Origin of the sequence: Streptomyces sp. NPDC059092 (assembly GCF_042756365.1) — a bacterium.
Classification (GTDB): Bacteria; Actinomycetota; Actinomycetes; order Streptomycetales; family Streptomycetaceae; genus Streptomyces.
The window spans coordinates 44,341-99,558 of record NZ_JBHZEJ010000021.1 but is presented as its reverse complement, the minus strand read 5'-3'; the positions used below and the strand labels follow the sequence as shown (position 1 = coordinate 99,558).

At 72.2% G+C, this 55,218-nt stretch carries 55 protein-coding genes (1 of these 55 only partly in view); 41 read left to right on the top strand and 14 right to left on the bottom strand.

The window, feature by feature from the left end:
* From ACFXPL_RS15465 to ACFXPL_RS15450, 4 genes are all read right to left on the bottom strand, one after another.
* A protein-coding gene (locus ACFXPL_RS15465; protein ID WP_384918407.1) for a hypothetical protein crosses the window boundary here: on the bottom strand, window positions 1–772 show its 5' portion. It extends 245 nt beyond the left edge of the window; 772 of the gene's 1,017 nt are visible here — the first part of the coding sequence; the start codon lies at window positions 770–772; its stop codon lies beyond the left edge, outside the window.
* A 48-nt stretch (window positions 773–820) separates the two neighbouring features.
* The gene (locus tag ACFXPL_RS15460; protein ID WP_384918404.1) at window positions 821–2,122 is read right to left on the bottom strand and encodes a hypothetical protein; all 1,302 of its coding nucleotides are present in this window, start codon (window positions 2,120–2,122) and stop codon (window positions 821–823) included.
* 37 nt (window positions 2,123–2,159) lie between these two features.
* A complete protein-coding gene (locus ACFXPL_RS15455) occupies window positions 2,160–2,471 on the bottom strand; it encodes a chaplin family protein (protein WP_384918401.1) in 312 nt (103 codons plus the stop codon).
* Between the two features lie 341 nt (window positions 2,472–2,812).
* Window positions 2,813–3,631: an SDR family oxidoreductase gene (locus ACFXPL_RS15450; RefSeq protein WP_384918398.1), complete on the bottom strand. Its 819-nt coding sequence runs from the start codon at window positions 3,629–3,631 to the stop codon at window positions 2,813–2,815.
* Between the two features lie 100 nt (window positions 3,632–3,731).
* Here ACFXPL_RS15450 and ACFXPL_RS15445 point away from each other — a divergent pair, with 100 nt between their 5' ends.
* From ACFXPL_RS15445 to ACFXPL_RS15435, 3 genes are all read left to right on the top strand, one after another.
* A complete protein-coding gene (locus ACFXPL_RS15445; protein ID WP_384918395.1) occupies window positions 3,732–4,352 on the top strand; it encodes a TetR/AcrR family transcriptional regulator in 621 nt (206 codons plus the stop codon).
* A gap of 105 nt (window positions 4,353–4,457) precedes the next feature.
* Window positions 4,458–4,607: a hypothetical protein gene (locus ACFXPL_RS15440; RefSeq protein ID WP_384918393.1), complete on the top strand. Its 150-nt coding sequence runs from the start codon at window positions 4,458–4,460 to the stop codon at window positions 4,605–4,607.
* A gap of 90 nt (window positions 4,608–4,697) precedes the next feature.
* Complete coding sequence (locus ACFXPL_RS15435) at window positions 4,698–5,285, top strand: TetR/AcrR family transcriptional regulator (RefSeq protein ID WP_384918390.1); 588 nt, start codon at window positions 4,698–4,700, stop codon at window positions 5,283–5,285.
* A 15-nt stretch (window positions 5,286–5,300) separates the two neighbouring features.
* Here ACFXPL_RS15435 and ACFXPL_RS15430 read toward each other — a convergent pair whose 3' ends face one another.
* The gene (locus ACFXPL_RS15430) at window positions 5,301–6,323 is read right to left on the bottom strand and encodes an SMP-30/gluconolactonase/LRE family protein (protein ID WP_384918387.1); all 1,023 of its coding nucleotides are present in this window, start codon (window positions 6,321–6,323) and stop codon (window positions 5,301–5,303) included.
* A 212-nt stretch (window positions 6,324–6,535) separates the two neighbouring features.
* Here ACFXPL_RS15430 and ACFXPL_RS15425 point away from each other — a divergent pair, with 212 nt between their 5' ends.
* Window positions 6,536–8,344 (top strand): flavin-containing monooxygenase, encoded by a 1,809-nt coding sequence (locus tag ACFXPL_RS15425; RefSeq protein WP_384918384.1) that lies wholly within the window; start codon window positions 6,536–6,538, stop codon window positions 8,342–8,344.
* A 284-nt stretch (window positions 8,345–8,628) separates the two neighbouring features.
* On the opposite strand, the gene ACFXPL_RS15420 is transcribed toward ACFXPL_RS15425, so the two are convergent.
* Entirely contained in the window at window positions 8,629–10,011 is a 1,383-nt protein-coding gene (locus tag ACFXPL_RS15420) for a hypothetical protein (protein WP_384918381.1), read from the bottom strand.
* Window positions 10,012–10,504: 493 nt separating this feature from the next.
* Here ACFXPL_RS15420 and ACFXPL_RS15415 point away from each other — a divergent pair, with 493 nt between their 5' ends.
* The 6 genes from ACFXPL_RS15415 (at window position 10,505) to ACFXPL_RS15390 (ending at window position 15,354) form a co-directional block, all read left to right on the top strand.
* Window positions 10,505–11,245 (top strand): class I SAM-dependent methyltransferase, encoded by a 741-nt coding sequence (locus ACFXPL_RS15415; RefSeq protein ID WP_384918379.1) that lies wholly within the window; start codon window positions 10,505–10,507, stop codon window positions 11,243–11,245.
* The gene (locus tag ACFXPL_RS15410; RefSeq protein ID WP_384918376.1) at window positions 11,242–11,787 is read left to right on the top strand and encodes a pyridoxamine 5'-phosphate oxidase family protein; all 546 of its coding nucleotides are present in this window, start codon (window positions 11,242–11,244) and stop codon (window positions 11,785–11,787) included. Before ACFXPL_RS15415 ends, ACFXPL_RS15410 begins: the two co-directional genes overlap by 4 nt.
* On the top strand, window positions 11,784–12,812 hold the full coding sequence (tdh, locus tag ACFXPL_RS15405) for an L-threonine 3-dehydrogenase (RefSeq protein ID WP_384918373.1): 1,029 nt from the start codon (window positions 11,784–11,786) through the stop codon (window positions 12,810–12,812). Before ACFXPL_RS15410 ends, tdh begins: the two co-directional genes overlap by 4 nt.
* Before the next feature lie 10 nt (window positions 12,813–12,822).
* Window positions 12,823–13,908 (top strand): GNAT family N-acetyltransferase, encoded by a 1,086-nt coding sequence (locus ACFXPL_RS15400; protein WP_384918370.1) that lies wholly within the window; start codon window positions 12,823–12,825, stop codon window positions 13,906–13,908.
* A gap of 317 nt (window positions 13,909–14,225) precedes the next feature.
* Entirely contained in the window at window positions 14,226–14,939 is a 714-nt protein-coding gene (locus ACFXPL_RS15395) for an SDR family NAD(P)-dependent oxidoreductase (protein WP_384918367.1), read from the top strand.
* A gap of 43 nt (window positions 14,940–14,982) precedes the next feature.
* Window positions 14,983–15,354, top strand: coding sequence for a YybH family protein (locus ACFXPL_RS15390; RefSeq protein ID WP_384918363.1), 372 nt, complete (start codon window positions 14,983–14,985; stop codon window positions 15,352–15,354).
* Between the two features lie 48 nt (window positions 15,355–15,402).
* Here ACFXPL_RS15390 and ACFXPL_RS15385 read toward each other — a convergent pair whose 3' ends face one another.
* The 3 genes from ACFXPL_RS15385 to otnK all read right to left on the bottom strand — a co-directional run bounded on the left by ACFXPL_RS15385 (window position 15,403) and on the right by otnK (window position 18,349).
* Window positions 15,403–16,098, bottom strand: a complete 696-nt coding sequence (locus tag ACFXPL_RS15385; RefSeq protein ID WP_384918360.1) for a type 1 glutamine amidotransferase domain-containing protein — start codon at window positions 16,096–16,098, stop codon at window positions 15,403–15,405.
* Between the two features lie 287 nt (window positions 16,099–16,385).
* Window positions 16,386–17,060: a class II aldolase/adducin family protein gene (locus tag ACFXPL_RS15380; RefSeq protein ID WP_384918357.1), complete on the bottom strand. Its 675-nt coding sequence runs from the start codon at window positions 17,058–17,060 to the stop codon at window positions 16,386–16,388.
* Window positions 17,057–18,349, bottom strand: coding sequence for a 3-oxo-tetronate kinase (otnK, locus tag ACFXPL_RS15375; protein WP_384918354.1), 1,293 nt, complete (start codon window positions 18,347–18,349; stop codon window positions 17,057–17,059). The genes ACFXPL_RS15380 and otnK overlap by 4 nt, the downstream gene beginning before the upstream one ends.
* A 211-nt stretch (window positions 18,350–18,560) precedes the next feature.
* On the opposite strand from otnK, the gene ACFXPL_RS15370 reads away from it, so the two are divergent.
* The 3 genes from ACFXPL_RS15370 (at window position 18,561) to ACFXPL_RS15360 (ending at window position 22,292) form a co-directional block, all read left to right on the top strand.
* Window positions 18,561–20,051 (top strand): homoserine dehydrogenase, encoded by a 1,491-nt coding sequence (locus ACFXPL_RS15370; protein WP_384918351.1) that lies wholly within the window; start codon window positions 18,561–18,563, stop codon window positions 20,049–20,051.
* The gene (locus ACFXPL_RS15365) at window positions 20,048–21,406 is read left to right on the top strand and encodes a gluconate:H+ symporter (protein WP_384918348.1); all 1,359 of its coding nucleotides are present in this window, start codon (window positions 20,048–20,050) and stop codon (window positions 21,404–21,406) included. The genes ACFXPL_RS15370 and ACFXPL_RS15365 overlap by 4 nt, the downstream gene beginning before the upstream one ends.
* An 88-nt stretch (window positions 21,407–21,494) precedes the next feature.
* The gene (locus tag ACFXPL_RS15360) at window positions 21,495–22,292 is read left to right on the top strand and encodes a DeoR/GlpR family DNA-binding transcription regulator (RefSeq protein ID WP_384918344.1); all 798 of its coding nucleotides are present in this window, start codon (window positions 21,495–21,497) and stop codon (window positions 22,290–22,292) included.
* 17 nt (window positions 22,293–22,309) lie between these two features.
* Here the strand turns inward: ACFXPL_RS15360 and ACFXPL_RS15355 are convergent, their stop codons facing one another.
* Both ACFXPL_RS15355 and aztA read right to left on the bottom strand, forming a co-directional pair.
* The gene (locus tag ACFXPL_RS15355; protein ID WP_384918341.1) at window positions 22,310–22,714 is read right to left on the bottom strand and encodes a nuclear transport factor 2 family protein; all 405 of its coding nucleotides are present in this window, start codon (window positions 22,712–22,714) and stop codon (window positions 22,310–22,312) included.
* A gap of 199 nt (window positions 22,715–22,913) precedes the next feature.
* Window positions 22,914–23,657, bottom strand: coding sequence for a zinc ABC transporter ATP-binding protein AztA (gene aztA, locus ACFXPL_RS15350; protein ID WP_384918338.1), 744 nt, complete (start codon window positions 23,655–23,657; stop codon window positions 22,914–22,916).
* Between the two features lie 15 nt (window positions 23,658–23,672).
* Here aztA and aztB point away from each other — a divergent pair, with 15 nt between their 5' ends.
* The 4 genes from aztB to aztD all read left to right on the top strand — a co-directional run bounded on the left by aztB (window position 23,673) and on the right by aztD (window position 28,099).
* On the top strand, window positions 23,673–24,533 hold the full coding sequence (aztB, locus tag ACFXPL_RS15345) for a zinc ABC transporter permease AztB (RefSeq protein WP_384918335.1): 861 nt from the start codon (window positions 23,673–23,675) through the stop codon (window positions 24,531–24,533).
* Between the two features lie 25 nt (window positions 24,534–24,558).
* Window positions 24,559–25,800: a hypothetical protein gene (locus ACFXPL_RS15340; RefSeq protein WP_384918333.1), complete on the top strand. Its 1,242-nt coding sequence runs from the start codon at window positions 24,559–24,561 to the stop codon at window positions 25,798–25,800.
* Window positions 25,797–26,777 (top strand): zinc ABC transporter substrate-binding protein AztC, encoded by a 981-nt coding sequence (aztC, locus tag ACFXPL_RS15335; protein WP_384918330.1) that lies wholly within the window; start codon window positions 25,797–25,799, stop codon window positions 26,775–26,777. Before ACFXPL_RS15340 ends, aztC begins: the two co-directional genes overlap by 4 nt.
* 119 nt (window positions 26,778–26,896) lie before the next feature.
* Complete coding sequence (gene aztD, locus ACFXPL_RS15330) at window positions 26,897–28,099, top strand: zinc metallochaperone AztD (protein ID WP_384918327.1); 1,203 nt, start codon at window positions 26,897–26,899, stop codon at window positions 28,097–28,099.
* 193 nt (window positions 28,100–28,292) lie between these two features.
* Here aztD and ACFXPL_RS15325 read toward each other — a convergent pair whose 3' ends face one another.
* The gene (locus tag ACFXPL_RS15325) at window positions 28,293–29,363 is read right to left on the bottom strand and encodes an NAD(P)-dependent alcohol dehydrogenase (protein WP_384918324.1); all 1,071 of its coding nucleotides are present in this window, start codon (window positions 29,361–29,363) and stop codon (window positions 28,293–28,295) included.
* Between the two features lie 57 nt (window positions 29,364–29,420).
* Here ACFXPL_RS15325 and ACFXPL_RS15320 point away from each other — a divergent pair, with 57 nt between their 5' ends.
* From ACFXPL_RS15320 to ACFXPL_RS15215, 22 genes are all read left to right on the top strand, one after another.
* Window positions 29,421–30,254, top strand: coding sequence for an SDR family NAD(P)-dependent oxidoreductase (locus ACFXPL_RS15320; protein WP_384918321.1), 834 nt, complete (start codon window positions 29,421–29,423; stop codon window positions 30,252–30,254).
* 186 nt (window positions 30,255–30,440) lie between these two features.
* Window positions 30,441–31,310: a branched-chain amino acid ABC transporter permease gene (locus ACFXPL_RS15315; RefSeq protein ID WP_384918318.1), complete on the top strand. Its 870-nt coding sequence runs from the start codon at window positions 30,441–30,443 to the stop codon at window positions 31,308–31,310.
* 11 nt (window positions 31,311–31,321) lie between these two features.
* On the top strand, window positions 31,322–33,880 hold the full coding sequence (locus ACFXPL_RS15310; protein WP_384918315.1) for an ATP-binding cassette domain-containing protein: 2,559 nt from the start codon (window positions 31,322–31,324) through the stop codon (window positions 33,878–33,880).
* A 57-nt stretch (window positions 33,881–33,937) separates the two neighbouring features.
* A complete protein-coding gene (locus ACFXPL_RS15305; RefSeq protein ID WP_384918313.1) occupies window positions 33,938–35,086 on the top strand; it encodes an acyl-CoA dehydrogenase family protein in 1,149 nt (382 codons plus the stop codon).
* 177 nt (window positions 35,087–35,263) lie between these two features.
* A complete protein-coding gene (locus tag ACFXPL_RS15300; protein WP_384918310.1) occupies window positions 35,264–36,052 on the top strand; it encodes an enoyl-CoA hydratase/isomerase family protein in 789 nt (262 codons plus the stop codon).
* 5 nt (window positions 36,053–36,057) lie between these two features.
* A complete protein-coding gene (locus tag ACFXPL_RS15295) occupies window positions 36,058–36,438 on the top strand; it encodes a Zn-ribbon domain-containing OB-fold protein (RefSeq protein ID WP_384918307.1) in 381 nt (126 codons plus the stop codon).
* The gene (locus tag ACFXPL_RS15290; RefSeq protein WP_384918305.1) at window positions 36,435–37,580 is read left to right on the top strand and encodes a thiolase family protein; all 1,146 of its coding nucleotides are present in this window, start codon (window positions 36,435–36,437) and stop codon (window positions 37,578–37,580) included. The genes ACFXPL_RS15295 and ACFXPL_RS15290 overlap by 4 nt, the downstream gene beginning before the upstream one ends.
* 35 nt (window positions 37,581–37,615) lie before the next feature.
* Complete coding sequence (locus tag ACFXPL_RS15285; RefSeq protein WP_384918302.1) at window positions 37,616–38,818, top strand: acyl-CoA dehydrogenase family protein; 1,203 nt, start codon at window positions 37,616–37,618, stop codon at window positions 38,816–38,818.
* Window positions 38,815–39,789 (top strand): phosphotransferase family protein, encoded by a 975-nt coding sequence (locus ACFXPL_RS15280; protein ID WP_384918299.1) that lies wholly within the window; start codon window positions 38,815–38,817, stop codon window positions 39,787–39,789. Before ACFXPL_RS15285 ends, ACFXPL_RS15280 begins: the two co-directional genes overlap by 4 nt.
* Window positions 39,790–39,947: 158 nt before the next feature.
* Complete coding sequence (locus ACFXPL_RS15275; RefSeq protein ID WP_384918296.1) at window positions 39,948–41,177, top strand: acyl-CoA dehydrogenase family protein; 1,230 nt, start codon at window positions 39,948–39,950, stop codon at window positions 41,175–41,177.
* Window positions 41,174–41,950 carry an SDR family oxidoreductase gene (locus ACFXPL_RS15270; protein ID WP_384918293.1) on the top strand — a complete coding sequence of 259 codons (777 nt, stop codon included), beginning with the start codon at window positions 41,174–41,176 and terminating at the stop codon, window positions 41,948–41,950. The genes ACFXPL_RS15275 and ACFXPL_RS15270 overlap by 4 nt, the downstream gene beginning before the upstream one ends.
* On the top strand, window positions 41,947–42,726 hold the full coding sequence (locus ACFXPL_RS15265) for an SDR family NAD(P)-dependent oxidoreductase (protein WP_384918290.1): 780 nt from the start codon (window positions 41,947–41,949) through the stop codon (window positions 42,724–42,726). Before ACFXPL_RS15270 ends, ACFXPL_RS15265 begins: the two co-directional genes overlap by 4 nt.
* On the top strand, window positions 42,723–43,517 hold the full coding sequence (locus ACFXPL_RS15260; protein WP_384918287.1) for an enoyl-CoA hydratase-related protein: 795 nt from the start codon (window positions 42,723–42,725) through the stop codon (window positions 43,515–43,517). The genes ACFXPL_RS15265 and ACFXPL_RS15260 overlap by 4 nt, the downstream gene beginning before the upstream one ends.
* A gap of 95 nt (window positions 43,518–43,612) precedes the next feature.
* The gene (locus tag ACFXPL_RS15255; RefSeq protein ID WP_384918285.1) at window positions 43,613–44,761 is read left to right on the top strand and encodes an acetyl-CoA C-acetyltransferase; all 1,149 of its coding nucleotides are present in this window, start codon (window positions 43,613–43,615) and stop codon (window positions 44,759–44,761) included.
* Between the two features lie 90 nt (window positions 44,762–44,851).
* Entirely contained in the window at window positions 44,852–45,463 is a 612-nt protein-coding gene (locus tag ACFXPL_RS15250; protein WP_384918282.1) for a TetR/AcrR family transcriptional regulator, read from the top strand.
* Window positions 45,464–45,789: 326 nt separating this feature from the next.
* A complete protein-coding gene (locus ACFXPL_RS15245) occupies window positions 45,790–46,983 on the top strand; it encodes an ABC transporter substrate-binding protein (protein ID WP_384918279.1) in 1,194 nt (397 codons plus the stop codon).
* A 97-nt stretch (window positions 46,984–47,080) separates the two neighbouring features.
* The gene (locus ACFXPL_RS15240) at window positions 47,081–47,440 is read left to right on the top strand and encodes a nuclear transport factor 2 family protein (RefSeq protein ID WP_384918276.1); all 360 of its coding nucleotides are present in this window, start codon (window positions 47,081–47,083) and stop codon (window positions 47,438–47,440) included.
* Between the two features lie 3 nt (window positions 47,441–47,443).
* Entirely contained in the window at window positions 47,444–48,772 is a 1,329-nt protein-coding gene (locus ACFXPL_RS15235; RefSeq protein WP_384918273.1) for an FAD-binding protein, read from the top strand.
* Window position 48,773: 1 nt separating this feature from the next.
* Complete coding sequence (locus tag ACFXPL_RS15230; protein ID WP_384918270.1) at window positions 48,774–49,208, top strand: hypothetical protein; 435 nt, start codon at window positions 48,774–48,776, stop codon at window positions 49,206–49,208.
* Window positions 49,209–49,271: 63 nt separating this feature from the next.
* The gene (locus tag ACFXPL_RS15225) at window positions 49,272–49,592 is read left to right on the top strand and encodes an EthD family reductase (RefSeq protein WP_384918267.1); all 321 of its coding nucleotides are present in this window, start codon (window positions 49,272–49,274) and stop codon (window positions 49,590–49,592) included.
* Between the two features lie 109 nt (window positions 49,593–49,701).
* Window positions 49,702–51,228 (top strand): class I adenylate-forming enzyme family protein, encoded by a 1,527-nt coding sequence (locus tag ACFXPL_RS15220; protein ID WP_384918264.1) that lies wholly within the window; start codon window positions 49,702–49,704, stop codon window positions 51,226–51,228.
* 77 nt (window positions 51,229–51,305) lie between these two features.
* On the top strand, window positions 51,306–52,346 hold the full coding sequence (locus ACFXPL_RS15215; RefSeq protein WP_384918261.1) for an MBL fold metallo-hydrolase: 1,041 nt from the start codon (window positions 51,306–51,308) through the stop codon (window positions 52,344–52,346).
* A 60-nt stretch (window positions 52,347–52,406) separates the two neighbouring features.
* Here the strand turns inward: ACFXPL_RS15215 and ACFXPL_RS15210 are convergent, their stop codons facing one another.
* Window positions 52,407–53,165, bottom strand: coding sequence for an SDR family NAD(P)-dependent oxidoreductase (locus tag ACFXPL_RS15210; protein WP_384918258.1), 759 nt, complete (start codon window positions 53,163–53,165; stop codon window positions 52,407–52,409).
* Window positions 53,166–53,310: 145 nt separating this feature from the next.
* Between ACFXPL_RS15210 and ACFXPL_RS15205 the strand changes: the two genes are divergently transcribed.
* The gene (locus tag ACFXPL_RS15205; protein WP_384918255.1) at window positions 53,311–53,955 is read left to right on the top strand and encodes a TetR/AcrR family transcriptional regulator; all 645 of its coding nucleotides are present in this window, start codon (window positions 53,311–53,313) and stop codon (window positions 53,953–53,955) included.
* A 124-nt stretch (window positions 53,956–54,079) separates the two neighbouring features.
* On the opposite strand, the gene ACFXPL_RS15200 is transcribed toward ACFXPL_RS15205, so the two are convergent.
* Window positions 54,080–54,640: a carboxymuconolactone decarboxylase family protein gene (locus ACFXPL_RS15200; RefSeq protein WP_384918252.1), complete on the bottom strand. Its 561-nt coding sequence runs from the start codon at window positions 54,638–54,640 to the stop codon at window positions 54,080–54,082.
* Window positions 54,641–54,707: 67 nt separating this feature from the next.
* Here ACFXPL_RS15200 and ACFXPL_RS15195 point away from each other — a divergent pair, with 67 nt between their 5' ends.
* Complete coding sequence (locus ACFXPL_RS15195; RefSeq protein ID WP_384918249.1) at window positions 54,708–55,070, top strand: winged helix-turn-helix transcriptional regulator; 363 nt, start codon at window positions 54,708–54,710, stop codon at window positions 55,068–55,070.
* The last annotated feature ends 148 nt before the right edge of the window (window positions 55,071–55,218 follow it).

Here is a 55,218-nt window from a genome sequence, read left to right as displayed (position 1 = left end):
GGGCCTCCCGCCGGGCTTCGGCGGTGCCGCCGTGGGCGGGGCCGACGAGTTCTTCGTGGGTGATCACGCACACCGCCGGGTGACGCAGGAGCCACTGGCAGCGGCGGGCTTCCTCCATACCGGGGAAGCCGGGGTCGGTCAGGGCGAGGGTGATTCTGGCGTCCATGCCGGGCAGGGCGCTGACGATGTCGCGGTAGACGAGGTGTTCGGGCATGGATCCGACACGGTCGGCGGGCCGGGAGAGCATACGGATCTGGCTGATGATCCGGTCGCGTACGTCGCGGTGGTGGAGGACGATCCGCGGTTGCCCGGTGGCCTGCCAGAGGCGCAGGAGGCCCGCGTCGGTGCGCTGGAGGTCGAGGCTGTTCACGTACCAGCAGCCGTGGGCCGGCAGGAGCCGGAGGAGGTCGGCGTCGGGGACGCGGGTCAGCCGGTCCTCAAGGCCGGGGTCGACCGGTGAGGCGGCGGTGACCGGCTGTCCCAGGCGTGTCCACCACACCCGCCACAGGGCGCTGACGCTGTCCTGGTAGGCCGCCTCCAGGTGTTCCCGATCCCCGCCCTGCCTGCGCAGCAGCGACGCGGCACGGTCGGAGCCGTACGCGGCGCTCAGCAGCCCGTGGACCTCTCCGGGGCCCGGCGATTCACCGCGGCCGGCGGGTCGGGGCTCGCTCATCGTGCCGTACGGGGTGTAGCCGAGAGCGGTGGTGGCCTCGGCGAGCAGCGGTGTGCCACTGCCGCGCAGCGAGGCGACGATCACCTGGGGCACTGCCATGGAGCGTCTCCTGGGAGAAGGGGCGTGCGCCTCGGGAGAGGCGAGGGCTCAACGGACCGGAGCGGCGCGGGTGGTGCGGTACGCGGAGGTGGCGGCCGGTGCGGTCACCGGGACGGTCCGGGGGGAGAGGAGGAGGTCTTCGTAGGTGTGGTGGCGGCGGGTGGCGGTGCGGTGGTGCAGCAGGTCGGCGGCGCGGGCGTGTTCGCCGGTGTCGACGAGGGCACGGGCGAGGGTGTCCTGGACGATTTCCCGTTCGACCCGTACGCCGCCGATCCGTTCGGTCTTCTCGGCCAGGCCGGTGAGGAGGTCCACCGCGGCCTGCGGCCGGCCGGCGGTGACGTCCGCCAGTGCCTGGACGACGGGGGCGAGGACCTGGTGGTAGTCGGGCCGGTCCTCGGCGGCGGCCCGCCGGGCGAGGGCGCGCAGATCGTCGGTGGCGGCCTCGACAGCGAGGGCCAGGGCGAGGTTGAAGGTGTGGAAGATCTCCGCCATCCCGCCCGGACCCGCCAGCAGCTCCCGGACGTGGGCCGGTTCGCAGCGGTTGGCCGGCTCCTGCCCGGCCAGCAGCAGACGCCAGTTCGTCGCCGCCCGCATTCCCACATCCGCCCGGTCCAGCACCTCGTCCGCCCGTCTGCGTGCGTCCGCGAAGTCGCCGCAGGCCAGAGATTGCAGAGCGGCGTGCCAGTTCAGATGCTTGAACTGCATGGCCCGGGGGTCGGCCGCCAGCCACCGGTCGAGGAAGGCGGTGGAGGCGGGGCCGGCCCCCAGTTCCTGCTCGGCGTGCGCGCGGGCGTGGGCCGCGAGCCCCGAACGGGGACACTGGTCCAGGGCGCGCAGGGCCAGCTCGTACGCCTCCTCCGCCCGGCCCTGCTCCGCGCGGACCCAGGCCATCCTGCTCGTCCACAGCCAACTGTCCGCACCGGCCAGGGCGTACTGCCGCTCCACCAGGTCATCGCCGTGCGTACGGTAATCGGCGTCACCGCACGCGTGAAAGGCGTCCATCAGCAGCCCGGCCACCTCGTCCCCGGGCCACCGCGCGAAGTGCGCCACCAGATGGTCGGCCGTCAGCCGGTACTGCCGGTGCGTGTGGAGGAACACGCCGTACACCAGGCTCACCGACCGCGCGCCGGCGGTCCGGGCGTCCCGGTGGGCGACCACGAGTTCGTCGCGCAGCGTCCCGTCGCTCAGTCCGTCGCTGGTCGCCAGGGTCAGCAGCGCCCGAGCCACGCCGAGCGTCGGGTCTTCCGCCACCCACCGCCGCAGCAGCCGCGGGCCGTGTCCGCTCAGCGCCGCCAGTTCCCGCACCGCCGGCTGTTCCAGCGACACCTCCGCAGGCGCCGGAGCCGTCATGACCGCGTTCCTTCCGGCGGCTCCGGGCCCGTCGGCATCAGACCGAGGACCGGAACACGGCGGTGCAGACGATACCGCTGGTGCCGCACTGGTTGCGGGGCAGACTCAGCGGCAGGCTCGCGTAGTTGCCGCTCGCCGCACCGCTGCCGGCGGCGGTGCCGCCCGCGGCCCGCGCGTCGCCCTGGTTCGCGCAGGTGTTGCCGAACGTCGCGTTCCCGATCCCGATGACGCTCGCGTGCGCGGCCCCGGCCGGAGCCAGGGCGGCCCCCAGCACGGCACCGGCCACGGCCACCCGCCTCCCCGTGCCGCGGACACCGCTGTCCACGTCCTTGCGCATGCTCCCGGACACCGGACCACGTCCCTCTTGCCTAGCCGTCACCGCGACATTCCCTCCTCGTGCCGGCTTCCGGCCACGGCCGGATCCGGCTCGGATCCCGCCCGGGAAGAGAAGCCCGGGCCTCGGTCGATCAACGAGCGGACCGGGATGAGGTAGCGGGCGCCTTCGGCCGAGGGGGCCGCCGGTCCGTGCGGGGCCCAGCGACCTACGCCGGGGAGTTGCCCGACGGCGGACCGGCCTGGCCCCACCACACGGGCCGTCGGCCTCCGTCTCCCTCCGGGCGGCCTCCGGGGACGCCGGAGCGCCTGGGAGTCAGGACGGTCGTCGAACCGTCCTGACTCCCAGGTCCGTCCTCACGCGCCGGAGTGGACGGCGGCGACGGTGCCGCCGTCGACGAGAAGGTCCGTGCCGGTGATGAAGGTCGCGGTCGGGCCGAGCAGGAAGGCGGCGGCGTCGGCGATGTCGTTGGGGGTGCCCAGCCGCCCGGTGGCGGACGCGTCGACCATGGCGCGTATCTGCCGGCCGGATTCTCCGGCCAGTTCCTGCCGGCCCATCGGGGTGGCGATGACGCCGGGGCTGATGGAGTTGATACGGGCACCGCGCCTGCCCCAGGCCGTGGCGGCGGCCCGTACGCGGAGCAGGTTGGCGCGCTTGGCGAGGGTGTAGGCGCGGCCCGCGTCGGTAGCCGTTCCGGCGCCGGTGCACGGCAGGTGCAGCAGCTCCTCGGCACGGGCGTGGGCCAACTCGCGCTCCTGCTGGGGATCGAGAGGGGCCGCCATGTGACCGGCCATACTGGCGATGACGACGCCCGCGCCGCCCGGGGCGATGACGCGGCCGAACTCTTCGAGGACCAGGGCGACGCCGACCAGATCGACCCGGAGGACCGCCGAGGCGGGCGCCTGCGCGGGGGAGAGCCCCGCCGTGTGGACGACCTGGCTGACGGCACCCCGCTCCGCCGCCGCCTCGGCGAGGCCGGTCACCGATTCGCGTGACGAGACGTCGACGTGGTGGGCGGTGACGTCGTAGCCGTCACCCCGCAGAGCCTCGGCGGCGGAATCCAGGGCCGCCTCGTCGAAATCGGCCAGCAGCAGTGTTCTGCCCGTGCCCTGGCGGCGTGCGATCGCCCGCCCCATCCCGCCCACACCGATCACGACGACCACGTCCGTGTTCATGCGTTGCCTTCCCCATCACTCATTACGAAACTGTCAGTCTCGTAAAGGACCGTACCCCTCGGTGGTCCCCCGGGGAACACCGGCTGCCTACCCTGGGGCCATGACAGAGGGGCGCGGCCGACCGCGCAGTACGAGCGCCCACCGGGCCATCCTCGACGCCACGCGGGACCTGCTGGCCGAGAACGGTTACGCCCGGCTGTCGATCGACCGCGTCGCCGCCCGGGCCGAGGTGGGCAAGCAGACCGTCTACCGGCGGTGGCCCTCCAAGGCGCCGCTCGTGGCCGAAGCCGTTCTGGACGGCTCCCACGCCCCCGGCCCGGCCGACACCGGCGACGTCCACCGGGATCTGAGGGCCTGGCTGTACGGGCTGGTGGCGTTCATGGCCGACCCGCGGAACGCGGCGCTGATCCGCGCCCTCACCGCCGCCGCCGCGGAAGACCCCCACGATGCCGAAGCCCTCTACGAGCGGCTCACCGGACCGCAGCGCGAAGAACTGGTCCAGCGGCTGCGGGCCGGCGCCGAGGCCGGACAGGTACGTGCCGACGCGGACCTGGACGCGGTGGCCGACGCTCTCGTCGGGGCCCTGCTGTATCAGACGCTCGCGGGCAACGATTCCCTGTCCCTGCGTCGAGCCGACGGGCTGTTCGACGTCATCACGCGGGGACTGCGGACCGACGCCCCGGCGGCGACCACGGACCGTCCCGCCGCGGAATCCCCGTGAGTGTCGAAGCATTTCGCTGCCGAGTCCGAATGGCACAAGGGGTATTGACGGTTCCGCCGGGGCTTCCGCCATCCAGGTTGCCCGGAGCGCCGGTCCGCGTTCGAGATGATCCCGGCGGGCTACGACCGGACGCCGACGATCCCCGCCTGCGAGCCGCAGTACGTGTACCAGGGCCTGGACCCCGGCGCGAGCGGTGACTACGACACACTGCCGCGACGGCTCGGCCTGCTCACCCGGACCAACTCCGCCTGCTGACCGACAGGCCGGGAACCGCGGGCCCCGGTCCGCGGGGCCGCGCGGTGGTCCGGCCCGACGTACGGCCCGGCCGGGGGCTACCCTTCCGGGGTGACGCAGCATCCCACGCCGAACGAGCGGCGGCCCGCGAACGACGGGCCGAAGGCCGCTGCCCGCAATCGGGCCGCTCTGGTCACCGCCGCGCGGGAGATCTACGCCGAGCACGGCCTGGACGCCCCGTTCTCCGCGATCGCGCGCCGGGCCGGGGTCGGGCAGGGCGTTCTGTACCGGCACTTTCCCGACCGGGCCGCCGTGGCGACCGCGGTCCTGGAGGAGAACGTGCGGCAGGTCGAGAAGGCGGCCGCCGCCGAGCCCCTGGCCTTCGCCGGAGTCCTCGGTGTGCTGACCTGGCACCTGACGGAGTCGGCGGCCTTCATCGGCCTCCTGCACGCCGGTGAGGCGAGCCGCCCCGACATCCGCGCGTACGCCCTGGCCCTCTCCGAGCGGGTCGAGCGTGCCCTGCGGGCAGAGCTGCCGGACGGTCATCGGCTGGGGGCGGCGAACGACCTCATGCTGGCGATCGCCATGGTCTCCGGCGCCGTCACCGGCCCCACCCGCGCGGAGCGGGAGCGCCGAGCGCTGACGGCCTGGCGACTGCTCGACGTCGAGGTGGGACCGGTACGGCCCTTCGGAGGGTGAGGGCGCGGCGGTGTGTCAGCCGCCGTTGGACTGCCGGATGCCTTCCGCCGGCGCGTCGAAGGTGTACAGGTATCCTCCGGCGGGCCCGCTGACGGTCATGTACGCCTTGGTCCCGCCGGGCGTGATCGCCACGTTCGTCGCCGACTCCAGCCCTTCGGCGCGGCCGGGGATCTCGACCGTCGCCAGGCGCTCACCGTGCCGGTCGTACACGACCATCGCGGCACGGCCGTGCAGCGCCTGGTAGAGGTTGCCGTCGGCGTCCACGGCGATCGAGTCGGTCTGGGCGATCCCGCCGTCGACGCGGATGGCGGTGTGCCGGGAAGCCACCCCTCCCTTTCCGTCGAGGCGGAGGTAGGAGATCCGGTTCTGGGTGAGTTCGCTGATCCACAGCCCGCGGTACTCCACGTCGAACGAGACGCCGTTCGTCGCGGCCAGTCCGTCGGCGAGGACGGTGGCTTTCTTCCCGTCGCGGTCGATCCGCACCACGCGGCCGTGCTCCTCGCCCTCGGAGAGGCCCCGCGAGTCGCTGACGTACAGGTTGCCCTCCTCGTCGAAGGCGATGTCGTCGGGGTTCATCCGCGCTCCGTCGACCTCGCCGGAGAAGAAGGTCCGCGGATCGCCGCCGTCCGGGGCCAGGCTCACGACCTCGCCGTGGGCGAAGTCGGTCAGGTAGAGCCGTCCGTCGTACGGGCTGAACTGGGCCGAGGTGTAGGCGCCTCGGCCGTCGGTGTGGACGCCGCGCGACGTCTTCTTCTCGACGTCGATCCGAATCACCTTCGGCTCGCCGGCGGGCGCGGTGACGTCGACGACGTACAGGCCACCGTCCTTGCCGAAGGTCGGACCCTCCAGCAGGGTCATCCCGGTCTCCTCGTGCACCCGCGTGAGCTGCATGACCTTCTGCGCGCGGATGGTCCTGTCCTTGCCCGTGGAGGCGGCCGCCGTATCGGCCGGGGCGCCGGTGTCCGTACCGCATCCGGTGAGCGTCAGCATGCCGACCGAGGCGAGCACGGCGAGGGATCGGATCGGGAGTCGTCGCATGGGGGGAATCACTCTTCCTGTCCGCTGTGTGCGGGTGCCGTCGGCAGGGAGGTGCGCGTGCGCCCGCCGGGGGCGCGGACGCGCTCGTCCCGGGTGCGGCGGTGCACCCGCGTCCAACCGGACATCAGTGTCCGGTAGTTGCTACCGTAGCGGAAGGCCGCTCGTCCGGGGCGGCCGGTACGACAGCTGACCCACAGGATCGAGGCCCCCGCATGACGACCCCCCACGCGCCCGCCCCCGACGAACTCGCCGCACTGAGGCAGCGTTACCACCTCGAACGTGAGCGGCGCGTACGGCCCGACGGCGCCCTCCAGTACCGGGACACCGACGCGGAGTTCGGCTACTACGCCGCCGATCCGTACGTGGGGGACGTGGCCGAGCGCGAGCCGCTGCACGACACGGTCGACGTCGCCGTGCTCGGTGGCGGATTCGGCGGCATCCTCGCCGGGGCCCATATGCGCCGGCAGGGCCTGGAGCGCGTCCGGATCGTCGAGAAGGGCGGCGACTTCGGGGGCACCTGGTACTGGAACCGCTACCCGGGCATCCACTGCGACATCGAGTCGCACGTGTACCTGCCCATGCTCGACGAGACCGGATACGTGCCGGAGTGGAAGTACGCTCCCGGCGAGGAGATCCGCCGTCACGCCGTGCGGATCGCATCGAAGTTCGACCTCTACGCGGACGCCCTGTTCTCCACCGCGGTCACCTCGCTGACCTGGGACGAGGCGTCCGAGACCTGGATCGTGGCCACCGACCGCGGCGACGCGTTCCGGGCCACGTACGTCGTCACCGCCACCGGCACCCTGTCCGAACCGAAGCTCCCCGGGATACCCGGCATCGAGGACTTCAAGGGCCACACCTTCCACACGTCGCGGTGGGACTACGGCTACACCGGCGGCACCCCGGACGGCGGCATGACCGGCCTCGCGCGGAAGCGGGTGGGCATCATCGGCACCGGCGCCACCGGCATCCAGGTCATCCCGATGCTGGCCGAGGACGCCGGGCACGTCTACGTCTTCCAGCGCACCCCCTCCACCGTGGACGTACGCGCCAACCGCCGCACCACCGCGGGCGATGTCGGCGCCGACCACGAGGGCTGGGCCGGCGAACGCCGCGACAACTACCTCCGTATCGTCTCCGGTGAGACAGCCGAACAGGATCTGGTGGCGGACCGCTGGACCATGTCGGCGGGTCTGCTGGAGAAGCTTCTGCCGAGCTTCCGCCGCCAGGGCGACCGTAAAGCCTTCGAAGCCGCCTACGAGGCCGCCGACGCCGCCAAGATGAACGAGCTACGCGCCCGCGTCGAGCAGACCGTCACCGACCCGGGCACGGCGGAGAAGCTCAAGCCCTGGTACCGGTACGCCTGCAAGCGCCCCACCTTCTCCGACAAGTACTACCCGGCGTTCAACCGTGACAACGTCACCCTGGTCGACACCGCGGACACCCACGGCATCGAGCGCATCACCGAAGGCGGCGTCGTAGTCGGTGGCACCACCTACGAACTCGACTGCCTGATCTTCGCCACCGGATTCTCCGTCGGGACCTCCGGCATCCACTCCGGCAAGCTCCCCGTCCACGGCCGGGACGGCACCCAACTGCTGCACGCCTTCGCGCGACAGGGGCCGCGCTCGGTGCACGGCTTCACCAGCAACGGCTTCCCGAACCTGATCCAGATGGGCTCCCTGCAGAACGCCAGCAGCGTCAACTTCACGCACATCCTGGACGAGCAGGCCGTCCATGCCGCCGCCCTCGTCGCGGGCGCCGAAGCCAAGGGCGCCCTCATCGAACCGCCCCGTGAGGCCGAGGACGCCTGGATCGCCGTCCTGGCCGAGGACGCCCCCGACCACGAGTGGTTCCACGCCGAATGCACCCCCGGCTACTACAACCGCGAAGGGCGCGGCCGGCCGAACGGCCCGATCGCCTACCCCCACGGCGCGTTCGCCTTCCACGAACTCCTGAAGCGATGGCGTGCGGAGTCCATGGACGAGATCCTGAGGGCCAGGGCTCCCCAGCAGTTCTAGGGCGCGCGTCGGGAACGCTCCAGGCCGGCCCGGGCGGACGTGGTTCCGCGAACGGGCCGGCCGCAGCCGCCATCTGCCCGCGCGCGGGCAGATGGCGCAGGCGAAGAACGATTCTGCGGGTTGTTCCGCACGCCCCGTGCGCCGTCCGTCCACCGACCCGCACGGCGGCGGAGTAGACATCGGGCATGGACGATCCCTTTGCCTTCAGCCCTCCGGCCACGGCCGGTGGTCCGCCCGCGGGCGCGCCGTCGCCGACCACCGGACCTCCCCGCGCTCCGGCCGGCTCAGAGGACCTGCTGCCCGGGGCGCGGGGTGAGGGCCCGGGCGCGTCGGAGTACGGCGGCGGCGTGCGGCTGCCGGCGGAACCCCCGCAAGGACGTGCGCAGATGGCGGAGAGCACGGTCCGCGGTGACCGAGCGCAGGCTCGGGTAGTGATCGAGGAAGACATGCCAGTGGACGCATGACTCCTCCAGACGCCCCAGGGCCAGGAGGGTCTCCGCGAGCCGCGCGCGGGTGAGAGCACTGGATCTGTGCCGGTCGCCGGCGCGGGCTCCGGCCGCCGTGCCCAGGGCCTGTACCGCCCGCACCGGATCCCCCAGGGCCAGGAGGGCCCGGCCCCGCTGATAGTCGAGCCCTGGACGCGGATAGGCGGTGAAGGGTCCGGCCGGGCTGGTCGCGCGGTCGTGCTGGGCCTCGGCCGTCACGAGATCACCGACGGCCTCGCGACGGTGCCGCGCGTGCGCGTGGGAGAGGCCGCGCTGGCTCAGCAGGAAGGCCCGGGTGGACGGGTCGGTACGCGAACCGGCGGAGTCCACGGCGGCGTCGGCGAGGTGCCACGCCTGCTCAAGGAACCCGAGGTGCAGCGCCTGGAGACTCATGGCGCGCAAGGTGATCGCGTAGAGGCGGCGGTCGTCGGCCTCACGCGCCAGGCCCAGCGAGGCGGTGAAGTAGTGCTGCGCCAGGCCCTGGTGGCCGGCGTCCATACTCATACGGCCCAGTAGATGCGTGAGTTGTCCCGCTCCGGTGAACAGGTCCCGGCGCAGTGCGGGCGGGGCCGGAGCGGCCAGCACACTGTTCGTGTCGTCGGCGATGTAGGCCGTCACGGCGGTGCGCGCGTGGGCTCCGCCGTGACGTTCCATGAGATCCGCGCAGACCAGGATCATCCAGCGCATTCTCTGGAGGTCCGCGGTGGTGGCCCGGGGGACCAGGGCGGGCGCCCGCCCCGGAGTGGGGCCGGCGGGACGGACTCGGCGCCAGGCGGGCTCGGCGGCGGCGACGAGGCTGTAGGCGGAACCGGCCAGCGGCACCCGGCGCGCGGGGTCGGCATCGGCGCGGCACAGGGCCGCCAGCCGGTCCAGGACATCGTCCTGTGCGGACCGACGGGGCGGGAGCGGGTCGCCGGACGCGGGGCCGTGCCGCGCGAGGCCGGTTTCCTCCACGGCGACCAGACGGCCACTGCGACGGCTGAACGCCGATGCGACCAGGGCGGGGACGGGCGGCCGGGGGCGGGATCCGGCCAGCCAGTGGGCGACCGAGGTGCGGTCGTAGCGCAGCGGAAGGCCCTGCGCGGCCCCCAGGCCGTTGACGGCCCTCGCCAGCTCCGCCGCGCTCCAGCCGGCCTCGCCGAGCAGGGCGGCGAGACGGGGATTGGGCTGACCGCGTGCCACGACCCTGCCTCCTCGGGATGCGCCCTGTTCACGTCCGTCAGGCTCATGACGGCGCCCGCGTCGGACGGTTGGGCGCGTCGGTCACGGCTGCTCAGGTCCAGGAGCCGGCCAATGGGCCACCGTACGACGTCGTTTCCGGTCTCGGGCCCATCATCCCGCTCAAGCAGTCACGGCGGGAGCCCCTGACCGACAATTCTCCGCTTCTGCCCCGAGGCCGCCCCGAGGCCGCCTTCGCGTCCACCGGGCCCTGAGCCCTGAGCCCTGAGCCCTGAGCGCTGAACCCCGGGCTTCGGGCTTCGGCGGGAGCGATCCGCTTCACAAACACGCAAGCGTTCAACGCGGGCACGCATCGTCGGCCGACGACGCGTATCCCGCCGAGCGGGCCGGGCAAGCGCCTCCCCGGAGCGCGACCGCTCCCTGCGTCTCCGGAGAAAACACCTCCGGAGAAAACAGCTTCAGAGAAACACCTCCAGAGAAAGAGGAGTGCCCTTCGATGACGCAATTCGACGACCTCGCAGAGATCTACGAGGAGTTCTCCCGGCTCCCCTTCCGCCGAGAACTCGAATTCCCCAGCGTGTTGGGGGAGATGGGCGATCCTTCCCGTCTCCGGATCCTGGACATGGGCTGCGGAAGCGGCGTGTACGACCGGGCGCTGGCCCGGCACGGCGCCGGACGGGTCGTGGGTCTCGACGAATCCGACGGAATGATCGAGCACGCCCGCGCCCGCGAATCCGGCGAACGGCTGGGCATCAGCTACGTCGACGGCCGCCTGCCGGCCGACCTGGCAGGCGACTTCGACCTGGTCCTGGGCGTCTACGTACTGCCGTACGCCACCACGTACCAGGAACTCGTCGGCCTGTGCCGGACCGCCGCCGGGGCCCTGCGGCCGGGCGGCAGGTTCATCACCCTGCCCATCCACCCCGAGGTCCACCGCGATCCCGCTCACTACGAACGCTACGGCTTCCGCCTGAACACCGGCGGCGACCTCGTGGACGGCTCCCCGGTGGACCTCCAACTCTGCTTCGGCGGCCACGACATCCACGTCACAGCCCGCTACTGGAGCGCGGCGACCCTGGAAGAGGCGCTGCGGGAGGCCGGATTCGGCCCCGTCCGGTGGCGGCGGCACCGTCTGGCCCCCGCGGCAGCCGCCGGACCGCCCGAGTTCTGGGAGCCCTACCTCTCCGCGCCGCACGCCGCGATCCTCGACACCCGTAAGGAGACCGAACCGTCATGACACCACTGCCCGAACTCATCAGGCGCAGCGATTTCCTCATCGAGAACGCCCGGTTCACCACCCTGGCCACCCACGGCCCCGACGGGCCCTGGGCCTCCACCGTCAACTACGTTCCGCTGCGCGGCCCTCTGCAACTGCTGTGGTACTCGCTGCGCCGTGCCCGGCACTCCCGCAACATCGAGGCCGACCCGCGGGTCTCCGGCTCGATCTACCTGACCGGACTGCCCGGACTGGGTCTGGACGGCGCTCAGTTCACCGCCACGGCACGGCCGGTCGAACCGGAAGAACTCGACGCACTCAGTAGCTGGTACTACGAGCGGAACTTCCCGGACGAGGAAGTCCGCCGCCAATGGCGCTTACCCCTGGAGGAGTTCAGGGACGAGGGCCACCGCCGTTTCTACCTCCTCGAAATCCAGCGGTGGTGGCTGCTCGACATCGACCAGTGGCTCGTGGACAAGAACGACCAGCGCGTCCCCGTTCCGCTGGACGCGATCACCGGCCTCCCGACGCCCGCCACGGACTCCTCGGCGGGTGCCCGGTGAAGGCGCTCGTCAAGCAAGGGCCCGGCGAAGGGCTTGAGTACGCCGATGTCCCGACGCCCGTACCGGAACGCCACGACGTCCTCGTCCGGGTGCTGCGCACCGGCATCTGCGGTACGGACCTGCACATCTTCGAGGGAAACCCCTGGGCGACGCGGACGGTCAGCACGCCACGCGTCATCGGCCATGAATTCGTCGGCGAGATCGAGGCTGTCGGACCCGGCGTCGGGGGGCTGCTGCCCGGCCAGCTCGTCAGCGCGGAAGGACATCTGACGTGCAACAGGTGCGTCAACTGCCGGGCCGACCGCAAACATCTGTGCCGCGCGGCACAGGGACTCGGGGTACAGCGTGACGGCGCCTTCGCGGAGTACCTCGTGCTGCCGGCGGAGTCCGTCTGGGTGCACCGTCCCGGTGTCTCCCTGGATGTCGCGGCCATGTTCGACGCCTTCGGCAACGCCGTTCACGTCGCCGACGCCTTCCCCCTGCGCGATCGAACGGTCCTGGTCACCGGAGCGGGGCCGATCGGCGCCATGGCCGCCGCCGTCGCCCGGCACCGGGGCGCACGCCTGATCGCGGTCAGCGATCTCAGCCCCTTCCGGCTCGACCTCGCCCGGCGGGCGGGCGCCCATCTCGTCGTCCAGGCAGGTGAACAGCCCATCGATCCCGCGGCACTCGGCCAGGACCAGGGCTTCGACATCGGATTCGAGATGTCCGGCAATCCGTCCGCCCAGAGCGAACTGATCGCCGCCATGGCGCACGGCGGCCGGATCGCCGCCCTCGGGCTGCCCGACGAGGACGTACCCACCGACTGGTCGGACATCTCGCTGCGCATGCTGACCATCCAGGGAATCAGCGGCCGCAAGGTCTTCGACACCTGGCACACCATGGCCGGCCTGCTCGACGACGGCCTGGACCTGTCGTTCGCCGTCACCGACCACTTCGCCGCGCACGAGTACGAGAAGGCCTTCGCCACCGCCGCGCGGGGCGACGCGGGCAAGGTCATTCTCGACTGGGCCCCGAGGGACTGAAGGAGCCGTCATGCACTTCACCGTACGAGTCCACACCACCATCGACGACATCGATGAGCGCTGGGACGACCTGATGACGGCGGCCCGCGCCCCCGTCTTCTACCGCCGCCCCTTCCTGCGCGCCTTCGAGAAGCACCCGCTGCACCCGGTCCTGCGCACCGCGTATCTCCTGGTCGAGGACGAGTCGGGGCAGGTCCACGCCGCGCTGCCCGCCTATCTGCAACGCGATGTCGACCCGATGCGCGTCATCGCCGATCACCACCCCCACGCGGTCGGCCGGACCGTGCTGCTCAGCCATGCCTGGCACTGCTACGACAGCGTCCTGCCGGTACGTCCCGGTCCCGGGAGCCGGTCCGCCGCCCGGCGCGCGGTGAGCGCGCTGCGGGAGGTGGCGGAGCAGTGGGGCGCGCGCCTGTGCGGCATCGTCAACGCGGACGCCGAAGGACCGCTGGGCACGCTGCTGCCCGACGCCGGGTTCACCGGCGTGGACATCGACGTGGGGTGGGGACTGACCCTCGACGACTACGACGGGTTCGACGACTACCTCGGCAACGCGCTCAAGAGCAAGGCGAGGCAGAACCTCAGGCACGACCTGCGCGAGGCCGACAGGGCCGGAGTCACCGTCCGCACGTGCGACGCGCGGAACGCGGACCTGGACACGTTCGTCCGGCTGGCCCGCACCACCGCGGCGAAGTTCGGCAACTCCGACTACTACCGGCCCGGCCTCTTCCAGGACTTCGTCCTGGAGCTCGGCGACTGTGCCCGGGCGGTGGAACTACGCGTCGGGGACCGGCCGATCGCCTCCGCGCTCACCCTCACCGACGACACCCGGCTCCACTACTGGGCGGTCGGATACGCCCAGAAGGACACCCCGGGGTACAGCCCCTTCTACGTGGCGTACGCGCATGTGATGCGGGAGGCATGGGCCTCGGGCCGCGAGTGGGTCGAACTCGGCCGCCGCAACCCCACGTTCAAGCGGCGGTACGGGCTCCACCCCCGGGTGCTCCGCGCCTACTTCGCCGATGCCGTACCGGAAGGGGGACGACCGGGCGGGGGACCGCGCGCCACCTCGACCGCCCGGCTCGGCGGTCCGTGACGCCGGCCTCTTGGTTCGCGCCGCCCCGTACCGTGGGGGCGTCCCCCGCGGGCGGCCTGTCCCGGTACGGGGCCAGGAACGCCGTCAGCGCGGACACCCTCGCCCGCGCGGCATCCGAGGACGCGACGTCCTGATCGGGTTCCAGGTCGCCGGCGAGCGGACGGCTGATGTGCTCGGTCCTCCCGGGGTGGACGGAGCGGGCCTTGGCGCGGCCGGAGCCGGGTGCGGAACAGCGCCTTCCGTCCGCCCCTCCTCCGCGTGACGACACACCTCCTGTGTTCACACCCGACCGGGGCGAATGCGGCGAAAATCCCCCCATGGACACCACGCAGAAGGTCGCCGTCGTCACAGGAGCCTCACGGGGTATCGGGGCAGCCGTGGTCGAGGCCTACCGCGGGCTCGGTTACGCGGTCACCGCGACCGCCCGCTCCGTCCAGCCGTCGAGCGACCCCGACGTGCTGGTCGTGCCCGCCGATGTCGCCGAGCCCGGTACCGGCGCGCGGATCACCGAGGTCACCATGGACCGGTTCGGCCGTATCGACACGCTGGTCAACGTCGCCGGGCTCTTCGTCGCCAAACCCTTCACCGAGTACACCGACGACGACTACGGGTCGATGGCCGGAGTGAACCTGTACGGCTTCGTCAACATGTCCCGCAGCGTGATCGCCGCGATGCTCACCCGGGACGGCGGCGGCCACGTCGTGAACATCTCCACCAGCCTGGTGGACAACGCCGACGCCCGGGTGTCCGGGGCACTCACGTCCCTGACGAAGGGCGGGCTGAACGCGGTCACCAAGTCGCTGGCGATCGAGTACGCCACCCGCGGAATCCGGGTGAACACCGTGGCCCTCGGCGTCATCCGGTCCTCGATGCACCCCACCGACCCCGGCGGCCTCCAGGCCGCGCTCCACCCGGTCCGGCGGATGGGCGAGGTCGACGACGTCGTGCGGGCCGTCCTCTACCTGGAGCAGGCACCGTTCGTCACCGGCGAGATCTCGCACGTCGACGGCGGACAGAGCGCGGGGCACTGACAGCCTTGTCCTCCCCACGCGTCCGACCGACAGGAGAAGCCCCATGACCGGCACCACGGACAACGAGACCATCCTGCGCGGCGTCCTCGACCGGTGGAAGGCGGCGGTCGACGCACACGAACCCGGGCAGGTCGCCGCCCGCTTCACCGAGGACGCCATCTTCCAGGGTCTGCACCCCTACAGCGTGGGGCGGCCGGGTGTCGCGGCGTACTACGACTCCCAGCCCAGGGGGATGACCGCGCGCTACCGGATCCTGGAGACACGCGGGCTCACCGACGACCTCGTACTCGGCTATCAGAGTGTCGAGTTCGCCTTCCCCGACAGGCCCCCGCTGACCGTCAACCTGAGCCTGTTGGTGCAACGCCTCGCGGGCGACTGGTACATCGCCCTTTACCAGGTTTCCCCGCTGCCCTGACGCCCGGCATCCGGATCCGACGGATCGCCGGTGCGGTCGGTGACGCGCTCACGCGAGGATCTTCAGCAGGCGCTCCCCCAGAACCGCCGCGGAAGCGGGATTCTGCCCGGTGATGAGGTTGCGGTCCTCCACCATGTACGGCTTCCAGGTCTCGCCGCGGCTGTACTCCACGCCGACCTTGTCCTTCAGGTCGTCCTCCAGCAGCCAGGTCGCCCTGGAGGCCAGTCCCACCCCCTCCTCCTCTTCGTTGGCGAAGCCCGTGACCTTGCGGCCCTTGAAGGGCGACTTCCCGTGGATCCTGGTGGCCAGCATCGCGGCGGGGGCGTGGCAGACGATCGCGAGGGGGTTTCCCGAGGCGAGCTGCGCCGTCAGCAGCCGGCCCGCGTCGGCGTCGAAGGCCAGGTCCGACATCGGACCGTGCCCGCCCGGCAGATAGACCGCGTCGTAGTCTTCGAGGCGCACGTCCGACAGCTGCAGCGGCCGGCGCATCACCTCCGCGTCACGGATGATCGCCTCAAGATCGAGGGCTCCCTGTTCTCCGCCCGCCATCGACGGGCGCAGGCTCATCATGTCCACATTCGGGGTGACTCCGCCGGGGGTCGCGACCACGACCTCCTGGCCGGCGTCCGTCATCATCTTGTACGGGGTCGCGAATTCCTCGGCCCAGTAGCCTGTCGCGTACCTGGTGCCGTCCTTGAGCACCCAGTACGTGGCTCCGCTCACTATGAACAGCACTTTCGCCATCGCGCGCCTCCTCACGACAAGTCGGAATCGGCCTTTTCCATCGTAAACACGCGTCCAGTCGGACGCATGTTTGGCACGTCCCGGTGACGACGCGGACCGGGACGGCGCCGATCCGCCGTCACTCCGCCCGAAACGCTCGGCCCTGCGCGGCCGGGTACCCGAACTGGACCGTCTGTGCGCCACGATGAGCGAGGCCGACGAGGCGGTCCGGGTGGGCGACACCGAGCGGTGCGCCCACCTGGCGGGAGCGGGGCCGGTAGGGGCCGGTGGACGGCGGGCGCGAACGGTCAGCGCGCCGGGACCGTCGCCCCGTCGCGGGCGGCTTCCTCCGTCCAGTACGACCCGTACTTCTCCGCCAGCGCCGCGGCCTGTGCCGAGGTCAGCAGCCGCGTGGGGTGCGTCCCCAGGAGCAGGAGCAGCGCCGAGACCTCCTCGATCTCGACCGCGGCCTCGGTGGCGGCGCGCAGGCTGGTGCCGGCGACGACGGGGCCGTGGTTCTGCAGGAGGGCGGCGCGGCAGGGGAACGGCAGCCGTTCCAGCGCCGCCGCCTGGGCGGGGTCGCCCGGGGGAGCGTAGGGCAGCAGCGGGGTCTGGCCGACGCGCATGACGAAGTACGGGGTGAGCGGGGGCAGGGCGCTGCGGCCGGACCACGCCGGGCGGCAGGACACGGCGGTGGCCTGGCGGGAGTGCAGGTGGACGACGGCCCGGGTGGCGGGCTCACGCCGGTAGAACGCCAGGTGGAGCGGGAACTCCTTGGAGGGCCGGGGCCCTTCGGCATGGCCGCCGTCGAGGTTCAGGACCGACAGGGCGTCCGGGGCGAGGTCGGCGAGGTCCGCGCCGGTCGGCGTGATGAGAATCCGGTCGCCCTCGCGGACGCTGATGTTGCCGGACGAGCCGGGGCTCAGGCCGAGGGACGCCAGATGCGCGGCGGCGCGGGCGAGTTCGTGCCGGGCGGCGGTCATACGAGCTGCTCCCATGCCTGGGTGAAGATGTCGGTGCCGCCGAAGTTGCCGGACTTCAGCGCGAGGTCGAGGGCGATGGGCCGGCCGGTCGGGAACGTCTCGCTCCTGGCCCAGGTGACGCCGGGGGCGATGGGCGCGCCGATCTCCAGGGTGCGGGCGCGCAGCGCGGTGACGACGGCGCCGGAGGTTTCACCGCCGGCCACGAGGAGGCGCCGGGCCCCGGCGTCGACGAGGTCCACGGCGCAGCGGGCCAGGGCCCGTTCGACGAGTTCGGCGGCGGGTTCCGCGTCGGCCGGCGGGTCCGTCTCGATGTCCTCCGGGGTGGCGACGGTGTAGATCAGGGGTGGCAGTCCGGGGTCGGTACGCCAGCTTTCGCGTACGAAGCCGGTCAGGCCGGTGACGGCGGTGTCGAAGTCGCTGCGGAGCGCGGCCGGGTCGAGCCGGCGGTGCGGCAGCCGGCCGAGGGCGTGGACGACCTGGGCGCGGGTGGCCGCGGAGGCGCTTCCCGCGAGGACCACGCCGGGGTCGCCGGGGCGGGAGGCGGGCCGGGCCCGCGCCTCGCCGGGGTGCGGGCCGGTGAGGCCCACCGCGAGGCCGGCGGCGCCGGTGACCAGGGGCAGACCGCTGGTGGCCCCGGCGATGACGGCCAGGTCCCGGTCGTCGACGGCGTCCACCACGGTGAGCGCGTCCGCCCGCGCGGGCTCGTCGAGCGCGGCGCGCAGCGCGTCCTCACCGGAGCGGACCGTCTCCAGGGCGATACGGGAGACCGGGTGGGCGGTCTGCGGCTCCAGGAGCCGCTGGACGCGGGAGTCGCGCATCGGGGTGAGGGGGTGGTGCCGCATCGGGCTCTCGTCCAGCAGGTCGTCGTGGACGAAGAGGCGACCTCGGTAGACCGTGCGGCCGGTCGCGGGGAACGACGGGACGACGACGGTGCGGTGTGCGCCGAGCGCGTCGAGCAGGGCGTCCGTGACCGGGCCGATGTTGCCGCGGGGCGTGGAGTCGAAGGTGGAGCAGTACTTGAAGTAGAAGCGCGCGCAGCCGAGCGCGCGCAGGCCGCGCAGGGCCCGGAGGGAGAGGGTGACCGCCTCCTCGGCCGGTGCGGTGCGCGTCTTCAGCGCCACCACGACCGCGTCGGCGCCGGTGAGGGCGTCGTGTCCGCCCCCCGGCGAGGAGGCGTCGAGGGCGTCGGACCCGACGGCGACCACGGTCCGGAATCCTCGCGCCACCAGCATCGTGGCAAGGTCGGTGGCGCCCGTGAAGTCGTCTGCGATGGCCCCGAGGGTCGGCATCAAATCTCCTGCGTGGGTGCGGGTCCCGGTGCGGCCCGACCGGCCGACCGTGATGATCTGTGAATTTATGTTACCAGTCTTTACGGGAATGGGATCTGGTGATACTTGTTGTTAACCCGCTGCTTCTTCCCGCGTGCGCTCACCAGCCCGTCGCTTCGCCGACCACGCCAGAAGCACCACCCCTGTTTTGCGCGCTCATCGAGGAGAGCCCATGAACCTGCGTCACTTGTTCGCCGACGGAGGCGACCGGACGGTGCGGTACGCACTGACGGGCGCCGGGGGTGGCTTCGCGCGGACCCTCCTGGCCCAGAGCCGTTCGCTGCCGGGGCTCGCCCCGGTCGTCCTGTGCGACCGTGACCTGCCCCGGCTCCGCGGCATGCTGGCCGAACTCGGCTACCGCGACACCGAACTGGCCGACTGCCACGACGCGGCCGCCGTCGCGGAGGCGACCGCGGGGGAGCGGATCGCCCTGGTCGCCGACGCCGCCCTGCTGACCGCCGCGCCCTGGGACATCCTGGTCGAGGCCACCGGCAGCCCCGCCGACGGCTTCGCCATGGCGGAGCGTGCCCTCACCGAGGGCCGGCACGTGGCGATGGTCAGCAAGGAGGTCGACTCCGTCGCCGGCCTGTATCTGGCGGGCCTCGCCGAGGACAGGGGCCTGGTCTACACGACGGCCGACGGCGACCAGCCGGCCAACCTCATCGGCCTGGTCACCTGGGCCGAACTGCTCGGCCTCGACATCGTCGCCATCGGCAAGTCCTCGGAGTACGACCTGGTGCACGACCCGCGCACCGGCACGGTCACCCAGCTCGACACCACCGTGCACGCGCCGGAACTGGCCGGTCTGCTGGAGCTGGGCGGCGACGTACGCGCCACCCTCGCCGCCCGCGCCGACGCCGTGGCGGCCCTGCCCACCGGCGCCACCGCCGACTACTGCGAGATGGCCGTCGTGGCCAACAACACCGGCTTCCGCCCCGACACCGAACTGCTCCACTACCCGGTGGCCCGCATCGCCGAACTCGCCGACGTCTACCGGCTCCGCGAGGACGGCGGCATCCTCGACCGCACCGGGATCGTGGACGTCTTCAGCGCCCTGAGGCTGCCCGGCGAGGCATCCTTCGCCGGCGGCGTCTTCGTCGTCGTCCGCACCGGCGACCCGGTGACCTGGGAGACGCTCCGGGAGAAGGGCCACGTCGTCAGCGCGGACGGCGGGTACGCGGCGGTCTACCTGCCGTACCACCTCATGGGCGTCGAGGCGCCCGTCACCCTGCTGTCGGCCGTCCTGCACGGCCGGCCCTCCGGAGGCACCGACCCCCGCGCGCACGCGGTGCTCGCCGGGCGCGCCCGCACCGACCTGCCCGCCGGGACCGTGCTCGACATGGGCGGCCACCACCACGACGTCACCGGCGTCCAGGCGGTGCTGCTGCGCGGCGAGGACGCCCCCGACGACACCGCCCCGCTCTACCTCGCCGCGCACACGACGCTGGCGCGGCCCGTCGCCGCCGGGGAACTGATCCGCCTCGGCGACCTCGCGGGCGCCGACGCCGAACTGCTGCGCGCCTGGCGGTCCGGCCGCGCGGCGCGGCCCTGCCCGGACGCGGCGAACGGGACGGATATGGCGAACGGGACGGACGTGGCGAACGGGACGGCTACGTCGGTCACGTCGGTCACGTCGGTCACGGAAGGGAACACCCCGGCGTGAACACCGATCTCCAGCACCTGCTGCTCGGGGCCGGTGCCGTCGTCGTCCTCGTCCTGCTCATCACCAAGGCCAAGCTCCACCCGTTCCTCGCCCTGGCTCTCGCGGCCCTGGGACTGGGCATCACCGCCGGTATCGCGCCCGCCTCCGCGGTCAAGGCCTTCCAGGACGGCTTCGGCGACGCGCTGGCCAGTACGGGCCCGACCATCGGCCTCGGTACCCTGCTCGGCGGGATCCTGCTGGGTTCCGGCGGCGCCGACCGGATCGCCACCGTCTTCATCGGTGCCCGGCCCGTCCGGTGGATCCCCGCGGCCATCACGGCCGCCGCCCTGCTGATCGGCATGCCGCACCTGTTCGACGTCAGCTTCGTGATGCTCGTACCGCTGGTGTACACCGTCGCCAAGCGCACGAACACGCACCTGCTGTACGTGGGGCTGCCCATGGCTGCCGGGCTCTACATCAGCCATGGCCTGCTGCCCCCGCACCCCGCGCCCACGCTGGCCGTCTCCACGTACGGTGCGAGCACCGGCCTGACCATCATGTACGGCCTGATCATCGGCATCCCCCTGGCCGTACTGACCGGTCCCGTACTGACCCGCCTGGCGGGCCGCTGGTTCGGGCCCGCGCCCGACCTGGACAAGGGCCCGGTCCGGTCGACGGTGGTGGAGCCCGAGCACCACCGCAAGCCGGCCTCCTTCACTCTCGCCCTGATCACCGTGCTGATGCCGCCCGGCCTCATGCTCATCGGTACGATCGGCACGGCGAACACGGCCGGGGGGACCCTGCCGTACGACATCTTCGCCGCCTGCGACTCCTCCGTACTGTCGCTGCTCGCGGCCGTCGTCTTCGCCTTCTTCGCCCTCGGCGTGCGGTCCGGCTTCGGTCTCGGCCAACTGCAGAAGATGGCGGCCAAGGGGCTCGGCCCGGTGGGCGCCATCATCCTCATCCTGGGCGCGGGCGGCGGTCTGAAGGCCATGCTCACGGAGACCGGCATCGACAAGCTGATCTCGGACTACGCCGTGGGCTGGGCGATACCGCCGCTGCTGCTCGGCTGGCTGGTCGCCGCGCTGCTGCGGGTGTGCCTCGGTTCGGCGACCGTGGCGACGGCCGCCGCCACCGGTATCGTCGCCCCCCTGCTCGGCGCCTACCCGGGCACCTCACCTGAACTGATGGTGCTCGCCACCGCCTCGGGCGCCGTGATGCTCTCGCACGTCAACGACTCCGGCTTCTGGCTGTTCAAGGAGTACTTCCAGCTGTCGGTGGCGCAGACCTTCCGCACCTGGACCCTGATGCTGTCGCTCCAGTCGCTGCTGAGCCTCGGCGGTGTCCTGCTCCTCAGCGTCTTCGTGCACGGCTGACCACACACGTCGATGACGGCCTCCCCAGGGCCGTCATCGACGTGATCATCGGTTAACGTCATCACGGTCGAGAGGAGACGCACAGACCATGGCCGAGGACCGCGAGCACCCGCCACTGATCCCGGATCAGCGGCGCGAACAACTCCTGAGGCACCTGCGGCGCGACGGAGTGCTCAGCGTGCAGCAGATCACCCGGCTGCTCGACGTCTCCCACATGACCGTACGCCGGGACATCGCCGAACTGGAGCGCAAGGGCCTGGTGTTCTCCGTCCCGGGCGGCGTACGCATCGCCAGCACCATCACCAGCGAACCCGGCTTCCTCCACAAGTCCGAGGTGGAGCAGCCGCAGAAACGGGCCATGGCACGGGAGGCGGCCCGGCTGGTGCAGGAGGGGATGACCGTCTACCTGGACGCGGGCACCACCCTGCTGGCCATGGCGCCCGAGCTGGCCCGGATGACCAGTCTGACCGTGGTCACCAACGACTTCACCACCATCGGACAGCTCATGTCCGCGCCGCACCACCTGGACTTGGTGCACGTCGGCGGCCTGGTCGACGTCTCCAACCGCTCCAGCGTGGGCCGCCTCGCCGCGAACACACTGCGGGACCTCGCCCTGGACATCGCCTTCATCAGCACCAGCTCCTGGGACCTGCTGCGGGGCGTCACCACTCCCTCCGAGTCGAAGGTGGAGGTCAAACAGGCCGCCATGGCCTCCGCCGCCCACTCGGTGCTGGTCGCCGGATCGTCCAAGTACGGTACGTTCGGCCGTTACCGGGTGGCGGCGCTGTCCGCCCACGACACGATCGTCACCGACGCCGACCTGACCGATGCCGCCGCCGAGGGGATCCGTACGGGAGGGTCCTCGCTGGTACTGGCCCGTTCCTGAGGCCGGCCGGCACCGGGTCAGGCCCTGGTGATGTCCCTGCCCGGCATCGGCTCCGCGAGAGCTGTCCGCCACTCAGGCGCTCCGAAGGCGTCCGCGAAGTACTGGGTCTCGTGCGCCACCTGCCCGTGGGTGAATTCCATGACGCTCACCGAGTGGGTGGGCACCCCGTCGTAGGTGATGACACATTCGCTCACCCACAGATCCCCGCCGCCGACGATCCGGTGAACGCTGAAATGCCGATCGGCCGGGTGGCCGCCACGCTGTGCGGAAATCGTCGCGCGGCCCCGGAACCGTTCGCCTGACTGGGGGTAGTCGAGGATCGCGTCCGCGGCGTAGATGGCGTGCTCGGCTTCGGTGTCCCCACGCTCCGACGCCTGCCAGTGCTCCTCGATCGCGGCCCTGGTCCGGATATCAGGATCCAACGCATTGTCCCTTCTGAGAGCGGCCGAGGCGATCGGCGGATCTGTGCCGTTGAACGTCATGGGAAACCGGGAAACCGGGAAACGGCGCCAGCGTAGACCGCCGGACGCGCGGACTCGGGTAGGCCGACGGCGTATCGGGATCGGACAACCCATGCGCCGCGCGGTCCCCTTTCAGGAGGCGCTCGGAGCGGCCCGTGTGTCAGAGCGACTGCCAGATCCGGGCGAGTGCCGCCGTGGTGAGAACCTGGCTGGGGGGACCCTGCCCCGCCAGACGTCCGTCGTGGAGTACGAGGCAGGTGTCCGCCGAGCGCGCGACCGCCAGGTCGTGCGTGGCCTGGACGACCGTCACGCCGTCGGCGACGAGGCCCGTCAGCAGTGTGCCGATCCGTTCCCTGGCCTCCGGGTCCAGGCCGGTGGTCGGCTCGTCGAGGAGCAGCAGGTCGGATTCCTGGGCCAGCCCCTGTGCGATCAGGGCGCGTTGGCGCTGGCCGCCCGACAGCTCTCCCAGTTGGCGTGAGGCGAGGCCGCCGATGCCGAGCCGGTCGAGCGCGTGGTCCACCGTCGCGCGGTCGTGACCGGTCAGCCGGCGCCAGGGGCCGCGTTCGCCCCAGCGTCCCATCTCCACGGTCTGCCGGACGGTCAGCGGCAGTGTGTCGCCGACGGCGGTGCGCTGGGGGACGAACGCGGGCGGCAGTTCGCCGTGGTGGTGGAGTTCTCCCGATGTCGGACGGATCACACCGGCCAGGACGCCGAGCAGCGTCGACTTCCCGCTGCCGTTCGGCCCGACCAGTGCGGTCGTGGCGAGCCTCGGTATCTCGGCGTCGAGTTGGCGGAGGACGGGGCGGCCGGGATAACCGGCACACAAGGCGGCGAAACGGACGTGCGGAGTCCGGTCCCGCGGCGGGGCGGTCGGGTGGCTCGGTGTTTTGAACATGATTTTCATTGTAGTGTGCGGGTCATGGAGTGGTTGACGGCCCCGTTCGAGGTCACTTTCGTGCAGCGAGCCCTGTGGGGCGGAATCCTGGTGTCCGCGATCTGCGCACTGGCCGGGACCTGGGTGGTGCTCAGGGGAATGGCGTTCCTCGGGGACGCCATGTCCCACGGGCTCCTGCCGGGGGTCGCGGTGGCCGCGCTGTTCGGCGGAAACCTGTTGGTGGGCGCGGTGCTGAGCGCGGCCGTCATGACGGCGGGTGTCACCGTGCTGGGCCGTACTCCGAGGCTGTCCCAGGACACCGGGATCGGGCTGCTGTTCGTCGGCATGCTCTCGCTCGGCGTGATCATCGTGTCGCGCTCGCAGTCCTTCGCGGTGGACCTGACCGGATTCCTCTTCGGTGACGTCCTCGCCGTACGGCGGCAGGACCTGTTCCTGCTGGCGGCGGCGCTGCTGGTGGCGCTGGCCGTCTCGGCCCTCGGCCACCGGGCTTTTCTTGCCCTGGCGTTCGACCCCCGGAAGGCCCGGACCCTCGGGCTGCGTCCGCGGCTCGCCCACGCCGTGCTGCTCGGACTGCTCGGCCTGGCGATCGTCGCCTCGTTCCACATCGTGGGAACGCTGCTCGTCCTCGGCCTGCTCATCGCTCCGCCGGCGGCGGCGCTGCCGTGGGCACGCGACGTCCGCGGGGTCATGGTGCTCGCCGCGCTCCTCGGCGTCACCGCGACGTTCGGCGGACTGCTGCTGTCCTGGCATCTGGGCACCGCGGCCGGGGCGACCGTCTCGGCCCTCGCGGTCGCTCTGTTCTTCCTCTCCCACCTGGCATCCGGCCTGCGTCACCGGCGTAGCCGCCGCGCAACCGCGCCCCTCCCCGCCCGTTCCCGCCCGTAAAGTCAACTGAAGGAAATCTGAGGCGATGGTCCCGACCGTCCGAAGAAACGTCACTCCGCGGGCCGCGGCCGCCCTGCTGCTCACCGCGCTGCTCGCCACGAGCTGTGCCGGCGAGGGGGACAACACCTCCCGGCCGGCGGCGCGTTCCCCGTCCGGCACTCCGCACGGATATGTCGAGGGCGCACAGGAGTCCGCCGAGCAGCAGTCCCGCCTGCTCCTCAACGACCCCGGAAGCGGCGACACCCGGGTCCTCGACCTCATCAGCGGCAAGGTGCACAGGACGGCACGGGTGGAGGGCGTCGTCCGGCTGGCTACGGACGGACGGCTCGGCTACTTCCACGCCTCCAGGAGCACGCATGTGCTCGACAGCGGCGCGTGGATGGTGGACCACGGCGAACACGTCCACTACTACCGGGCGGCGATACGTGACCTCGGTGACCTCCCGGTGGGCCGTGACGCGCAGGTGCGCGGCGACATCGCCGTGACCGCCGTGACCGACGGGGACGGCCGAGTCGTTCTCCACGACCGGAGCGAGCTGGAGAAGGGCGGGACCGCGTCGTCCCGGACGCTGTCGGGCACCTACACCGGCGCCGTCGTACCGTACGCGGAGCACCTGCTGGCCTTCACCGAGGAGGGCGGCACGACGAGGCCGGCCGTGCTCGACCGGAAGGGCAGGCGCGTCGCGTCCCCGGAAGCGGTGTGCGAGGACCCGCGGGGTGACGCCGTCACACGGCGCGGAGTGGTGCTGGGGTGCGCTGACGGCGCCCTCCTCGTGCGTGAGGAGAACGGCGCCTTCACCGCGGAGAGGATTCCCTACGGCGATGACGTCCCCGAGGGGCAACGGGCCACGGCCCTGCGGCAGCGCCCTGGCGGCGACACCCTCACCGCGCCCGCCGGGAAGGACGCCGTGTGGGTCCTCGATGTCACCGAGCGGACCTGGACCCGGGTGGAGACCGGCCCCGTCGTCGCCGCCAACACCGCGGGAGAGGGCTCCCCACTGCTCGTCCTGGAGGCCGACGGCGCCCTGCACGGTTACGACATCGCCACCGGCAGGCACATCGCCGCGACCGAGCGGCTCCTGACGGGGGAACAGCGGCCGGGGACCGACGCGACCGCTCCGGTGATCGAGGTCGACCGCAGCCGCGCCTACGTCAACGACCCCAACGGCAAAAGGGTGTTCGAGGTCGACTACAACGACGGTCTGCGCCTCGCACGCTCCTTCGACCTGGACATCCAGCCGGTGCTCATGGCGGAGACGGGCCGATGAGGGAGCCGAAGCGCGTACGGATAGGCAGGGCACGGCCGCGCAGCCTGCTCATGGGTCTGCTCGCGCTGGTCACGGCCGCCGCCGCAACCGCCTGCGGCACCGAGGGCGACCGGCCTCGGATCGTGGTGACGACGAACATCCTCGGCGACGTCGCGCGACAGGTCGTCGGCGAGGAGGCCGAGGTCACCGTCCTGATGAAGCCGAACGCGGACCCGCACTCCTTCGGCCTGTCGGCCGTACAGGCCGCCGCGCTGGAACGCGCCGACCTGGTGGTCTTCAACGGCCTGGGCCTGGAGGAGAACGTCCTGCGGCACGTGGACGCGGCCCGTGGGTCCGGCGTCGCCACCTTGGAGGTGGGCACGGCGGTCGGCCCGCTCACCTTCCGGTCGGGCGCCGACGGAGGCCCCGAAGGGGAGGGAGGTCGGCCCGACCCGCACTTCTGGACCGACCCGGACCGGGTACGGAAGGCCGCCTGCCTGATCGCCGACCAGGTGATCGAGCATGTGGACGGCGTGGACGAGACCGCGGTACGCGCCAACGCCGACCGCTACGCCACGGATCTGAAGGACCTCGCCGCCTGGATGGAGAAGTCCTTCGACCGCGTCCCCGAGGACAACCGCGCCCTGGTGACCAACCATCACGTCTTCGGCTATCTCGCCGACCGCTTCGGCTTCCGGGTGATCGGCGCGGTCATCCCCAGCGGCACCACCCTCGCCTCACCCAGCTCCTCCGACCTGCGCTCCCTCACCCGGGCGATGGAGGAGGCCGGCGTACGCACCGTGTTCGCCGACTCCTCCCGGCCCACCCGGCTGGCCGAGGTGCTCCGCACGGAACTGGGCGGCCGGGTCGAGGTCGTCGGGCTCTACTCGGAGTCCCTGACCGCGGAAGGCGAGGGCGCCGACACCTACCTGCGCATGATGCGCGCGAACACCACCGCCATGACCGACGGCCTCACCGCCGGCCCGGCCGGCGGCTGATCCCTGCCCTCTGGCCCCTGCCCTCTGGCCCCTGGCCCCTGACATGGACGCCGGCCGACCGGGCCGGAACCGTCACGTATCCCACGCCGCCGAAGCGCGGCTCGGAAAGGAACACACCGGTGAACACCTCCCTGCGCACCAGAGCCCTCACGGGTACGGCACTCACCCTCGCGGTGGCCACGGTCCTGACCGCCTGCGGAGGAGAGGACTCCTCCTCCGGAGCGAAAGACGCGAACGATACGACGAGCTCCCCGACCGCCGCGGCGGTCGGGGACCCGTTGGTCGCCACCTTCGACGGGGGCCTGTACGTCCTGGACGGCAGGACCCTCGAACTCGGCAGGACCATCACTCTGCCCGGCTTCAACCGGGTCAGCCCCGCCGGCGACGGAGACCACGTCATCGTCTCCACCGACAGCGGCTTCCGCGTCCTGAACGCCGCCGGGCAGTCCTTCAGCGACATCGCGTACCAGGGTGCCAAGCCCGGTCACGTCGTCCGTCACGCGGGCAGAACGGTGCTCTTCACCGACGGCACCGGTGAGGTCAACGTCTTCGACCCCGCCGACCTGAGCGGCGGCGAGAAGCCCGAGGGCCGTACGTACACCTCCGCGGAGGCGCACCACGGTGTCGCCATCGAGCTGAAGAACGGCGAACTCCTCAGCACGCTGGGCACCGAGGAGAAGCGCACGGGCGCTCTTGTACTGGACAAGAACAACAAGGAGATCAAGCGCGCGGAGAACTGCCCCGGCGTGCACGGTGAGGCAGCCGCCCGGAACGAGGCCGTCGCCGTCGGCTGCGAGGACGGCGTACTGATCTACAGGGACGGCGAGTTCACCAAGGTCGCCGCGCCCGACGACTACGGCCGCATCGGCAACCAGGCCGGCAGCGACGTCTCGCCGGTCATCCTCGGCGACTACAAGACCGATCAGGAGGCGGAGCTGGAGCGGCCGACCCGTATATCCCTCATCGATACGGAGAAGGCGAAGCTGCGCCTGGTCGACCTGGGCACCAGCTACTCGTTCCGCTCGCTGGCCCGCGGCCCGGAGGGCGAGGCGCTCGTGCTGGGCACCGACGGTGCGATCCGCGTGATCGACCCGGCGAGCGGCGAGATCGAGAAGAAGATCCCCGCCGTGGGCGAGTGGCGGGAACCTCTGGACTGGCAGCAGCCCAGGCCCACCCTCTTCGTCCGCGACCACACCGCCTACGTCTCCGAACCGGGAAGGAAGGCCCTGCACGCCATCGACCTCGAAACCGGCGAGAAGATCACCTCGGTGACCCTGCCGGAGAGCACCAACGAACTGTCGGGCGTCGTCGCGGGACACTGAGTCCCTACGTATCACCGCCCCTGCGTATCACCGCCCCTGCGGTCCCCGGACCGCAGGGGCCCTCGGCGTGCGCGTCGTCGTGCGACCGGGACGGGCGCAGACCGGACGAGGCGGTCCCGTTCAGGAGGTTGAAGTCCTGTGCCGGGTACGGGTGTCGGGCTGGGCACCGGCCGGCGGCGGGCCGTCTTCGAGGTCAGTCGGGTACCAGTACGGCCCGCCCCCGCACCTGCCCGCGCCGTAGCCGCCCGAACGCCTCGGCCACGGCGGAGAGCGCGAACCGATCGGTCTCGACGTGGAGCGCACCCGAGCGTGCCAGCGCGACGACCTCCGCCAACTCGGGCCGGGTACCCCAGAACGGCAGCGACAGCCGGCAGCCCGGCGGGAGAGCACCCGGTTTGCTGACCGTCAGCCGGCCGCCGCCGCTGCCGACCACCGAGAGCTCACCACCGGGGCGCAGGATGCCGGTGGCGAGCTCCAGGGACGTGGTCGTTCCGGCGAAGTCGAGGACCGCGTCGGCTCCCGCACCGCCGCTCCGCTCCTTCAGCACCCGCGCGGTGTCTTCCCGTGCCAGCGTGGCGAAATGCGCTCCTGACCGGTGTGCGAGGGCGAGCGCCCTCTCACGGATGTCGACCGCCAGCACCCGGCTCGGGGTGGTCGCGCGCAGGATCTGGACCGCCAGATGGCCGAGCCCGCCGACGCCGATGACCACGGCGGTGGTGCCCTCGCCGAGCGCCCCCCGTACCCCCGCGACCGCGTGGTACGAGGTCAGCCCCGCGTCCGAGAGCGGCGCAGCCCGGTCGGCCGGCAGGTCGCCGATCGGCACCAGGTAGCGGGTGGACGGGACGCGTACGTACTCGGCCATCCCGCCGTCCCGGCCGAGTCCGGCGCCGTGCCAGTCCAGTTCGCCGCGCCGGTCGCAGTAGTTGTCGCGGCCCGCGGCGCAGCGGTCGCACTTCCCGCAGCCCCACGGGCCGTACACCACGACACGTTGACCGGTCGTCCTTCCGTCGGCATCCGGGCCCGCGGCCGTGACCTGCCCCGCGATCTCGTGCCCGAGGGTGAACGGCAGCCGGTAGGGGAGCGCGCCCGGGGCGCCGTCCACGACATGCAGATCGGAGTGGCAGAGCCCGGCGGCCTCCACGCGCACCACCACCTCGGCGCCCCGCGGAACCGGGCGCTCGACCGTCGCGTACGCGGGCTCCCGCCCCCAGGACGTCATCCGCACCGCCCGCATGGTGACCGTCGCAGGTCTTGTCAATCCCATGGCGAGACGGTAACAGAGATGAAGTCAGTTCAATAAGGGTTGCGGAGAGGGGGTCTCATGACCGGCACAGAGACGGGCGCGGAGACGGGCGGGGATACGGGCGCGGGCGCGGGGCGGTTCGAGGGCAAGGTCGCCCTGGTGACGGGGGCCGGCTCCGGCATCGGGGCGGCCCTCGCCCGGCAGCTGTCCCGGGAGGGGGTGCGGGCCGTCGTCCTGGCCGACGTGAACGGCGAGGGCGCCACCGCCGTCGCGGACACCCTGCCGGCCGCCCGCGCGGTCGCTCTGGACGTGGCCGACGCGACCGCGGTCGACGTGGCCGTGGCGGACGTACTGCGGGTGGAGGGGCGGCTCGACGTGGTGGTGCACGCGGCCGGGGTCGACGATCCGCAGGCCAAGGAGTGGATCGCCGACGCGCTGGTCGCGGGGCGTCCGCCCGAGGTGACCGGACGGCTCGCCGACACGGCCTGGCAGCGCGTGCTGCGCGTCAACCTGGACGGCACGTTCCATGTGCTGCGCGCCGCGGTGCGGGCCATGCTGCCCCGCGCGGCCGGCGCGATCGTGGTGATCGGCTCCTCGTCGGCCCTGGACGCCCCCGCCGGCTATCCCCACTACGCCGCGTCCAAGGCGGGCGTGCACGCGCTGAGCCAGGCCGTGGCCAAGGAGGTGATCGGGGCCGGGATCCGGGTGAACGTGGTCGCGCCGGGGCCTACGGAGACCGGGATGGCGGCGCGTACCCCCGAGGCGCTGCGCGCCGGATTCGCCGACCCGCGGGTGCGCCCGTACGCGACGCCGGAGGAGATCGCCGAGATCGCCCTGTTCCTGGCGAGTGACGCGGCGGCCAACCTGGCCGGTGCCGTGCTGCTCGCCAACGGGGGCCGGTTCACGGTCTGAGGTGCGGGCCCCGGGTGAGGCGAGGCGTGCACGGGTCTTGCCCGCCCGGGGGGCGCCGCTTACGGTTCACGAATTGAGTTCAGTTTCAAGACGGCGTTTCACAAGACGGCGTTTCAGGTGGGCGTGGCTCGTGCGGCGCGTGGGTGCCGGCGCGGGCGGACGCCCGGCGCGAGGGAGACGGTCGACGTGGATCAGTTCCTGCTCGTTCTGGTGAGCGGTCTCGCCAGCGGCGCCGTGTACGGTCTCATGGGCCTCGGGCTGGTGATCATTTATCGGGCGACGGATGTGGTCAACTTCGCGCTCGCCAGCCTCGCGACCCTCGGACTGTACGCGGCGCTGACGTTGTACGACAGCGGTCTGCCGCTGTTCCTGGCCGGCCTGGTCGCGATCTCGGTCGCCGCCGCGAGCGGTCTGCTCGCCCGAGAGACGGTGATCAGGCCGCTCGCCCAAGGGGAGCTGCTCTCCGCGCTCGTCATGGCGATGGCCGTCTCGCTCATCGTGGAGAGTCTGATCAGCAAGATCTGGGACGACCAGCCGAGGGCCTTCCCGAGCCTGGTGGAGGGATCCGTCTCGTTCGGAGGCTCGGCGGTCCCCGCGCAGAGCCTCCTGACCATCGCCGTGGCGGCCGTCGCGATGGCGCTGGTGGCGTATCTCTTCGGACGCACCACCATCGGCTCGGCCATGCGCGCCGTAGCCGAGTCCGCCGACACCGCCCGGATCCTCGGCCTGGGCTCGCAGCGCATCGCCCGGATCGCCTGGGCGCTCGGGCTCGGCCTCGCCGCGCTCGCCGCCTTCCTGTACGCGCCCAGGACGGGACTGGTGCCCACCGTGCTCAGCGCACCGCTGTTCCGTGCCTTCGCGGGGATCTTCCTCGGCGGTCTGACCAGCATGTACGGAGCCGTCGTCGGCGGTCTCGCGGTCGGTGTGCTGGACAACCTGGCCGCGAGTTACGTCTCGGCCGGCTACCGCGACACCTTCGTGTTCTCGTTCACCATCCTCGTGCTGCTGATCCGCCCGCAGGGTCTGTTCGGCGCGCGCACGTTCCAGCGGGTCTGAAGGAGCGGTCCATGTCCGTCGTCAGTCGTTCGCCTCTCGCCCCCCGTGTCTCCCGCGCCTCCCTGGCCCCACTGGTCAAAGTGGTTCTCGGGCCGCTCGGCGCTGCCGCGCTCATCGCCGTGCTGCACAGCGGCGCCATCCCGCCCTACCAGGCGTACTCCGTGGGCCTCGCGGCGGTTTACACCGTCCTTGTCCTCTCGGTCAATCTGCTCGCGGGCTGGGCCGGCATCTGGTCGGTCGCCCATCCCGCCTTCTTCGCCCTGGGCGCCTACTTCGCCGCGTACGGCAGTACGCACGGCTGGTCGCTGGAGAGCGTCGTGCTCGGCGCCCTCGTGTGCGGTGCGATGCTCGGCGCGTTCCTCGGGGGCGCGGGCGCCCGGTTCTCTATGCTCTACGTCGCCCTGCTGACCCTGGCGTTCACCATGGTGTCGCTCGAAGTCATGGGCCAGTGGACCAGTGTGACCGGCGGCGACCAGGGCATCCCGATGGAGAAGCTGGAGAGCGCCCTGGGGCTCGGCACGATCGCCAGCGCGGGCACACAGGCCCAGTACATCGCCGTGGGCGTGGCCGGGGTGGTGCTCGCGGTGGCCGCGCTGGCCCGGCCCACGGCCCTGCGGATGCGCCTGCTCGCCGCCAAGTCCCATCCCATGGCCGCCCGTTCTGTCGGCATCGCGCCCGAGGCCCAGTCGGCGCTGGCCTTCGCGGTCAGCGCGGCGTTCGCGACGCTGTCGGGTGTGCTGCTCGCCCTGGTCGTCGGCTTCGTCAGCCCGGACCCGTTCTCGCTGGCGCTGGCGATCTCCCTGATCGCCGCGTGCGTCCTGGGCGGCGCGGGCACCCTGCTGGGCGCGGTCGTCGGCGGCGCCTATCTGACCTGGGCGCCGACGGCCGCCGAGGGGGTGGGGCTGCCGCAGCCGATCCTTCAGGGGCTCGTCCTCATCGGCGTGCTGCTGTTCCTGCCCGGCGGCGCCGTGCCCCACCTGGGGCGGCTGGCGCGCCGGCTCGCCCGCCGGTCCAGGACCCCCGCACCGGTGCCGGTGCCGGCCCCTGCCGAGTCGCCCGAGCCTTCCGAGGAATCCCCGGAGCCCGTGCCCGTCCCGGGGGAGAGCGCCCCCGAACTGCTCCGGCTCGACGAGGTGGCGGTCACCTTCGGTGGTCTCAAGGCACTGGAGGGCGCCTCGCTCTCCGTACGGGCCGGCGAGACCGTCGCGATCATCGGCCCCAACGGGGCGGGCAAGACGACCCTGTTGAACGTGCTGTCCGGCCTCGTCGCGGGCGGACAGGTGGCCGGCCGCGTCGCGTACGCCGGCAGCCCCCTGCTGAAGTCCCGCGCCACGGCCCGTCGCGGGCTCGGCATCGGACGTACCTTCCAGCACGCCGAGACCTTCCCCGAACTGACCGTCCTGGAGAACGTCCTGTGCACCCGCCGTCGTATCACCGCGCAGGACCGGGCCAGGGCCGTCGAACTGCTGGACCAGGTCGGCCTCGCGCCGCTCGCCGACCGCTACCCGGCCGAGCTGTCGTTCGGCCCGCACAAGCGTCTCGACCTCGCCAGGGCGCTCGCCGAGGAACCCGCGCTGCTCATCCTGGACGAGCCGTTCGGCGGCCTCGACGCCACCGAACGCTCCCTGCTGGCGCGGCAGATCGTACGGCAGCAGCGGCGCGGCACCGCCGTGCTGATCATCGACCATGTCCTCGACGACCTGTTCGCCGTCGCCCACCGGGTGGTCGCCTTCGACTTCGGCCGGCCGATCGGTGAGGGCGAGCCAGGCACGGTCCTGGACGACCCCCGGGTACGCGCCTCCTACCTGGGAGAAGGCGGCGTACGGGAGGAACTGCCGCGCCGGGACACCTCCGTGGGCGCCGCCGTCCGGCTCGACGGGGTGGACCACACCTACGGCGGGGTGACCGCGCTGCGCGGGGTCGACCTCACCATCCCCCGGGGCAGCGTCGTCGGCGTCGTCGGCGCGAACGGTGCGGGCAAGAGCACCCTGGGCCGGATCCTGCACGGCACACTCCCGCCCACCCGCGGCCGGCGCACCGCCGATCAGGCGCTGCGGACCGCGCTGGTGCCCGAGGGCCGCGCGCTGTTCAAGACGCTCTCCCTGCGCGAGAACCTCGAAGTCGCCGCGTACGCCGTCGGGATCACGGGGGCGGACCTGCGCACCCGTCTCGCCGAGACCGCCGAGTGGCTGCCGCCCCGGCTGCGCGGGCGGATGGACGTACCCGCCGCCGGGCTCTCCGGCGGTGAGCAGCAGATCCTGGCGATCGCCCGGGGCCTGATGGCACGGCCCGAGGTGCTCATCGTCGACGAGCCGGTGCTCGGGCTGGCGCCGGCCATGGTCGAGGAGGTGTACGCGCGCCTCGGACGGCTCGCCCACGAGGGCATCACGGTCGTCCTGCTGGAGCAGTCGCTCGGCCGCGCCGCGTCCGCCTGCCACGAACTGGTCGTCCTGCACGAGGGCACCGTCGCCCTGCGCGGGGAGACCGCCGGGGCCGAGTTCCTGGCCCGCGCCGAACGGGCCTACTTCGGCGGGCGGGACGGGGCCGCCCTGCCCGCCGCCCAGGGCTGACCCTGCCGGCCCTCCGGCCGTCCGCGCCGTCCCCCCCCGAGCACATTGGAGACCTCTATGCGCCCCCGTCCACAGGAAAGCGCCCCGCACCTCCTGCCCGAAACGGAGGAGCAACGGGAACTCCGTGCCGTACTGCGGGACTTCTTCGCCGAGACCCACGGCTCCGAGGCCCTCCGCGAACAGTCGGCCACCCCGCGCGGTTACGACGAGCGGCTCTGGGCACGGATGGCACGCGAGATCGGTGTGCACGGACTGGCGATTCCCGAGGAGTACGGCGGGGCCGGCTTCACCTTCGCCGAACTCGCCGTGGCGCTGGAGGAGTCCGGACGGGTGCTGTGCTGCGCGCCACTGCTGCCGACGGTGGTCCTCGCCGCGCACGCCCTGCTGTACAGCGGTGACCGGTCCGCGTGCGAACGCTATCTGCCACGGATCGCCGAAGGCGCGCTCACCGCGACCGTGGCCGGCTTCGAGGACGGCTCCGGGAGCGGCGTCGAGGGGCGCGGACCCGGCGTCGGCGCGGAGCGCGGCGGCTCGGGCTGGGTGCTGCGGGGCGCGGCCGACTTCGTGCTCGACGGGGCCGGCGCCGATCTGCTGCTGGTACGGGCCCGAACGGACGCCGGGCCACGGCTGTTCGCCTGCGAGCCGGCCCCGGACACCTGTGTACGGACAGCACGCCGTGTCCTGGACGGGACGCGCCGCCAGGCCCTGGTGGAGTTCCGCGGCGCGCCCGCGACGCCGGTCGGCGCGTCGGGCGAGGTGGCGGCGGCCCTCGACGCCGGGCGGGCCGGGCTCGCCGCCGAACAGGTCGGCGGCGGCGCCCACGCACTGGACGACACCGTGCGATTCGTACGGGGACGTTCGCAGTTCGGCCGGCCGATCGGCTCCTTCCAGGCGGTCAAGCACCGGCTCGCCGACGTGCTCGTCGCGCTGGAGGCGGCACGCTCGGTGTCCGCGTACGCGACCGCCTGCGTGGCCACCGCCTCGCCGAGGCTGCCGGAGGCCGCGAGCGCCGCCGCCGCGGTCTGCTCGGAGACCTTCCTGCTGGCGACGGCCGAGTACGTCCAGTTTCACGGCGGGATCGGGTTCACCTGGGAACACCCGGCCCACCTCTATGTGCGCCGCGCGCGCGGCGCCGAGGTGCTGTTCGGCACCGCGGACCAGCACCGGGCCCGGCTCGCCGGGCTGATCGGCCTTTCCGCCGCGTGATGCCCCGCACCGCACGGACGATCGTATTGAAGTCGATTCAGTACGGCGAGAGGTTTCCCTGACCGGACTGGTTCAACCCTCGCGCGTGTGAGCTGAACCGGTGTCAATGGTGGGGTTGACAGAGGGCTCCCCGCTCCTCAGAATCGTAGTGAATTCAGTTCAGTTTGGAGATGAGAGATGGCAGTGGAAGACGAGATCCAGTTCGAGCGGGACGGCCATGTCGCCCGCGTCTGGCTCAACCGCCCGTGGAAGAAGAACTGTGTCACCGTGCCGATCCTGGACCGGCTCGACGAGATCGTCACCGAGGTGGACGAGGACCCCGAGCTGCGGGTCCTCGTGCTGCGCGGTCGTGGCGGCACCTTCTGTTCCGGCTTCGACCTCGACAGTCTGAAGGCGGAGTACGTCGGCAAGTCGAACGCCATCGACGTCGCGGTCAAGTCCGCCAAGGTGTGCGACCGCCTCTACTCGATGAAGACCCCCTCCGTCGCCGTCCTGGAGGGCTATGTCACCGCCGGCGGCTTCGAGCTCATGATCTCCTGCGACTTCGCCATCGCCGCGGACGACGCCAGGATCGGTGACTTCCACATCCGCCGCTCACTGTTCGGCGGGGCGGGCCCGATCTACCGCGTGCCGCGCATGATCGGCATCCGCAAGACCAAGGAGCTGATGCTCACCGGCAAACTGCTCTCCGGCGTCGAGGCCACCGACTTCGGACTGATCAACAAGTCGGCCCCGGCCGACGAACTGGACGCGACGGTCGAGGACTTCATCGGGGACCTCGTCGACAAGAGCCCGTTCATGATGTGGCTCACCAAGATGACGATCGACCGGAGCCTGGACGCCGACGTCCAGTCGTTGATGGTCATGGAGCACCTCGCCGTGGGGGTGGCGCTCAACTCGGAGGACGCGAAGGAAGGCGTCTCGGCGTTCCTGGAGAAGCGCGAGCCGAAGTGGCAGGGGCGCTGACCCCCATGACCACACCTCCGCGGAGCGGGCCCGCCGGACTGGCGGGTGCCCACTGTCCCCGCTGCTCGGTGTCGCTCTACCCCGCGGACGGCACGTGCCCGCGCTGCGGGGGGCCGGCCGACCCGGCGGCCCTGTCCGGCGCGGGCACCCTGTGGACCTGGACGGTGCAGCGTTACGCGCCCAAGTCACCGCCGTACCAGGTCCCGCCCGGCGGCTTCGAGCCGTTCGCGCTCGGCTACGTCGAGCTGGCCGCAGGGGTACGGGTGGCCGCCGTACTCGACGTCGACGACCTCGACGCGATCCGGATCGGCACACCGATGACGGTGACGGCCGGCGACGGGGTGCCGCGGGCCCGGCCCACGGTCCCCGGCGAGGAGGGCCCATGAGCACCGATGTCCTCATCTGCGGGGCCGGCCGCACCCCCTTCGGCCGGTCGGAGCTGAGCGGCCGGCAACTGGCCGTCGCCGCGGTGAACACCGCGCTGACGGACGCCGGGACCGAATGGTCCCGGGTACGCGCCGCGTTCGGCGGCAGCGACAGCGCCGGCCTCGCCGACACACTCGTCGCCCAACTCGGGCTCACCGGCGTCCCGTTCGTCAATGTCAAGAACGGCTGCGCGACCGGCGGCAGCGCACTGCTCTCCGCGGCGAACGCGATCCGGTCCGGCATGGCCGATGTCGCCCTCGCCGTGGGCTTCGACAAACACCCGCGCGGCGCCTTCGACCCACGGCCCGAGGACTGGGGTCTGGGCGCGGAGTACGGCACCGACGGACTGATGGTGACCACCCAGTTCTTCGGCATGAAGATCCAGCGCTACATGTACGACCACGGGATCACCTCGCGGAGCCTCGCGCTGGTCGCGGAGAAGGCGTACCGCAACGGCGCCCGGACGCCCGGGGCGTGGCGGCGCGAACCGGTGTCCGCCGCCGAGATCCTGGACTCCGCCATGGTCAGCGACCCGCTGACGCGCTTCATGTTCTGCTCCCCGGGAGCGGGCGCGGCAGCCCTCGTGCTCTGCTCGCCCGAGGCGGCCCGCACCATGAACGGCCCCTCGGTCACCTTGCGTTCGGTCGCCCTGCGGACCCGGCGCTTCGGCTCGTTCGAGGTGTTCAGCCCCTCGGTCCCGGTGGGCGAACCGGCCAACGTCAGCCGGGACGCCTCGGCCGCCGCGTTCGAGGAGGCCGGGATCGGCCCGGACGAGGTGGACGTCTGCCAGCTCCAGGACACCGAGAGCGGCGCCGAGATCATGCACATGGCCGAGTGCGGATTCTGCGCGGACGGCGAACAGGAGCGGCTGATCGCCTCCGGCGCCACCGGTACCGGTGGCTCGCTGCCGGTCAACACGGACGGCGGCTGCATCGCCAACGGGGAACCCATCGGCGCCTCAGGGCTGCGCCAGGTCTACGAGATCGTCCAGCAGTTGCGCGGCCGGGCCGGCGCGCGTCAGGTGCCCGGCGGACCCAGGACCGGCTTCACCCATGTGTACGGCGCGCCCGGCGTCAGCGCCTGCACGGTGCTGTCCCGCTGAGCCCCGACCGCTGGTCCCAGGTGGAGGAGGAAGAGATGAGTGACGAACCGTCCCCGGCGGAGTTCCGCGCACAGGCCCGGAGCTGGCTCGGCGCGGTCGCCCGGCCGGTCGCCGCGGACGGCGGATGGGGCAGCGGCTCCGACTCCGTAGCCGTGTTCGAGAACTGGACCGAGCGGCAGGAACACGAACACACCGCCCGGACCCAGGAGTGGGAGCGCCTCCGGCACGACCAGGGCTGGGGCGCGCTCAACTGGCCGCAGGAGTACGGCGGCCGGGGCCTGCCCGGGTACTACGAGCAGCTCTACCGCGCCGAGGAGGCCGCCTTCGAGGTGCCCCGCCGCACCGAGGTCTTCCCGGTGACCCAGCAGCTCGTCGCCCCCGCCGTCGGCGTCTGGGGCACCGGGGAACAGAAGCGGCGCTGGCTGCGGCCTCTGCTCCGGACGGACGAACTGGCCTGTCAGCTCTTCTCGGAGACCGAAGCCGGCTCCGACCTCGCCGCGGTACGGACGAGGGCGGAGCGCGACGGTGAGAACTGGGTGCTCAACGGGCACAAGGTATGGACCTCCGGCGCCCGGGTGGCGACCTGGGGCGTGGCGGTGTGCCGCACCGACCCGGACGTACGCAAACACGCCGGCATCACCGTGTTCCTGGTGCGCATGGACGCCCCCGGCGTGATCGTACGGCCGATCCGTCAGATGACCGGCGGCGCCAGTTTCAACGAGGTCTATCTGGACGACGTGGTCGTGCCCGACACCGACCGGCTCGGACCGGTCGGCGAGGGCTGGCGGGTCACCCTCACCGTGCTGGCCGCCGAACGGCTCGACTCCGGTGGCCTCGGCCTGGACAACGCCGACCGGGCGCTGCGGCTCGCCGCGCGTCCGCCCCGCCCGCTCACCGACGGCGAACGCGTGCACGCCGCGGACCTCCACATCCGCGCCCTGGTCCAGCGGCTCATCGGGCAGCGGGTGACCGCCGCCCTCGTCGCCGGACGCGAGCCCGGCGCGGAAGCCTCGGTCGGCAAGCTGTACGCCACGGGGACCATGCGGCGCACCAGCGACCTGGTGTCGGAACTGCTCGGCCCCCGCCTCGTCGCCGACACGGGGGAGTGGGGCACCTACGCCTGGACGGAACACCTGCTCGGCGCGCCCGGCTACAGCATCGCGGGCGGCACGGACGAGATCCAGCGCAACATCCTCGCCGAGCGCGTCCTCGGCCTGCCCAAGGAGCCCTCGCGATGACCACGGCCCCGCCCCCCACGCTGCTGGCCGCCCGGGTCCGCGACCGGCTCGCCGCCCGTCATCCCGGCGTCCCCTTCGGGGAGTTGAAGGTGCTTCCGGGCGGCCACTCCGGGCTGACGTACTCGGTCCGCGCCGGGGACACGGCGTACGTCGTCAAAGCGGTACCACCCGGCCGGCAACCCGTCGGGCGCAACGATGTGCTGCGGCAGGCACGGGTCCTGCGCGCCCTCGCCGGCGGCCCGGTGCCGGTGCCCGGCGTCGCCGCCGTCGACGATGCGCCACCCGGCTGGTTCGCGATGGACTTCGCCCCCGGCGAGGCCGTCGAACCCGTACTCGACACACCGGAAGTGGCCGCCGGGACGGCGCGGGCGCGGATGCTGGAGATCGCCTCCGTGCTGCGCCGGCTGCACGGCACCGATCTCCGTACGCCGGGACTCGACGCGCCCCGGCCGCTCGACCCGGCCGGTGAACTGGCCAGGTGGAGCCGCACCATGCGGGCCGTACCCGTCGAACTGCGAGCGGGATCGGAGGAGTTGCTGACACTCCTCGCCGACCGGGTGCCGCGCGGCCTGCCACCGGTGCTGCTGCACGGCGACTTCAGGCTCGGCAACGTGCTGTGCGCCGGCGAGCGCGCCGTGGCCGTGGTCGACTGGGAGATCTGGAGCACCGGCGACCCGCGCACCGACCTCGGCTGGTTCCTGCTCTTCGCCGACCACCGCAACTTCCCCGCGCTGGGACGTGCCGTCCCGGGCCTGCCCACCGAGGCCGAACTGCTGACGGCGTACCTCGACGGCAGGCCCGCGCCGCCCGCGGTGGCCTGGTTCCGGGCGCTGGGCCGGATGAAGATGGCCGCGATCATGGGCCACAACCTGCGCAGACACCGCGAGGGCCGGCACCACGATCCGGACCAGGAGCGCCTGCCGCCCACCATCGCCGCGATGATCCGCACGGCCCGCGACCTTCTCGCCTGATCCGCCCGATCCGCTGATCTCGGCCCGATCCGCTGATCCGTCCGGGTCCGCCGAACCGCGTCGGCGATACACACCGCACACGCCATACACACCGCACACCCGCCACACACCGCACAGGGCATGTACGCCGAGCCTGCCGCCGGCGAGGAGGAGCAATCGTGGACTTCGGACTCTCGCCACGGGCGAGTGAACTCCAGGACCGTATGCGGTCCTTCATGGAACAGCACGTCCATCCGGCGGAGGCGGTCTACGACCGGCAGCTCGCCGCCGCGGCCGATCCGCACGCCCTGCCGCCGGTGATGACCGAACTGAAGGAGAAGGCACGGGCCGAGGGCCTGTGGAACCTCTTCCTGGCGCACGGCGACTGGGGCGCCGGACTCACCAACCTCGACTACGCGCCGCTCGCCGAGCTGGCCGGCCGCTCCCTCATCGGCCCCGAGGTGTTCAACTGCTCGGCGCCCGACACCGGGAACATGGAACTGCTCGCGCTGTACGGCACGCCCGAGCAGCAGGACCGCTGGCTGCGGCCGCTGCTGAGCGCCGAGATCCGGTCCTGCTTCGCGATGACCGAACCCGAGGTCGCCAGCTCCGACGCCCGTAACATCCGTACCCGCGTCACCCGCGACGGTGACAGCTACGTCGTCAACGGACGCAAGTGGTACACCTCCGGGATCATGGACCCGGACTGCCGGCTGATCATCCTGATGGGCAGGAGCGACCCGGACGCGCCCGCCTACCGTCAGCAGTCCATGGTGCTCATCCCGCGCGACACCCCGGGCGTCACCGTCCTGCGCGACCTGCCGATGTTCGGCTACACCGACCGCCTCGGCCACGGCGACGTGCTCTTCGAGGACGTCCGCGTCCCCGCTGAGAACATCCTCGGCGGCGAGGGCGAGGGCTTCGCGCTCGCCCAGGGGCGGCTGGGACCGGGACGCATGCACTACGCGATGCGCGCCGTCGGCTTCGCCGAGCGCGCCCTCCACCTGATGTGCGAACGGGCCACCGCCCGGGTCGCCTTCGGCGGCCCGCTGGCCGATCAGGGCGTGGTCCGCGAGTGGATCGCCCGCAGCCGCATCGAGATCGAGCAACTGCGGCTGCTGGTACTCAAGTCGGCCTGGCTGATGGACACCGCAGGAAACGCGGCGGCGCGTACGGAGGTCGCCGCGATCAAGGTGGCGGCGCTGGAGGTCGCGCACCGCGTGGTCGACCGCGCGGTCCAGACGCACGGCGCGGCCGGGGTCAGCGACGACACCGTACTGGCCCGGCTCTACTCCATCACCAGGGCCCTGCGCATCGCCGACGGCCCCGACGAGGTGCATCTGCGGACGATCGCCCGCCGGGAACTCGCCCGCCACCGCGCCACCGGCACGAAGGCGGGCGCGGCATGAGCACACGTACACTCGACGGCCGGGTCGCCGTCATCACCGGCGGCTCCCGCGGCATCGGCCTGGGCATCGCCGCCGCCTACCGGGCGGCCGGCGCCCATGTGGTGATCGCGGCGCGCAAGGCGCCCGGACTCGCCGAGGCCCGCGCGCACCTGCTGCGGGTCGAAGGCGCCGGGGACATCCACACCGTCGTCGCCAACGCGGGCGAACCCGACCAGGCCGAAGCCTGCGTCACGGAGAGTGCCGAGCGCTTCGGCCGCGTCGACATCCTGGTCAACAACGCGGCGACCAACCCATACCACGGCGACCTGCTCGACCTGGACCTGCCGCGGGCCGAGAAGACCGTACGGGTCAACCAGTACGGGATGGTCGCCTGGACCCGCAGCGCCTGGCGGGCGTCGATGGCCGAGCACGGCGGAGCGGTGATCAACATCGCCTCCGTCGGCGGCCTCGTCGTCGACCCGCACATCGGCTACTACAACGCCACCAAGGCGGCCATGCTCCACATGACCCGGCAACTCGCCTACGAACTCGGCCCACGGGCCAGGGTGAACGCCATCGCCCCCGGACTGATCAAGACCGAGCTGGCGCGGGCGGTGTGGGAGGCCCGCGAAAGCATCCTCACCGCCGCGCTGCCGATGCGCCGCCTCGGCACGGTCGAGGACGTCGCGAACGCGGCGCTGTTCCTGGCCTCCGACGCCTCCTCGTGGATGACCGGACAGACGCTGGTGCTCGACGGCGGCGCCACCGTCCTGCCGATCGGGGTGGCCGGATGAGCGCGCCGCGTGCCGCTTGCGAACTCTTCTCGCTCCGGGGCAGGACGGCGATCGTCACCGGCGCCTCCGCCGGGCTCGGCGCACGGTTCGCCACCGTCCTCGCCGAAGCCGGCGCCACGGTGTTCGCCGCCGCCCGCCGCACCGGCCCGCTCCGGGAACTCGCCGGCTCACACCCGCGGATCCACGCCGTCACCTGCGACGTCTCGCTGGCGGCCGACCGTGTCCGACTGGTGGAGACCGCGCTGGCCACCGACGGCCGGATCGATGTCCTCGTCAACAACGCGGCCATGCCCGGCGCGACCCGCGCCGCCGACGAGTCCCCGGACGCCTTCGCCGACGTCCTCGCGGTGAACCTCACCGCGCCCTTCCACCTCGCACGGCTCACCGCCGAAGCCCCCGCGGGGGAGCGCGTCGGCGGGCCGAGCGTCATCAACGTCTCCTCCATCCTCGGCCTGGTCTCCGCCGCCCCCCTCGGCGGCGCGAGCTACGCGGCCTCCAAGGCCGGGCTGATCGGGCTCACCCGCGAACTGGCCGGACAGTGGGGCGGCGCCGGAACCCGCGTCAACGCGTTGGCCCCCGGCTGGTTCCGCACCGAGATGACCGCCGGCCTCTTCGGCGACGAGCGCTCCGCCCGCTGGGTCGCACGCAACACCCTGCTCGGCCGCGGCGGCCACGCCCACGAACTCGACGGCGCGCTGCTCTTCCTCGCCTCGGACGCGTCCTCGTACTGCACCGGGCAGATCCTGACCGTCGACGGCGGATGGACCGCGCGATGAGGGTCTCCACCGACATCCAGGACAACGGCCTCGCCCGCCTGACCCTACGGCGCGGCGAGGCCGGAAACGCCATCGACCTGGCGATGGCACGCGCACTGCTGGACGCCGCGGAAGCGTGCGCCCGTACGACCGTACGGGCCGTGCTGCTCACCGGCGAGGGCCGGTCGTTCTGCGTCGGCGGCGATCTGCGGGAGTTCTCCGCGCTCCCGGCCGAGGCCCTGGAGAACCACCTGACGGCGGTGACCGACGCGCTCCACGGCGCGCTCCGTGTCCTCGCCGCGATCGACGCACCGCTGGTCGCCGCCGTGCAGGGCCCGGTCGCCGGGGCAGGTCTCGGTCTGGCCGCCGCCGCCGACATCACCCTCGCCGCCGACAACGCCACGTTCACCGCCGCCTACACCGGCATCGGCTACGTGCCGGACGCCGGGGTGAGCTGGTCACTGCCCCGCCTCGTCGGGCCCAAGCGCGCCCTGGACCTGCTGCTGACCAACCGCCGGCTCCCGGCTGCCGAGGCGGCGCGGATCGGTCTGGTGACCCGGGTGGTCGACGCGGACCGACTGGCCGCAGAGGCCGAGCGGACGGCCGAGGCCCTGCGCCGCGGGCCCACCACCGCCTTCGGCGCCACCCGCCGCCTCGTCGCCGCCGCCACGACCAGGGACCTCGGCCCGCACCTGGACAGCGAGGCACGGGCGCTCGCCGGGGCGGCCGCCTCCGCGGCGGGCCGCGAGGGCGTCGCCGCCTTCCTCGCCAAGCGCGCACCGGACTTCACGGACACCTCGTACGAGACCTGATCCCGTCCCGCCGCAGGCCCCTGCCGGTACCACCGGCAGGGCCGTCCCCGTACCACCGGCGGGGCCGTCCCCGTACCGAAACCATGGAGAGCACAGTGTCGGAAGCATTCATCGTCGCGGCCGTCCGCACCCCCGTCGGCCGCCGCAAGGGCGCGCTGAGCGACGTCCACCCGGCCGACCTCGGCGCCCATGTGCTGCGCGCCCTGCTGGCCCGCGGTGGCGTCGACCCGGGCGAGGTCGACGACGTGTTCCTCGGCTGCGTCAGCCAGATCGGCGCGCAGAGCGGCAACCTCGCCCGCACCGCCTGGCTCTCCGCGGGCCTGCCCCAGCACGTGCCCGGCACCACCGTCGACCGGCAGTGCGGCTCCTCCCAGCAGGCCGTGCACTTCGCCGCCCAGGCGGTCGGCTCGGGCGCCGCCGACCTGGTGGTCGCCGCAGGGGTCGAGGTGATGAGCCTGGTGCCCCTCGCCAGTCCCGCGTACGTCGGTGAACAGGCCGGCCTCGGTACCCCGTTCGGGGGCGACGGATGGCGCGAGCACTTCGGGTACCAGGAGGTCTCACAGTTCCACGGCGCCGAACTGATCGCCGAGAAGTGGGCCGTCTCCCGTAAGGACATGGAGCGGTTCGCGCTCACCAGCCACCGGCGGGCGCTCGCCGCCCAGGCGCACGGTGTCTTCGACGACGAGATCGTGCCGTCCTTCGGGCTCACCCGGGACGAGGGACCGCGCGTCGACACCACGGCGGAGAAGATGGCGGGTCTGAAGCCCCTCACCGCGGGGGGCCGGCTGACCGCCGCCGTCTCCAGTCAGATCTCCGACGGCGCCGCCGCGCTGCTGATCGCCTCGGAGGAGGCGGTGCGCCGTCATGGCCTGACCCCGCTGGCCCGCGTGCACGCGATGGCCGTGGTCGGCTCGGATCCGATCCGGATGCTGACCGGTCCGATCCCCGCCACCGAGAAGGTCCTGGACCGTGCGGGGCTGTCCCTCGACCGGATCGACCTGGTGGAGATCAACGAGGCGTTCGCCTCCGTCGTCCTCGCCTGGCAGAAGGAGACGGGCGCCGACCCGGAGAAGGTCAACGCCTTCGGCGGCGCGATCGCGCTGGGGCATCCGCTCGGCGCCACGGGCGCGCGGCTGATGACCACGCTCGTCCACCAGCTCCGCAGGACCGGCGGCCGGTACGGGTTGCAGACGATGTGCGAGGGCGGCGGTATGGCCAACGCCACCGTCCTCGAACGCCTGTGAACCGGTTGATTGGCAACTGAGTTCAACTTGGGGCTACTCTCGGGTACTGACACGGTGGGTGACGGTCGGGAGAGGGAGACGATGGCCAGGATGGTTGAACCGGAGGCGGGCCCGCGGTCCAAGCGCGCGGCCATTCTCGAGGCTGCCGTCGACTGCTTCGGCGAGTCCGGATTCGAGGCCACGAAGTGGTCCACCGTCGCCGAGCGCGTGGGCATCGGACAGACCGCGCTCTACCACTACTTCGAGTCCAAGACCCACTGCCTGCTCACCATCATGCGGCTCGAACTCCAGCGCTCCCATGACCGGTTCACCGAGGCCACCGAGGACATCACGGACCCGGTCGAGGCGCTGCGGGCCGCCGTCCGCGCGGCGTACGACGTCTCCGCGCACGAAGTCCTGCAGATGCGCATCCTGCAGAGCCACATGGACCTGCTCTCCGGCTCGCGCGGGTCCAAGCGCGAGGAGGCGGAGCGGGTCGCGGCCCGTCAACTGGTCCAGGTGGTCGAGCGGGACTGGACGAACCTGCTGGTACGGGGCATGTCCCAGGGTGTCTTTCCGCTGCGGGACGCGCAGTTGCTGGGCGCGGGGGTGCTCGGCCTGATCGTCAGCGTTTGGCGGTGGTACCGGCCGTCGGGGCCGACGCCGCTCGCGGAGATCAGCGAGCTGATCGAGGGCTCCTGCGTCCGCATGGTCGCCACCTGAGCCGCGTGAGCCACCTGAGCCGCGTGAGCCACTTGAACGATCCGGCCCACCTGGGCGTTCCGGCCCGCCCGGACGACCTGATGCGCCTGCGCGACCTGACCCGCCCGACCGATCTGCCCACCCGCGCGGCCTGACCCGCCCGACCGATCCGACCACCTGAGCGCCCACCACCGGCCCGCCGGCCGAGATCCGCCGGCGGGCTGTGCCGTTCCCTGCCCCGGACCGTTTCGACCGAGTCCGTCACCGGCCATTGCCAGGGGTGTTTCGGCGGGCTTAAAATCCCCTCACTGAATTGAACTCAACTCAGTTCGAGTCGAGGAGGGGCCATGCGACGACGCGCCGCCCGTGCGCTCACCGCCGTGTTCACCACCCTGCTCGCCCTGACGGCGAGCGCCTGCGGCACCGGAGCCCCCTCGGCGGCCGGCGACGACAAGGTCATCAGGATCGGCGCCTGGTACCCGCTCACGGGCGCCGTCGCCACTTCCGGCATCCCGCAGCGCGCCGGAGCCGACGCGTACTTCAAGATGGTCAACGCCCAGGGCGGGATCAACGGCCGCACGATCGACTGGATCGTCAAGGACAACGCCTTCGACCCGCAGCAGACCGTGCAGATCGCCCGCCGGCTCGTCGACCAGGACGGGGTGGTGGCGATCGTCGCGCCCAACGGCACCGCACAGTCCCAGGCCACCTTCCCCTTCGTACTGGAGCAGTCGAAGGTGCCGGTCTTCGTTCCGCTCGGCGGGGACGCGTCCTGGTTCGAACCGCCCCGGGACGGGCTGTTCGGCCTGCAGACGCTGTACGAGGACCAGGCCGCCGCCCTCGGCGCCTGGGCCGCGCGGGACGGTGCGAAGAAGGTGCTCGTCGTGCACAGCGACCCGGCCGCCTTCGTGAACGTCGCCGAGGTGGTCGGCCCCGCGGCCCGCGGCACCGATCCGTCGACCGTGGTCAAGCGGCTCTCGGTCAAGTTCCAGACCTCCGACTACTCCCCGGTGATCAGCAAGGTCAAGGCGGAGAAGCCCGACGCCGTGGTGCTGATCCTCACCTCGGGCGAGGCCGCCGCCTACCTCAAGGAGGCCAGGCTGCAGCGGCTCGCCACACCCGTGTACGGATACGCGCCCGTGGCGGCACAGTCCACCCTGAGGCTGGCGGGCAAGGCGGCCGAGGGGCTCAGGGCGGTGCAGCTGGTCAAGTCCCCCAACGACCCCGACCCCGCCGTCAAGGAGTTCCGTGACGCGATGGCGAAGTACGAGCCGGGCCGGCCGGCCGACTTCATCAGCCTGTGGGGGTGGGTGGCGGCGAAGGCCTTCGTGGAGATCGCCAGGACCGTCGAAGGGCCGGTCACCTCCGAGGCGCTGACCGCCGCGTTCGAGCGGGCCGAAACGGTCGACACCGGCGTCGGGCCGGTGCTGCACTTCTCCCCGGACCAGCACATGGGCACCCGCGACGTGCTGAAGGTGGTGGTCGAGAACGGCCGCTGGCAGTCGCGGGACGACTTCTTCACCCCGCCCGCCCGCGACTGACCTCCCCACCTGGCCCCTCCCCACCTGCCCCCTCGCCACCGGCTCGCCCCTTCGCCGCCGGGCCCCCGGGCAGGCGGACGACAGTGAAAGGACCTCCATGGCCTCCGTGTTGCGCGCGTATCTGGCCCGCATGGACAGCGATCACCCCGAACGGGCCCTCGAACTCCTCGTACCGGACTTCCGGTTCCTCATCGCCCTGCCGGGACGCGAGGCCAGAGGCACCTCCAGGGACGACTTCGCCGCCTACATAGCGGGCCGCGCCGCCGTCGACCGGGTACATGAAGTCCTCCGGACCGCCGGCGACGGCGATCTGGAGACCGTGTACGGCGTGGTGACCGAGTCGGGGAAGACTCTTGGGTCCTTCCTGTCCGCCGCCGTCGTCACGCCTGACGGGCAACTGGCGCGCTACCAGTCGTTCTTCACCACGACCTTCGACCTCGTCGACCGGCCGGAGTAACCGATGACGAAGGAAACGCGTGCGGACGTCGTCGTACTCGGCGCCGGGCTGGCGGGCCTCTCCGCCGCGGCCACGGCCGCCGCCGCGGGCGCCACGGCCGTCGTGCTGGAGCCCGCCGCGACCGTCGGGGGATCGGCCGCGATCTCCGGCGGCTACGTCTGGGCCGTCGAGAGCGCCGAGCGGCTGCGCGAGGAGGACCCCGGCCGTTTCCAGCGCCACGGCCGTCTCGTGGTGGACGGCTACCGCGACGCCATCGACTGGCTCACCCACTACACACCACCCCTGACCGGCGAGGAGCGGGCACTCGCCGGGCGCGGTCACAAGTTCGACCTGCCGGTCGTGATCGCCCATCTGGTACGGGAGGTCATGGCGGGCGGCGGGCGGGTCGTCGCCGAAGCGCGGACCGAGGACGTGACGCGCACCGGCCACGGCTATCTGACCGTCGCGTCCACCCCGGACGGTGTCCTGCGGATCACCAGCCCCTCGGTGGTGCTGGCCACCGGCGGACGGCAGGCCGATCCGGCGGTACGGGCCTCTCTGGTCGGCGGGGGCTTCGTACCGCCCCTGCGGGGCAACACGTATTCGCGGGGCACCGGGCTGGCCCTCGCCGAGCGGCTCGGCGGGTCCGGCAACACCGCCAACACCGGCTTCTACGGTCACCTCTTCGCCTCCGGCGTCCAGTCGCTCTCCCCGGTCGACCTCATCACCTTCGCCCTCTACCACAGCGGCCTCGGCGTCCTGTTCGACCCGCGGGGACACCGGTTCACCGACGAACGGCGCGGTGACCACAACAACGCCATGGCACTGGCCGCGCACGGCGGCCGGGGCCTGCTGCTGTGGTCGGAGCAGGTGCAGCGGGACGCCGCTCAGGCGCCGTTCGTACCGGGCACCCCGCGGCTGGACCGCTGGGCCTTCACCCGGGACCGCGGCGGCCGGACGACCGTCGCGGAAAACCTCGCGGCACTCCTCCCCGTACTGCGGGAATGGGGGCACGCGGAGCCCCTGCTCGACGACGAGGCGCGGGCCCGCGTCGGCCACGGGCAGGTCTTCGCCGCGGATGTCGTCCCCGCGGTCACCTTCACCTTCGGCGGCGTCGAGGTGGACGGGGAGGGCACCGCCGTGGACGCCTCGGGCCGGCCGATACCGGGTCTGTACGCGGCGGGCGCCGACATGTCCGACGTCCACCACGAGGGATACGGCGGCGGGCTGTGCCAGGCGGTCGTCACCGGCCGCCGCGCGGGCCGGCTGGCCGCGGCCCGCGCACGAGGAGGTACGGCGTCCACCGGCGCCGCCGGTCACCCGCCGACCGACCCAGGACCACTTGGAGGCTGAGATGACCGACGCACCCACCGGTACCACCGGCACGCCCACCGACGCGCTTCCTGGTCCGTCCGCAGGACCGGACTCCTCGGCGCCCTTCCTCACCGCGTGGTTCGAGATCCTCGACAGCGACGAGCCCGCCAGGATCCTCGACCTGATCAGCGACGACTTCGCGCTCTCCATCCTGTTCTCCACCGGCGGCGGCAGCGCCACCGACTTCGCGGGGGACCGCGCCGCACTCGTCGGCTACCTGGAGCAGCGGGAGAAGGGCACCCGTACCCACCACCGGCTCTCCGCGACCACCCTCGGCCAGGACGAACTGTTCCTCGGTGAGGTGCGGCGCGCCGGTGTCCCGGAGGCTGCCTTCGTCGCGGCCGGCCGGGTGAACGGCGAGGGCAGGCTCCAACGGCTGCTGATCGGCCGGTCGTCCGAGATCCGCTTTCCGTGACCCCATAGCAACCGCGTAGGGACCACGTAGGGACCACGCGGAGACCAAGTAGGGAGCACCGACATGTACAACCTCGTCCTGCTGGCAGCCCGGCCCCCCGAGTGGACGCACGAGCGGTTCATCGCCTGGTGGCGTGGCGACCACGCGGAGCTGACCCGTCTCCTGCCGGGGCTGCGCGCCTGGCGGCACACCGACATCGACACGGCCCTGGAGACGCGCTCCGAGGGGTGGGACGGGCTGTCCGTCCTCAGCTTCGATTCCCCGGAGGATCTGCGGAAGGCGCTCGCGAGTCCGGAGTGGGAGCGGGCCGTCGCACAGGTCGGAAACATGAAGGGCCGGCGCATCGCGGTGATGGGCCGCGAGGCGGAGCTGTTCACCGGCTGAGACCGCCGGGCCCACCACACAGCACCGCACAACACAACACAGCACTGCACAACACAGCACAGCACGGCGTTCGGTCCGGAGTTCGGCACAGCGTAGCGAGGAAGCCGGGATGCGACAGGTAGTGCGGGAGTTCCAACTCAGGTCGGAGTCGGCGGACTTCGTCGCCGTCGTCGACGACGCGGGAGAACACGGCGCGCGCCGACTGCTCGCCGAGGCCGCCGAGCTGGCCGCGGCCATGTCGCCGCGCGGGGCGGACGGGGAGGGCGCCACGGTCATGGTGCAGGCCGACAACTCCTGGCGTACCGTCGCCGCCACCCTCGCCGTGGGCCGGAGCGGGGGCGTTCTCGCGGTCGTCAACCGGCACACCACCCGCGCCGAGTTCGCCGCCGCCTGGGAGGACATCCGCCCGGACGTGGTTGTCGCCGAGCCCTCGGCGATGGACGCATGGGCGGTGCCCGAACTGCTGCCGGGCCGCGCGGCGACCGTACTCGACGGCTGGGCCTGCCTGTCCGCGCCGGGGCCACGTGATGTCGCGCGCTGGTCGGGCGGCGTCCTCATCGGGCTCACCTCAGGATCGACCGGGCGGCCCAAGGGCGTCGTACAGTCCGAGGAGGCCCTGCGGTACGCGGGGGAGCACACGATCGGGATCAACGGCCTCGCCCCGGGCGACGCGGTGGCCGCGATCGTGCCGCTGTCGTCGACGGCGGCGTACTGCTTCGGTGTGTACCTGGCCCTGCGACTGGGCGGCCCGCTCGTCCTGACGGCGAAGTGGGACCGGGCCGTCGCGCTGCGCCTCCTCGCCGACCACCGGGTCCGCTGGACCATGTGCGTACCGACCATGGCGCTTCAGATGGGCGCGGAGGCGGCCGGTTCGGGGATCCTCGGGGGTGTCAGGGCGATCACGGTCGGCGGCGGTCCCATGGACCGGGGCGCTCTCGCCCGCGCCGAACGGTCCCTCGGCACGAAGATCCTCCGCGTCTTCGGCATGTCGGAGTGCCTCGGCCACACCTCGCCGAACCCGGACGACCCCGAGGACATCAGGCTCGGCAGGGACGGCCGCCCCTTCCCCGGTACGGACCTGCGCGCGCTCACGCCCGGGGGAGACCGGGCGCGACCGGGGGAATCCGGCCAGGCGCAGGTGCGTGGCCCCTCGCTCTTCCTCGGATACGCCCGTGACGGCCGGGTCGACCCGCCGTCCCTCACACCGGACGGCTACTTCCCCACCGGCGATCTGCTGATGCCCCATGAGGACGGGACGATCAGCGTCATGGGCCGCGAGAAGGACGTCATCATCCGGGGCGGCCGCAACATCGACATCACCGAGATCGAGCGGGCGGTCGCGGCCCACCCACGCGTGTCCAGGGTGTGTGTCGCACCGGTCCCCGACGACGTACTCGGCGAACGGGTCGCGCTGCTCGTCGTCACCGAGGACGGCGGTTCCATCGCCCTGGCGGAGGTGACCGGGCACCTCGACAGCGTCGGGCTCTCCAAGGGTAAGTGGCCCGAATTCGTCTACGGGATAGAGGAGTTGCCCCAGACGAAAGTCGGCAAGCTGGACCGGGCGGGGGCCAGGTCACTGGTCCGGCGGCTGCGAGCCGACACCGCGGGGCCTTCCGGCCCCGCCGACCCCGCCTGAACCGACGCCACACCGGCCGGCCGGTGCCACGCGTACCCGCGCGGTCCGGTCCACAGTGCCACGGAGCGAGGAGAGACATGACGAAGCGGTTCGACCAGGGTCCCTGGGCCCAGGCCGGCGTCCAGACCGTACAGCCAGGGGTGCATCGCGTACCCCTGCCGCTGCCCAACGACGGGCTGCACGCCGTCAACGTCTACCTGCTGGAGGATCCGGCGGACGACGGGGGCGTCGTCATGATCGACGGCGGCTGGGCGATCCCCGAGGCGCGCAAGGCGCTGGAGCAGGCCATGGCGGCCATCGGCCATGACCTGACGGACATCAGCCACATCCTCGTCACCCACGTCCACCGCGACCACTACACCCACGCGGTGGAACTGCGCCGGCTGCTGGGCTCGCGCGTCTACCTGGGCGCGGGCGAACGGCCGGGCCTGGAGATGCTCGACCGGCTGCGCAGCGACCGGCCCGTGGGCTCCCTGGCGACGTTGCGCAGGGCGGGGGCGGCCGAACTGGCCGACCTGGTGGGGGCGATGGACCACGGCGGCTACGATCCGAGCGTATGGGAGCCCCCGGACCGCTGGCTCGGTACGGAGACCCTCCGGTTCGGCGGCCGTGAGCTGCGCGTCGTACCAACTCCCGGACACACCAAGGGACATGTGGTCTACCTGGACGAACAGCGCGGGCTGCTGTTCGCCGGGGACCATGTCCTGCCGCACATCACCCCGTCGATCGGGTTCGAACTGACCGAGCCGGGCGGCAGACCGCTCGCCGACTATCTCGATTCGCTGCGGCTGATGACCCGGTACGCGGACGCCCGGCTGCTGCCCGCCCACGGGCCGGTCTCGGACAGCACCCACACCCGGGTCGCCGAACTGCTGACCCACCACGACGACCGGCTGGCCAGGAGCCTGACGGCACTCGACGACGGAGCTCTCGACGCCCACGCGGTGGCGCGCCGGCTCGGCTGGACGCGCCGACAGGTGCCGTTCGCCGAGCTGAGCGCCTTCAACCAGATGCTCGCCGTCAACGAGACGGCGGCACATCTGGATGTTCTGGTACTGCGCGGCCGGGCCACGGCGGTGTACGCCGACGGGGTCGACCGGTACACACGCGTGCGGTGATCTGGCGCGTGCGAAGGTGTTGACGCCGGGGAGGGCGCCGCGCACCGCGCCCTCCCCGGGTCAGCGCGCCGTCCATCCACCGTCCACGTACAGCTCGGAGCCGGTGACGAAGCTCGCGTCCCGCGAGGCGAGGAACGCCACCGCCCCCGCGACCTCGTCAGGGGTGCCGAGCCGCCCCAGCGGTGTGCCCTCGACCATCGCGGCGTGCCGGGGAGTGCCCCGCCACAGTTCGCGCGAGCGGGGCGTCTCGATGAAACCGGGGTGGATCGAGTTGACCCGGACGCCGCAGGTGCCCCAGTGCAGCGCGGCGTTCTTGGTCATCAGCCGCACCGCGCCCTTCGCGGCGTGGTACGAGAACTGACTGCCGAAGCCGCCGACCGTACCGAAGATCGACGCGACATTGACGACCGAGCCGCCGCCGGAGCGTTCGATGGCGGGCCCGCCGTGCTTCATGCCGAGCCAGACGCCGGTCTGGGTGACGGCGATGACCTGGTCCCAGGACTCCTGTGTCTCGCTCTCGACGGTCCGCATCGTGGCGATGCCCGCGTTGTTGACGAGCGTGGTCAGGCCGCCCAGCTCGGCGACCACCCGCTCGACCGCGCCGCGCCAGGCCTCCTCGTCGCTGACGTCCAGCGCGAGACCGAGCGCGCTCGCACCGCCGGACGTCAGCTCCTCCGCCAGTTCCTCGCAGCGGACGGCGTCCACGTCGGTCACCACCACCGCGGCTCCCTCGGCGGCCAGTCGGCGCACCACGGCGTCCCCGATGCCGCCGGTCGCACCGGTGACCAGGGCGACCTGCCCGGACAGGCGATTGCGCATGGGCTCTCCTTCGGGTTCTGGAACACGTGGCTACTGGCCATTAGCCATCTCAGTGTCGAAGGAGCGCCGCGTCAAGACTTCTGCCTACAATGCACAGGCATTATGAAGAAGACCCAGGCTAACCACTCTTAGCTCCGGAGGTCGTGTGAGAGAGATTCGGGACGGATCCTACGAGCGGCCGCACCGGCCCGCGGAATCCGAGGGCGGCCCTCCGGCCGACCGGCGGACGGCGATCCGGCAGGCCGCTCTGCGGCTGTTCGCCGCCCAGGGATACCGGGCCACCACCATGATCGAGATCGGCGCCGCGGTCGGCGTGCGCGGCCCGAGCCTCTACAAGCACGTGGCTTCGAAGTACGAGCTGCTGGCCGAGATCATGACCGGCACGATGGAGCGGCTGATCGCGGACCACACCGCGGCCGTGGCCGGCGCCGACTCCGTACGGGACCGGCTGCGCCGTGCCGTGGAGGCGCACGTCCGCTACCACGCCCGGCACCGCCTGGAGGCGTTCGTCGGCAACCGCGAGATCGGCAGCCTGGAACCACCGGACCAGGACCGGGTGCTCGGCCGGCGCAGCGACTACGAGCGCCGCTTCCGCGAGCTCATCGAACGGGGCGCCGCCGAGGGCGCCTTCGAGGTGAGGTCCGCCAGGATCGCCTCGTACGCGATCCTCGACATGGGGATCGGCGTGGCCGGCTGGTTCCGCGAGGACGGCGAGTTCTCCGTGGACGACATCGCTTACCGGTACGGTGACATCGCACTGCGGATCGTCGGCGCCCGGGCCGGGGTCTGACGGGCTCAAGTCCGACGGGCCCGGGGCTTGGCGGGGCCCGGAGCCCGGTGGGTGGCCCGGTCTCGGCGCCCGCCCGAAGGGTGTCCCGTGAGATTGGCAACGGCCGCGCCCGCGCGGGGCGTTGCTATCGCGCTGGGAACGGGGCGCCCCAGGATTCCTCCTCGATGAGGAGCCCGTTGGCCACATAGCTGATGGTCCGGTACCAGCCGATCAGTACGAGGAGTTCGAGCAGCTGCGCGTCCTCGTAGTGGACGCGCAGGGCGTCCCACGCGGGCTGCGAAAGCCGGGCCGTGTCATGCAGTTCGTCGACCGCGTCGAGCAGCGCCGCATGGTGCGGCAACCACGTGTCAGTGACGGCCGCACGGGTCTCGGTGGTCGCCCGGAGCTGATCCGTGCTGAGTCCGGCCTGCCGCGCGAGGGTCGCGGCGTGCACGCCCCACTCGTAGGCACAGCCGGTGCGCGCGGTCACGCGGGCGATGACGATCTCGCGGTCGACGGCGGGAAGGAGTCCGTGGCCCAGCAGCCCGGCGCCCAGGGCGAACATGCGAGACGCCAGTTCCGGATTGCGGTGGAGCACGCGGAACAGGGTGAGTGGCTCGTACGGCACATCCGGCGGCATCCATCGGCGGAGCGCCCGGCCGACGGTGGCGGGGTACGGCGGGTTGAGCGGTTCGATGCGCGGCATGCGGCACCTCCTGCTTCGATTTTCGAATCACTATGATGCTTCGAAAGCCGAAGCGCAAGGAGTGGACATGGAAGCCGGAGCACCGCGGCCGGGGGTACCGGTACGAGGGTCCGAGTCGGGTCGTCCGGTCATGGCAGTACTCGATCTGCTCGGGCGGCGCTGGACGATGCGCATCCTGTGGGAGCTGAGCCAAGCGCCGGCAGGCTTCCGTGAACTGCAGCGCCGGTGCGAACGCATGTCCTCCAGCGTGCTGAGCACACGGCTCGACGAACTGACCGGTGCCCGCCTGCTCGCCCTGAGCGAAGACGGCTACCACCTCACCCGGCTCGGGCAGGACCTCGTCGAGGCGCTGAGTCCGCTGAACGCCTGGAGCCGACGATGGGCGAGGGAAACGGGCACCGCCGCGCCAGGAGAACCCAGGCAGAAATGATCACAGCGTGTGTACGGGCGACGGCCCGTGGGCCCCCGCTGCTGGGCCGGCGCCGCCCCCCCAACTCCCCCGGCCGGGCGCGGCTAAGAGAAGTCCGCAGCTCCTTGGCGGCCATTGGCCCGAGGGCGCCCCAAGGATGAGGGTATCT

What these genes read in the sequence shown, in the direction of transcription:
- ACFXPL_RS15460 (WP_384918404.1), bottom strand. Translation starts at nt 2,122, where the DNA reads ATGACGGCTCCGGCGCCTGCGGAGGTGTCGCTGGAACAGCCGGCGGTG.
- ACFXPL_RS15450 (WP_384918398.1), bottom strand. Translation starts at nt 3,631, where the DNA reads ATGAACACGGACGTGGTCGTCGTGATCGGTGTGGGCGGGATGGGGCGG.
- ACFXPL_RS15445 (WP_384918395.1), top strand. Translation starts at nt 3,732, where the DNA reads ATGACAGAGGGGCGCGGCCGACCGCGCAGTACGAGCGCCCACCGGGCC.
- ACFXPL_RS15440 (WP_384918393.1), top strand. Translation starts at nt 4,458, where the DNA reads ATGATCCCGGCGGGCTACGACCGGACGCCGACGATCCCCGCCTGCGAG.
- ACFXPL_RS15430 (WP_384918387.1), bottom strand. Translation starts at nt 6,323, where the DNA reads ATGCGACGACTCCCGATCCGATCCCTCGCCGTGCTCGCCTCGGTCGGC.
- ACFXPL_RS15425 (WP_384918384.1), top strand. Translation starts at nt 6,536, where the DNA reads ATGACGACCCCCCACGCGCCCGCCCCCGACGAACTCGCCGCACTGAGG.
- ACFXPL_RS15415 (WP_384918379.1), top strand. Translation starts at nt 10,505, where the DNA reads ATGACGCAATTCGACGACCTCGCAGAGATCTACGAGGAGTTCTCCCGG.
- ACFXPL_RS15410 (WP_384918376.1), top strand. Translation starts at nt 11,242, where the DNA reads ATGACACCACTGCCCGAACTCATCAGGCGCAGCGATTTCCTCATCGAG.
- ACFXPL_RS15400 (WP_384918370.1), top strand. Translation starts at nt 12,823, where the DNA reads ATGCACTTCACCGTACGAGTCCACACCACCATCGACGACATCGATGAG.
- ACFXPL_RS15395 (WP_384918367.1), top strand. Translation starts at nt 14,226, where the DNA reads ATGGACACCACGCAGAAGGTCGCCGTCGTCACAGGAGCCTCACGGGGT.
- ACFXPL_RS15390 (WP_384918363.1), top strand. Translation starts at nt 14,983, where the DNA reads ATGACCGGCACCACGGACAACGAGACCATCCTGCGCGGCGTCCTCGAC.
- ACFXPL_RS15385 (WP_384918360.1), bottom strand. Translation starts at nt 16,098, where the DNA reads ATGGCGAAAGTGCTGTTCATAGTGAGCGGAGCCACGTACTGGGTGCTC.
- ACFXPL_RS15380 (WP_384918357.1), bottom strand. Translation starts at nt 17,060, where the DNA reads ATGACCGCCGCCCGGCACGAACTCGCCCGCGCCGCCGCGCATCTGGCG.
- otnK (WP_384918354.1), bottom strand. Translation starts at nt 18,349, where the DNA reads ATGCCGACCCTCGGGGCCATCGCAGACGACTTCACGGGCGCCACCGAC.
- ACFXPL_RS15370 (WP_384918351.1), top strand. Translation starts at nt 18,561, where the DNA reads ATGAACCTGCGTCACTTGTTCGCCGACGGAGGCGACCGGACGGTGCGG.
- ACFXPL_RS15360 (WP_384918344.1), top strand. Translation starts at nt 21,495, where the DNA reads ATGGCCGAGGACCGCGAGCACCCGCCACTGATCCCGGATCAGCGGCGC.
- aztA (WP_384918338.1), bottom strand. Translation starts at nt 23,657, where the DNA reads ATGAAAATCATGTTCAAAACACCGAGCCACCCGACCGCCCCGCCGCGG.
- aztB (WP_384918335.1), top strand. Translation starts at nt 23,673, where the DNA reads ATGGAGTGGTTGACGGCCCCGTTCGAGGTCACTTTCGTGCAGCGAGCC.
- ACFXPL_RS15340 (WP_384918333.1), top strand. Translation starts at nt 24,559, where the DNA reads ATGGTCCCGACCGTCCGAAGAAACGTCACTCCGCGGGCCGCGGCCGCC.
- aztC (WP_384918330.1), top strand. Translation starts at nt 25,797, where the DNA reads ATGAGGGAGCCGAAGCGCGTACGGATAGGCAGGGCACGGCCGCGCAGC.
- ACFXPL_RS15325 (WP_384918324.1), bottom strand. Translation starts at nt 29,363, where the DNA reads ATGGGATTGACAAGACCTGCGACGGTCACCATGCGGGCGGTGCGGATG.
- ACFXPL_RS15320 (WP_384918321.1), top strand. Translation starts at nt 29,421, where the DNA reads ATGACCGGCACAGAGACGGGCGCGGAGACGGGCGGGGATACGGGCGCG.
- ACFXPL_RS15310 (WP_384918315.1), top strand. Translation starts at nt 31,322, where the DNA reads ATGTCCGTCGTCAGTCGTTCGCCTCTCGCCCCCCGTGTCTCCCGCGCC.
- ACFXPL_RS15305 (WP_384918313.1), top strand. Translation starts at nt 33,938, where the DNA reads ATGCGCCCCCGTCCACAGGAAAGCGCCCCGCACCTCCTGCCCGAAACG.
- ACFXPL_RS15300 (WP_384918310.1), top strand. Translation starts at nt 35,264, where the DNA reads ATGGCAGTGGAAGACGAGATCCAGTTCGAGCGGGACGGCCATGTCGCC.
- ACFXPL_RS15295 (WP_384918307.1), top strand. Translation starts at nt 36,058, where the DNA reads ATGACCACACCTCCGCGGAGCGGGCCCGCCGGACTGGCGGGTGCCCAC.
- ACFXPL_RS15290 (WP_384918305.1), top strand. Translation starts at nt 36,435, where the DNA reads ATGAGCACCGATGTCCTCATCTGCGGGGCCGGCCGCACCCCCTTCGGC.
- ACFXPL_RS15285 (WP_384918302.1), top strand. Translation starts at nt 37,616, where the DNA reads ATGAGTGACGAACCGTCCCCGGCGGAGTTCCGCGCACAGGCCCGGAGC.
- ACFXPL_RS15280 (WP_384918299.1), top strand. Translation starts at nt 38,815, where the DNA reads ATGACCACGGCCCCGCCCCCCACGCTGCTGGCCGCCCGGGTCCGCGAC.
- ACFXPL_RS15270 (WP_384918293.1), top strand. Translation starts at nt 41,174, where the DNA reads ATGAGCACACGTACACTCGACGGCCGGGTCGCCGTCATCACCGGCGGC.
- ACFXPL_RS15265 (WP_384918290.1), top strand. Translation starts at nt 41,947, where the DNA reads ATGAGCGCGCCGCGTGCCGCTTGCGAACTCTTCTCGCTCCGGGGCAGG.
- ACFXPL_RS15260 (WP_384918287.1), top strand. Translation starts at nt 42,723, where the DNA reads ATGAGGGTCTCCACCGACATCCAGGACAACGGCCTCGCCCGCCTGACC.
- ACFXPL_RS15250 (WP_384918282.1), top strand. Translation starts at nt 44,852, where the DNA reads ATGGTTGAACCGGAGGCGGGCCCGCGGTCCAAGCGCGCGGCCATTCTC.
- ACFXPL_RS15245 (WP_384918279.1), top strand. Translation starts at nt 45,790, where the DNA reads ATGCGACGACGCGCCGCCCGTGCGCTCACCGCCGTGTTCACCACCCTG.
- ACFXPL_RS15240 (WP_384918276.1), top strand. Translation starts at nt 47,081, where the DNA reads ATGGCCTCCGTGTTGCGCGCGTATCTGGCCCGCATGGACAGCGATCAC.
- ACFXPL_RS15235 (WP_384918273.1), top strand. Translation starts at nt 47,444, where the DNA reads ATGACGAAGGAAACGCGTGCGGACGTCGTCGTACTCGGCGCCGGGCTG.
- ACFXPL_RS15230 (WP_384918270.1), top strand. Translation starts at nt 48,774, where the DNA reads ATGACCGACGCACCCACCGGTACCACCGGCACGCCCACCGACGCGCTT.
- ACFXPL_RS15225 (WP_384918267.1), top strand. Translation starts at nt 49,272, where the DNA reads ATGTACAACCTCGTCCTGCTGGCAGCCCGGCCCCCCGAGTGGACGCAC.
- ACFXPL_RS15220 (WP_384918264.1), top strand. Translation starts at nt 49,702, where the DNA reads ATGCGACAGGTAGTGCGGGAGTTCCAACTCAGGTCGGAGTCGGCGGAC.
- ACFXPL_RS15215 (WP_384918261.1), top strand. Translation starts at nt 51,306, where the DNA reads ATGACGAAGCGGTTCGACCAGGGTCCCTGGGCCCAGGCCGGCGTCCAG.
- ACFXPL_RS15210 (WP_384918258.1), bottom strand. Translation starts at nt 53,165, where the DNA reads ATGCGCAATCGCCTGTCCGGGCAGGTCGCCCTGGTCACCGGTGCGACC.
- ACFXPL_RS15200 (WP_384918252.1), bottom strand. Translation starts at nt 54,640, where the DNA reads ATGCCGCGCATCGAACCGCTCAACCCGCCGTACCCCGCCACCGTCGGC.
- ACFXPL_RS15195 (WP_384918249.1), top strand. Translation starts at nt 54,708, where the DNA reads ATGGAAGCCGGAGCACCGCGGCCGGGGGTACCGGTACGAGGGTCCGAG.